The organism is Bacillus sp. RCC_6_1 (genome assembly GCF_041360755.1).
GTDB classification, from domain to species: Bacteria; Bacillota; Bacilli; order Bacillales; family Bacillaceae_G; genus Bacillus_A; species Bacillus_A cereus.
Map to the genome: position 1 here is coordinate 1 of NZ_JBFUPV010000018.1, position 57,671 is coordinate 57,671.

The following is a 57,671-nucleotide window of genomic DNA, read 5'->3' on the forward strand; positions in this document are numbered from 1 at the left end:
GGAGGATTAGCTCAGCTGGGAGAGCACCTGCCTTACAAGCAGGGGGTCGGCGGTTCGATCCCGTCATCCTCCACCATATATATTTAAAATGTCGGAGGGGTAGCGAAGTGGCTAAACGCGGCGGACTGTAAATCCGCTCCTTCGGGTTCGGCAGTTCGAATCTGCCCCCCTCCACCATTTTCTTTAAAATAACCTGAGAGGGTTTATTTTTTTGAAAAGATAACCATACTAGTAAATATTAATGGGCTATAGCCAAGCGGTAAGGCAACGGACTTTGACTCCGTCATGCGCTGGTTCGAATCCAGCTAGCCCAGCCATTTACGAGCCATTAGCTCAGTTGGTAGAGCATCTGACTTTTAATCAGAGGGTCGAAGGTTCGAGTCCTTCATGGCTCATCATTTTTGCGGAAGTAGTTCAGTGGTAGAATACAACCTTGCCAAGGTTGGGGTCGCGGGTTCGAATCCCGTCTTCCGCTTAATTAATAAGGGGCCTTAGCTCAGCTGGGAGAGCGCCTGCCTTGCACGCAGGAGGTCAGCGGTTCGATCCCGCTAGGCTCCATCTAAATAAAAAAGCTTACATCATATGATGTAAGCTTTTTTTGTGTTTAAAAAGACAACTTTTATACTTGTCGTTTAAAATGAAGAAAACGTAAAAATAAGGGATGGGGAGATAATTGTGAAAGTTGTTATTGCATCTGATTCATATAAAGAAAGCCTAAAAGCTATAGAAGTATGTGGAGCTATTGAAAGAGGTTTTAGAGCAATTTTTCCTAATGCAGAGTATGTGAAAATACCAATTGGAGATGGAGGAGAAGGGACGGTTGAATCACTTGTTGATGCTACAGGGGGGAGAATTATATCAATTAGTGTGACAGGACCGCTTAGAGAAGGTATACAAGCTTTTTATGGCATTTCTAAAGATAAAAAGACAGCGTTTATTGAAATGGCAGCAGCATCAGGATTACAGCACGTTCCAGTTGAAAAGCGCAACCCACTTATTACAACGACAAAAGGAACAGGAGAACTTATATTACATGCGCTAGATCAAGGAGTGGAGTACATAATTTTAGGACTTGGAGGAAGTGCTACAAATGATGGTGGGGCAGGTATGTTAGCAGCTTTAGGAGTAAGATTTATAAATGACAAGGGTGAAGTAATAGATCCATCTGGAGGCACATTACATTCGATTGTTGCTATTGATTTTTCACGAATGGACCCCCGCTTAAAGGGGGTAAAGATAGAAGCGGCATGTGATGTGGATAATCCATTAGTCGGAATGCAGGGAGCATCTTTCATATTTGGGAGACAAAAGGGTGCAAATGTAGAGATGATGAAAGAGCTAGATGAGAATTTACAACATTATGCTAATATGCTTAAACGATATGTATCTTTTGATGTATCTGAAATACCTGGTGCAGGGGCAGCGGGAGGAATGGGAGCGGCTGTTATTTCAGTGTTAAAGGGAGACTTGCGGAGGGGCATTGAAATTGTATTAGATTATACAAATTTCGATAAACATATAGAAGATGCAAATCTCATTATAACTGGTGAAGGTAGAATAGATAAACAAACTGCATATGGAAAGGCTCCTGTGGGTGTTGCGGGGCGTGCAAAACGTTTTTCTGTGCCTGTAATTGCTATTGGAGGGTCTGTATCATCTGATTATTCAGCTGTGTACGAGAAAGGAATAGATGCGGTATTTAGTATTACAACGAGACCGATGACACTAGAAGAAGCATATAAAGTAGCAGAAGAAAATATTGAAATGACAACAAAAAATATTGCAATAGTATGGAAAATAGCATCAGAAAAACACTTCTAAATGTAGGAGTGTTTTATTATTATTATTTAATAATAGTGATTGCGATTGTTTCATTAAGTTAACTTTATACATAGAATAGTCTTGAAATTTAGTTTTCAGTATGAATATAAGTGAATAAATTGTATATCCATACAGAAAAATGTCGAGTTGAGTCAGACTATATAAAAGATTTAAAATATTTAGTGAAGGCATAAAAGGGGGATACTATCTATGAAAAAAGAAATCTCAGTTATTGGAGTTCCAATGGATTTAGGACAGATGCGTCGTGGAGTTGATATGGGACCGAGCGCGATCCGTTATGCAGGGGTAATTGAAAGAATTGAAGAAATTGGATATGACGTTAAAGATATGGGAGATATATGTATAGAGAGAGAAAAAGAGATAGATGAAAATACAAAATTAAGAAACCTTACACAAGTTGCAACTGTATGTAATGAATTAGCAAGTAAGGTGGATCATATTATAGAAGAAGGTCGTTTTCCACTTGTATTAGGTGGTGACCATAGTATTGCTATCGGTACATTAGCTGGTGTAGCAAAACATTATAAAAACTTAGGCGTTATTTGGTATGATGCACACGGTGATTTAAATACAGAGGAAACTTCACCATCTGGAAATATTCATGGTATGTCACTTGCAGCAAGTTTAGGTTATGGACATTCTTCACTTGTAGATTTATACGGAGCATATCCAAAGGTGAAAAAAGAGAATGTCGTAATTATCGGTGCGCGTGCATTGGATGAAGGAGAAAAAGATTTCATTCGCAATGAAGGTATTAAAGTGTTCTCAATGCATGAAATTGATCGTATGGGGATGACGGCTGTTATGGAAGAAACAATCGCATATTTATCTCATACTGATGGTGTACACTTATCATTAGATTTAGACGGTCTTGATCCTCATGATGCACCAGGTGTTGGAACGCCTGTAATTGGCGGTCTATCTTATCGTGAAAGTCATTTGGCGATGGAAATGTTAGCAGAAGCTGATATTATCACATCTGCTGAATTTGTTGAGGTAAATACGATTTTAGATGAGAGAAATAGAACGGCAACAACAGCAGTTGCTTTAATGGGTTCTTTATTCGGTGAAAAACTAAAATAAATGTAAGAAAAGCAACTGAGAAGTTGCTTTTTTTATTTGAAAATAGGCGTATAATAATGATTTATATTATACTGTACAATAAAAATGTTTGACATCTTACCAATTTGAGCTAAAAGGGGTTGTTTGTAATTGTCGTTTGTTTCATGTATGGTATAATTAACTAGTTGTTGGAAATACATACAGATAGAGCATAAAACAATATTTCAATATATGGATAGAATTGCTCGTAAGTAGGAGGAAGGGATAGCATGCCTTTTGAAGATACGACCATTTTGAAATATCTTAGTACGGCATTAGATATTGCCATTGTATGGTTTATTATATATAAGCTAATTCTTATAATCCGAGGGACGAAAGCTGTTCAACTTTTAAAAGGGATTACAGTTATTATCGTCGTTAAGATGATCAGTATTTTCCTTGAATTGCGTACGCTATCTTGGCTAACTGAACAAGTATTAACGTGGGGATTTTTAGCCGTTATTATTATCTTTCAGCCAGAATTGCGAAGAGCACTTGAGCAGCTAGGGCGCGGAAGTTTATTTTCGCGTGTTGGAACGCATGAGGATGATGAACCTGAAATGGTTGCAACAGCGATAGCAAAAGCAACCGAATATATGGGGAAACGTAGAATTGGTGCATTAATTACTTTGTCAAAAGAGACCGGTATGGGTGATTATGTGGAAACGGGTATTCCGCTGAATGCAAACGTATCATCGGAATTACTTATTAATATTTTTATTCCAAATACACCTCTTCATGACGGAGCGGTAATTATGCAAGGAAGTACAATTAAAGCAGCAGCATGCTATCTTCCATTATCAGAAAGTCCGTTTATTTCTAAAGAATTAGGAACTAGACATCGTGCTGCAATGGGAGTTAGTGAAGTTACTGATAGTATTACAGTAGTTGTGTCTGAAGAAACTGGTCAAATTTCTTTAACGAAAAATGGTAAGTTGCATCGTGATTTGAAGACAGAACAGCTGAAGGATATGTTATTAGCTGAATTTAGTGGAAACGAAAAAACGACTTCTTCGTCTTTATGGAATTGGAGGAGAAAGCGTCATGGATAAGTTAATGGAGAATCATTGGTTTTTAAAAGGGATCTCATTACTATTGGCGTGTATGCTTTTTATGTCAGCGACGTTAACTGAAAAAAATACGACATCAGGTATATTACCTTTTGCAAATGATACGAAAGAAACATTAACTAATTATGCTATTAATCTTAAGTATGATGAGGAGAAATATATTGTAAGTGGTATTCCGGCAGAGGGCGTTAAAGTAAAATTAGAAGGCCCAAAAGCATCAGTTGCTACAGCAAAAGCAAAAAAACAATTTGACATACCGGTTGATTTGCGAGATAGTCCAAAAGGAACTTATGAGATTTCTTTAAAAACGAACGGGCTTCCAGATGATGTGAAAGGAACAGTTCAGCCATCAACAATTAAAGTTACTCTTCATGAAAAGGCGAGAAAATATGTTCATGTAGATCTGAAATTATCAAATGAGGATCAGATGCCAGCGGGGGCTACTCTAGAAAAATCAAGCCTTAAACCGGATACTGTTGAGGTAGTTGGGACGAAAGAAGAAATTGAAAGCATTTCATCTGCCAAAGCGTATGTTGATTTAAAAGGTGTTAATAAAACTGTTACAAAAACGCCCGAAGTTACATTATACAATAAAGAAGGAAAACGTTTAAATGTAAGAACAAGTCCATCTAAGATTAGTGTAACGTTGAATGTGGCAACGCAAAATACAGCCAATAATACTGAAAAAACTGTTCCTGTAACGTATACGAAGAAGGGGAGTTTAGCAGAAGGATTGGCGGTTACAAATATCAGTGTTGAACCGAGAGAAGTAACGATAGCTGGTCCAAAAGATATTTTGGATAATATACAATCGCTAGAGGGGGTCGAAGTAGATCTTAGTCAATTGACAGAGTCTACAACATTCGATGCCTCTGTTTTATTACCCAAGGGTGTAACAAGTGCCAAACCGAATCAAGTGAAGGTTTCGGTGGGAGTGCAAAAAACAAAACAAACGAAAACAAAAACGATTGATGGTATCCCAATCCAGAAAAATGGACTTTCTAAAGATGTTACTGCTCAGCTACTTTCGCCGCAAGATGGAAAGATAAGTGTTGATATTTCAGGAGAAGCAAGTATAGTAGATAAAATAACAGCTGCTCAAATAACAGCGGTAATTAATCTGCAAAATGTATCTCCAGGAACGAAAGATATTTCAATTCAAGTGAGTGGTCCTGGTAATATTTCAATAGAGCCAAAACAAAAAAGTGCTAAAGTTACTATTGTGAAGAAAGAAAAACCAGATAAAGAAGTACAGGGTAACGGTCAACAACCGGATTCAAACACCGATCAAGAAAATCAAAATGAGAAACCAAAAAATCCTGAACCTGATTCAGAAAAAGAACAGGAAAAGAATCAAAACCAAAATCAAAATCAAGATAAAGATAAAGAAACGAGTCAAGAACCAACAGTAGATAATCACAATCAAAAAGAGCAAGAAAAAGGAGCGAATCATAATGGGTAAATATTTTGGTACAGATGGAGTACGCGGAGTTGCAAATAAGGAGTTAACACCTGAATTAGCTTTCAAAATTGGACGTTTTGGTGGTTATGTATTAACAAAAGATACAGATCGTCCAAAAGTAATTATTGGTCGTGATACACGTGTATCTGGCCATATGTTAGAAGGAGCTTTAGTAGCAGGGCTATTATCAACTGGAGCAGAAGTAATGCGCCTTGGCGTTATTTCTACACCGGGCGTTGCTTATTTAACAAAAGCACTAGACGCACAAGCGGGTGTTATGATTTCTGCATCTCATAATCCAGTACAAGATAACGGTATTAAATTCTTTGGTTCAGACGGCTTTAAATTAACAGATGAGCAAGAAGCTGAGATTGAAGCTTTATTAGACAAAGAAGTTGATGAACTACCACGTCCGACAGGTACTAATCTTGGACAAGTGAGTGATTACTTTGAAGGTGGACAAAAATATTTACAGTACATTAAACAAACTGTTGAAGAAGATTTCTCTGGCCTACATATCGCTTTAGATTGTGCACATGGTGCAACTTCTTCTCTTGCTCCATACTTATTTGCAGACCTAGAAGCTGATATTTCAACGATGGGAACTTCTCCAAATGGTATGAATATTAATGAGGGTGTAGGATCTACACATCCAGAAGGCTTAGCTGAATTGGTAAAAGAAAAAGGTGCGGATATCGGACTTGCTTTTGATGGCGATGGCGACCGTTTAATTGCTGTAGACGAAAAAGGAAACATCGTTGACGGTGATCAAATTATGTTCATTTGTGCGAAGTACATGAAAGAAACTGGTCAATTAAAACATAATACAGTTGTTTCAACTGTTATGAGTAACTTAGGTTTCTACAAAGCACTTGAAGCAAATAATATTACAAGTGATAAAACAGCAGTTGGTGACCGCTACGTAATGGAAGAAATGAAGCGCGGAGGTTACAACCTAGGTGGAGAACAATCAGGCCATATTATCTTACTTGATTACATTACAACTGGTGATGGAATGTTAAGTGCACTTCAACTTGTAAACATCATGAAAATGACGAAAAAGCCATTATCTGAGCTTGCAGGGGAAATGACGAAATTCCCACAATTGCTAGTAAACGTTCGTGTAACAGATAAAAAATTAGCATTAGAAAATGAAAAAATTAAAGAAATTATTCGTGTTGTAGAGGAAGAAATGAACGGTGATGGCCGTATTCTTGTTCGCCCATCTGGAACAGAGCCACTTATTCGTGTAATGGCAGAAGCACCAACACAAGAAGTTTGTGATGCATATGTACATCGCATTGTAGAAGTTGTGAAAGCCGAAGTTGGCGCTGAATAATTAGCTGAATTTATATGAAAAAGGAGCACAAAAAGTGCTCCTTTTTCATATGTTTTATAGACGATGAAAAAAATTTCATTGACGGTTTATCCATGTTTGTTATAAGATGGTCTTGTTCTTTTTCTCAAAGGAAATATTGTAAATTATAAAAGCGCCAGAACTACAAATAGTGTAGTTGACGAGGTGGGGTTTATCGAGATTTCGGCGGATGACTCCCGGTTGTTCATCACAACCGCAAGCTTTTACTTAAATCATTAAGGTGACTTAGTGGACAAAGGTGAAAGTGTGATGAGAGAAGAGGAACGGATGAAAACTAGCTGTATAAGTATATACGGACTTAAACCCAATCGAGAGGAAGGTGAAAGCCGTTACAAGCTTACAGGGCTAGCAATATGTAATCCGTTTTTTAGTATAAATAAAAATGGTATCGGACTATGTCGTTACATGTTCGCAGAGCAGTGTAAGCATTTGTAACGGCGACTAAACATGTGTGGAATCGTAGGATTTATTGGAGAGCAAGATGCAAAGGAAATTTTATTAAAAGGTTTAGAAAAGCTAGAATATCGTGGATATGATTCAGCAGGTATTGCAGTACAAGCAGAGAACGGTGTTGTTGTATACAAAGAAAAAGGCCGTATCGCAAAACTTCGTGAAATCGTAGATGAGAACGTAGCAGCAAGCGTAGGTATCGGACACACACGCTGGGCTACACACGGTGTTCCAAGTAAAGTAAACGCGCATCCGCATCAAAGTACATCAAAACGCTTTACATTAGTTCATAACGGTGTAATTGAAAACTATGAATTAGTGAAAAAGGAATATTTACAAGATGTAACGTTCGTAAGTGAAACAGATACAGAGGTTATCGTACAGCTTATGGAACAACAAGTGAGCACAGGATTAAGTGTAGAAGAAGCGTTCCGTAATACGCTATCTCTTTTACATGGCTCTTATGCAATCGGATTACTTGATGCTGAAAATCCAAACATGATTTATGTTGCTAAAAACAAAAGCCCGCTATTAGTAGGTGTTGGTGACAACTTTAATGTTGTGGCAAGCGACGCTATGGCGATGTTACAAGTTACAGATCAATTCATTGAGTTAATGGATAAAGAAATCGTAATCGTAACGAAAGAAAGTATTACAATTAAAAACTTACAAGGTGAAACGATTGAACGTGCACCGTTTACAGCGGAATTAGACGCAAGTGATATTGAAAAGGGAACATATCCTCATTTCATGCTTAAAGAAATCGATGAGCAACCACTTGTAATCCGTAATATAATTCAAAAGTATCAAGATGAAAATGGCGAAATTGAATTAAATCAAGACATCCGCAATGCGATTTTAGATAGCGATCGCATTTACATCATTGCATGTGGAACGAGTTATCATGCAGGTCTTGTTGGAAAACAATTTATCGAGAAGTTTGCAAAAATGCCAGTTGAAGTACACGTGGCAAGTGAATTCTCTTACAACATGCCATTATTAACAGAAAGACCATTCTTCATTTACATTTCACAAAGTGGTGAAACAGCTGATAGCCGTGCAGTACTTGTACAAACAAATGAAATGGGGCATAAAGCATTAACAATTACAAACGTGCCTGGTTCTACGCTTTCTCGTGAAGCTGATTATACACTTCCGTTATACGCTGGACCAGAAATTGCAGTTGCATCAACGAAAGCTTACACAGCACAGCTTGCAGTACTTTCAATTTTAGCGGCTGATATTGCTAAAGCAAAAGGTGAAGTTCTTGATTTCGATTTAACACACGAACTAGGACTTGTAGCAAATGCAATGATAGAACTTTGTGATCAAAAAGAAGAAATGGACGCATTAGCAAAACAATTTTTAGCAACAACGCGTAACTGTTTCTTCATCGGCCGTAGCGTAGACTTCTACGTAGGATTAGAAGGTGCGTTAAAACTAAAAGAAATCTCTTACATCCAAGCAGAAGGATTCGCTGGAGGAGAGTTAAAACACGGTACAATCGCTTTAATTGAAAATGGTACACCAGTTATTGCACTTGCTACACAAGAGCACGTAAACCTTGGAATTCGTGGTAACGTGAAAGAAGTAGTAGCACGCGGGGCTAACCCATGTATCATCTCAATGAAAGGCTTAGAAATGGAAGGTGACAGCTTCGTATTACCAGCTGTACACGAAGCGCTAGCACCGCTAGTAGCAGTTATTCCATTACAACTTATCTCATACTACGCAGCACTTCACCGCGAGTGTGACGTTGATAAGCCACGTAACTTAGCTAAGTCTGTTACTGTTGAGTAGGAGATTGGTAGGTTAATAAATATAGTTATGCGTTTGAAATAAATTTTGATAGTTTATAAAAAAGTCTGATCGTTTATAATAAATTAAAACTAAGAAAAGAACTCTGTAAAAATCATTTTACAGAGTTCTTTTAGTTATTTATTGTTTTACATAACAAATTGTTACTTGTTCGTCTATGTGGAAAATCTGTAATGCTTTACCATCTAAATTTTTAACCTCATATGATGAATAAATAGGTCTTTCCAATTTCACTTCTTGACCATTTTGAGTTCCTTTTTCCACCATTAGCGTTAACTGATGGGAAGAAACGTCTGCTTGGTATGTTCCTGTTAAGTAATTATCTTTATTTGGATAAGAACCATTTGCATATGTTTCAAATGTCTTATCTGCTTTTAGGACTAACGTAGTTTTGACTCCGTCTCCGTAATCAATACCCCAATTACCTACAAGCTCTGTACCGTCTTTATAGTTGTTCTGTACATTCTTAAACTTAGCCGAATCCTCGTCTGGTGTATCAATTTTTCCTTTGAATATACCAGTTTTATTTTGGGTACTGTATGTTTTAACTGTATTACCACTAGATAAACTCGGTGAGTTAGAAGAACTAGTACCACTTGTTGTAGAAGTAGTTGTTGAACTACCCTTAGCTTCCGCTTTTAACTTATCAAATACAGGTTTCCAAATGCGTTTTGCTTCATCTAATTTATTGTTTGCTTTATCTATGATTGCATCATCCGTATCTTTAAGTGTTTTAGAGTAATCAAATAATTTCGATACTTCTTTGAAAGATTCTTTTAACTTTTGAACAGCTTTTACAATTTCCTTATGATCTTCCTTATATTTTCCTGGTGCATCTATACGCTCTATTTTATTAAATACTTTATCTAAGTCTTTAATACTATCTCGTACCTCTTCATTTGACTTACTTCCCTTTTTATTATCCCTCACAGAAGCATCATAGTAATCTAGACGTCTTAATAAGTCTTCTTCAATGTCTACCATAAGTTGTGGGTAATCCTCAGGTAAAACCATAATCATCTTAACATCTTTACTTTCTTCTTTTGAGTTAGTTGATTTTTCCTTTGTTTCAGATGATTTACCTTCTGTCTTAGTTTCTTTACTTTCTTGTTTACCAGATTCAGCATTTGTTTTTTCTTTTTCTCCAAATAAATTAGTTACACTACAAGCTGACATAGAAACTACTAATCCGGATGCTAGTAAAATTTTACCTGTACTCTTTTTGAAATTCTTCATATGATTTTTCAATTCTCCCTCTAAAAACATAAAATAGATGTGCTTTAGCCCCTTTAAAACTAAAAAACATACCCCTTCTATATTTATTTTATAATACCTTTCTATGTATAATATTTTACAATTAATTACAGATTCGGTCAAAATTTATCTTAGTTTAACGATGTTCACAAAAAAGATGCGAAGCTTTATTCTTCAAGTAAAGATTCTAAGTGAGTTTTGATTAAAATTTTTTTATAAAAATCTCATACTTAGTTAAAAAGAGTAATTCTATTTTGATCAATCGTTTTTTCAAAATGAATTTTTTTGTTGTTAAATAAAGATTTGTGACTTCATTTTTATCAAATTTTATTCCAAACCAACATATAGTTATAGCTTTAAAATAAATTTACAAATTTGTATCTAAAAGGGGTGTTTTTGTGTCGAAAAAGAACATCTAGAATTGGTAAGTGGATAGAACTCTATAGATTAAAGTTTTACTTTATCGGATTCACTTTTATTTATCTGAATTTTCCGTTACTATTTTAAGTATCCGTGAACAATTTCCTTTATTACGACAAGAAGAGACGGTAGATTCATGGACATTACAAGGGGGCTTATTATATGAAAGTGAAAGCAAAAACATATTTAAGTATAGAAGAGATTATTTCATTACCAACCGTATCAAGTACAAACATAAGTGATGATGGTAAAAACGTAGCATTTGTTAAGAAGATGGCTGATTGGAAAGACAATATATATAGGAATCATGTATGGATATATGAAAAAGATAAGAAGCAGAGTTACCCATTATCAAATGGTGATATAGATAGTACACACCCATTATGGTCTCCAGATGCTAGGTGTATCGCATATCTTAGTCCAGTTGGTGATGGGGAAAATCAGATATTTGTTAAGTCACTAGATGATTATAGAGAGGTTCAAATTACTGATGAGAAAGAAGGAGTCAGTACATTCAAATGGGGTCCTACTGGCAAGGGTCTTTATTATGTTACGCAGTCAAAAGAATGTGAAGAGATAAAGAAACGTAAGGACCTATATGGAGATTTTCAACATATAGGTAAGGAACACCAGAATAATTGTTTATATTACATTGAAATAGAAAAGGTGATACAAAGTGATACAGATGAACACGAGAACAGAGTTGTTTATCAATTAACGGATGGTAAGGACTTTCATATCCATGAATTTGATATTTCAAATGATGGTAAAAAGGTTGTATTTATAACGACACCAAGCTCAAATATGGCAGATTATATAAATGGAGATCTATACATACTCCATATTAAAGCTGGAGAGCTACAAAAGCTGAATGTGGATAAGTTGTTGGGAGGGAGTGTTTGCTTTTCTCCTGACGGCAGTAAAATATGTTACACAGCAAGCATAAGAGAGAAGGATTACTATAGAAACCATATACAAGATAGTACGTTAGAGATATATGATATGAATACTGGAGAGGTAATTCAGCCTCTAACAAACTTTGATAGTACAGTTATGCCATTACAGTGGACAGCTAAAGGAATTTTAATTAGATGGCAGGATAAAACGAATTATCGTATTGGATTACTAGCTGAAGATGGCACTGTGGAAGCATTAAGCGACAAGATAGATGGCTTTATAATGGATGCCTCTATAACAAAGGATGGAAATCATATAACCTATAATAAGGCTATAACAAATGAAACCTTTGAAATCTATTTAGACGATAAAAAAATAACGGATGAAAATAGCTTTTTCAAAGGGAAACTTAAAAGTAACAGGGAAATCATCTCATGGAAAAGTAGTGATGGTCTTGAAATAGAAGGTGTTTTATCAACGCCAGTAGAGTTTGACACTAATAAAAAATATCCTTTATTAGTAGTAATTCACGGTGGTCCGGCTTGGGCATCTTTTCCGATATTTTCAGACTGCTTCAATGAGAAATATCCGATTGAACAGTTTGTTGAAAAAGGCTTTATCGTTTTAGAGCCAAATTACAGAGGAAGTTCAGGTTATGGTAATGAATTTTTAAAAGCTAACTATAGAAAACAGGGGATTGCTGACTACGACGATGTTATATCAGGAGTTGATAAACTAGTTGATCAAGGGATAGTAGATAAAGATAGAGTAGGAGTTATGGGATGGAGCAACGGTGGATATGTATCAGCTTTTTGTTCTACATTTAGTAGCAGGTTTAAAGCTATTTCAGTTGGCGGTGGAATAACTAACTGGAGTACCCATTATGTAAATACAGATATACCTTACTTTATTAGAATGTATTTAGGAAATACTCCATGGAATGATCCAGATATATATACGAAGACATCACCTATGACGTATATTAAATCAGCTTGTACGCCTACCTTAATTCAACATGGGGAAAAGGATGCAAGAATTCCGATTACAAATGCATATGATCTATATCAAGGATTAATGGATATGGAAGTTGATACAGAATTAATTATATTTAAAGGAATGGCATATAGTTCTGACCAACCAGGAGTTCATGTGGCTATTATGAAGCAGAACTTGATGTGGTTTTCACACTATATGCTTGAAGAGAGTATGGAGGGTTTTAGGACTTTGTAATAGATGTTTGTACAAGACATATGATTGAAACGGTCTTCATATTGAGATGATTTATTATAAAATATATACTTAAACTACTATCAGTACATACATCAGGGAGGACTAATATGACAGGAAATAAAAATGACTTACTAGTAGAAAAACGTGAAGAGTTATTGAAAGTATTGCAAGCTCGTTTTGAGAAAAACATGAACCGCCATGAAGGTCTTGAATGGGCTAAAGTTGAAGCGAAGCTGACTACTAATAATGAAAAATTGTGGTCACTTAACGAAATGGAAGTAACTGGTGGTGAGCCGGATGTTATTGGTTATGATGAAGAAAAGGACGAATATACTTTCTATGATTGTTCAAAGGAGAGTCCTAAAGGCCGCAGAAGTCTTTGTTATGATCTTGAAGCGTTAGAATCAAGAAAAAAGCATAAACCAGAAAATAACGCTATTGATGTGGCGGCCGCTATGGGTATTGAGTTATTAACGGAAGAACAATATCGAGAGTTACAACAACTTGGAGATTTTGATATGAAATCATCGAGTTGGGTACAAACACCTTCAGATATTAGAGAGCTTGGTGGTGCTCTATTTTGCGATTATCGCTTTGGACATGTTTTCGTGTACCACAATGGAGCAGACTCTTACTATGCTGCCAGAGGTTTTCGTGGTTCATTAAAAGTTTAAATTAGGATAAATAAGAAAAAGAGCCTATATTCAGGCTCTTTTTCTTATTTATATTTTAAAAGTAAATTGTTACTACGCAGTTTTACTTAATTTATATGTTCTGTGGTTGTTTTTACGGAAAAGTTTAGGGAAAACATAGCCATCTAATCCAATACGTCCAGCGTTCTGCCCTGCAACTAAAATGAACATAGTCAAAATAAGCAGGTTTGGGTTTACACTAACAGTTCCGCTTAATAAAAATGAAAGATTCATTATGATTCCGAAAAATGCAGCTGTTTTTGTTAATCCGCCTAAAATCAAACCTAGACCTACTAAAATTTCTCCCCATTGAACTAAAAAGCTAAATAGGTCTGCGTTTGGAAGGACAAAATGTTGAAGGAAATCTGCCCACCAACTTTGTACTGCAGGGTGGTCCCCTGATGCTTGAGCAATAGCACCCTTTAGAAAGCCACTTGCGTCAAAAGATTGTCCGAAGACTTTGCCTATCCCAGCAGCGAACCATGTATATCCTATGTAAAGCCGTAAAAGTAATAATATGAAAGTAGCACGTTTATCAGTTCTTAAAAAATTGATAACCATTGAAATCCCTCCAATATTGTATTTACACGTTTATTATATATCCAATGTGAAAAGATTCACAATGGAGAGAATGTGAACAAGGATAGGTTGTGAATAATTGTTTTATTTTTTGTAACATTTTATCTGCTTTGATAAACTAAGAATAGAGATATATGTAAAGGAGACAAAGACTCAATATGTGGATGAACTTGTAATGATTAGAAACTACTAGATAGATAAATTTTGCTCTCATAAGCGAGGGTTTGTTTAGTTATCTGTAAATCATTCAAGGAATGCATATTTGGCTTGTACATCCCTTTTATAAGGATAGGTGCCTATTTTATGTATCTGTCTTTTTTGTGGGAAAGTTTATATCTCTTATATAAAATATGCGTCCTTTAAACTTGGAGGAGTATATGATGAACCAATTAAAAAATAAAGTAGCAGTTATTACAGGGGTAAGTCGTCTAGATGGTATAGGGGCAGCGATTTGTAAAGAATTAGCAGAATCAGGATACGATATATTTTTTACGTATTGGACAGCTTACGATAAAGAGATGCCTTGGGGCGTTGATAAAAATGAACAAATACAATTAAAAGAAGAGTTACTAAAAAACGGTGTTAAAGTATCAAGTATGGAGTTAGATTTAACTCAGAATGATGCACCAAAAGAGCTTATAAATAAAGTTACTGAACAATTAGGGTACCCTCATATATTAATTAATAATGCAGCATATTCTACGAATAATGATTTCTCTACGTTGACTGCTGAAGAATTAGATAAGCATTATATGGTAAATGTTCGTGCGACTACATTGCTCAGTAGTCAATTTTCCCGGGGATTTGATAAGAAATCTGGTGGTAGAATTGTTAATATTACTTCGGGGCAATTTCAAGGTCCTATGGCAGGAGAACTAGCTTATGCGACAACGAAGGGAGCTATTGATGCTCTTACTAGTACGTTGTCAGCAGAGGTAGCTCATTTAGGAATAACAGTGAATGCAATTAATCCAGGACCAACCGATACAGGATGGATGACTGAAGAGATAAAACAAGGGTTAAAGCCGATGTTTCCTTTTGGCAGAATTGGTGAGCCAAGGGATGCAGCTAGACTCATTAAATTTTTAGTAAGTGAAGAGGCCGAGTGGATTACTGGGCAAGTTATTCATTCAGAAGGTGGATTTAAAAGATAAAAAAGAAGGCATCTCACCAGGGTGAGATGCCTTCTTTTTTAATCTTTCTTCAATCTTCGTGCAACACCATTCCCTAAAGACTGTAATCCTTGAACGAGGATAATTAAAATAAAGACGGTTGCATACATTACTTCAGGCTCGTAGCGTAAATGTCCGAAGCGGTATGCTAAATCCCCTAGCCCGCCAGCACCTACAAGGCCAGCCATTGCTGTTGCGCCGATTAAGCCGATCGTTGCGATTGTTAATCCGAGTACAAGGGAGGGACGAGCTTCTTTCACCATGACGTGCCAAATGATTTTTATAGTAGAGACTCCCATCGCTTGGTAGGCTTCAATGACACCGCGATCGACTTCTAGTAAAGCTGTCTCCATTAAACGTGCGATATAAGGGGCTGTGAAGACGACAAGCGGTACGATAACACCTTGCACGCCAATGGACGTTCCCATTAGAAATTTTGTAAAAGGTAAAATAAAGAATAATAGAATGATAAATGGAAGAGAGCGAATGATATTAATAATTGTATTAAGAATAGGATAGATGATTTTATTTTCACGCTGCCCACCAGGTCTCGTTAAAACAAGTGTGACGCCAAGTGGTAATGCAATAAGGATCGAGATGAGTAATGAGATAGATGTCATTTGAAAGGTTTGGATTGTGGCTTCCCATATGACTTTACCCCATTCATCCAAAAAGGACTTGTTTCCCATAATCTGTTCTACCTCCTTCTACGATGATTCCTTGCTCTTGTAAAAATGATAAAGCACGGTGGATTTCATTTTGTTCCCCTTGCATATGAACGACTAGTTTCCCATATGCTTCATGTTTTAACTGCGTAATATTACCGGATAAAATATTCGGATACACTTGGAAACGTTTTGTGGCAACGGCTAAGGCAGGTTCCCCTGAAGTAGTGCCAATAAATGAAAGTGTTACAATTTCTCCAGTACTTTGTAGTTCTTTCTGTACCTCTTTTGGAATTTTCGCTGCAAATGCGCTATTTACAAATTTCTTCGTGGTTACATGTTGTGGGTTTGTGAAAATATCTTTTACAGTCCCACTTTCGACTACAGATCCATGTTCCATAACAGCAACGCGGTCACATATACGCTGGATGACATTCATTTCATGTGTAATGAGTAAAATCGTAATTCCGATTTCTTCGTTAATCTTTAATAACAAATCAAGGATAGAATCGGTTGTTTCGGGATCTAATGCGCTCGTGGCTTCATCACTTAATAACACTTCAGGTTCATGTGATAGCGCACGAGCAATTGCAACACGCTGTTTTTGACCACCAGAAAGTTCGCTTGGATACGCATCTTTTCTATTAAAAAGATCGACAATGCGTAAATACTTTTCTACTCTTTTTTCAATTTCTGCTTTTGGAATGCCAGCAAGCCGTAACGGTAATGCGATATTTTCATAAACGGTAACAGTTTTAAGTAAATTGAATCCTTGGAAGATCATTCCGATTTTTTGTCTCGATTTTGCTAGTTCTTTTGTCGATAACGTTGTTAAGTCTTGTTCGTTTACAATGATATTTCCTGTCGTTGGTTTTTCTAATAAATTTACACATCGAATCAATGTACTTTTACCAGCGCCACTATACCCAATGATTCCAAATACCTCGCCTTTTTCTACTTTAAGGGAAGTAGACTTAAGAGCCTCAACATTCCCTTTTTTTGTTGTAAATACTTTGGATATGTTTTTTAATTCAATCATTATCGTCAGCTCCTACCAAGATGGTAAAACTGAACCATCAAATTTTTTCTCGATAAACTCTTTTACTTCTTTAGATTGATAAGCTTTCTTTAATTTGTTTACAACGGCATCATCTTTATTTTCAGTACGAACAACGACCCAGTTCACATATGGTGAATCTTTTCCTTCGTGGAAGATAGAATCTTTCGCTGGACTTAATTTTGCACCTAATGCAAAGTTTGTGTTAATTGCAGCTGCTTTCACTTCACTTAGTTGTGTTGGTAATTGAGATGCCTCTAATTCGACAATCTTTAATTTTTTTGGATTTTCAATTACATCTTTTGCAGTCGCTTTTTCTGTAGCCTTTGGATCAACTTTTAAAACCCCTGCTTTTTCAAATAATTTTAAAGCTCGAAGTTCATTCGTTGGGTCATTTGGTACAGCAATTGCGTCGCCCTCTTTTAAGTCTTTTACATCTTTTATATCTTTAGAATATACGCCCATAGGGAATGTTACTGTTGAAAATACTTCAGCTAATTTCATATTGCGTTCAGCTTTAAATACATCTAAATACGATTTCGTTTGGTAACTATTTACATCAAGGCTTTTTTCATCTAATGATACGTTTGGCGCTACATAATCATTAAATACTTTTATATCAATTTCGAGACCATCTTTTGCTGCAACTTCTTTTACCTTTTCAAAAATTTGTTCATGTGGTCCACCTGTTACACCGACAGTAATCTTTTTCTCGTCTAATGCTTTTACCTCTTTATCTGAACTCACGCTACATGCGCCTAATAATAATACTGCTCCGCTTACAATGCTTAATAATACCTTTTTCATCTATAAATCCCCCTTCATATACGTTCCAAAATAAAAAGCACCTCCCAAAAATAAGAGAGGTGCCGAATAGACGAAATAGATTCCTCTCTTATCTTCCAAAACGAAAACTCGTTTTGCAGGAATTAGCACCTTAGCTTATACGTCATAAGCTCGGTTGCCGGGCATCATCGGGCCAGTCCCTCCGCCACTCTTGATAAGAGTATGTGTATGTAGTTTTGAATATGGTACTAATAGTAAATCGTACAAAAAGAATTGTCAATGATATTTTCTGAATATATTTTATTTTAAGATAATCGAAACATTCCCCTTTTTATGTCCTTTTTCTACATATATATGAGCTTCAGCAATTTCTTCTAATCGGTAAGTTCTATCAATAACAGGTTTTAGCTTTCCTGTTTCAGCTAGTTGTTTTAGTAGGTTCATATCTTCTTTACTGACCTTTGCCATCATTCCGTTCACAGATACATATTTTCCATTAGGCATTAATGCATCTGTACAAAGAGACTTTTTATATTTTCCAACTGCATCAAATATAATATCGTAGTGCTCGCCCTGCTTAGTAAAATCTTCTTTCATATAATCAATTACGTTGTCTGCCCCTAAAGCTGTTACTAATTCGAAATTCGAACTACTACAAATGGCTGTGACAGTCGCCCCGAAGTATTTAGCAAGTTGTATGGCAGCTGTCCCTACTGACCCAGAGGCGCCGTATATAAGTACTCGTTGCCCTTTTTTTATCTGTCCTTTTCTAAGGGAGTGCAATGCTGAAGTTCCGCCGAAAGGAATAACGGCAGCTTCTTCATATGTCACATTGGTAGGTTTTAATGCTATTAATCCACTTTCATGCACGCATGTATATTCCGCATAACCACCAAGGTTTAGTTCTGTTAATGCAAAAACTTGATCTCCTTTTTTAAATTGTGTTACATCTGTTCCAATGTCTTCGATTTCACCGGATAACTCTACGCCAAGTATAGGTTTTCTCGGTTTTCTGAAACCTAATATGATCCGCATAGGAATCCAAAATAAGAGGGGGCTATTAAAGCCACGTATTCTACAATCTCCAGTCGATACACTTGTTGCGTGAATTTTAACTAATACTTCATTTTTTTTAGGTTTAGGCTTTTCTACATTTTGAAGCTGGAGAACATTAGGTGGTCCGTACTTTGTACAAATAATCGCTTTCATAATGACCTCCTGAAATGAGTTGTTATTATTTACATCATATTTAAACTTTTTCTCAAACATGTTGTTATATAGGAAATAAATTTAAAGATAAATATTACGAATTATATAGATTTCATAGGAAAAGAGATGATATTATTTTTGGGAAGGAGGGGACGTTATGAAAAAACTTATTTTAATTTCAAGTTTAGTACTTGCAGTCGGTCTAGGAGTAGGGTGTAGTAATGAGAAAACAAAAAAGACTGACGAACCGAAAAAAGAAGCTGTGCAGAAAGAAAAGGAATTAACAGCGAAGGATGTTTTTAATAAAGCGAATGAAGCTTTTAAAAATGAAGAAAATGTAACGATGACATATGATGTGGGAATAAAGGCTGAAGGAACAGAGATGAATGTAATAAAGGCTAAAATGCAACTAGAGCCGAAGAAAAAAAATTCTCGTTCTGAAATGAATGTTTCTGGTACAGAGGTTGTTGTTTATGATGTGGGTGGCAAAATTGCTGGTCAGTTAAAAAATCCTAATACGGGTGAAATTATGTCTGTACCAGAGGAACAATTGAATGCTAACGGAATGAACGCGACTCAAGGAATGGTAGATAATTTAGAGATTCCATCGGAAATTTTAAATAAAGTGAAGATGGAGAAAAGTGGAGATAATTATAAGCTGAAGTTTGCATTAAAAGGGCAAGAGACAGAGAGTATGCTAGCTAGTATGGATGAAAAGCAGAAACAAATGCTACAAGGCCAAAATGCAAAGATAGAAGAAATAGATGGGGAATATATTATTACAAAAGATTTTAAATATGAATCAGCAAAGATAGATATGGTTATGAGTAGCAATGGTGAGGATAAAGCGCACATTATTACGGATGCAAAGTTTACATCGTATGATAAATTTGATCCAATACAATTGCCAGCAGCAAAGTAATCACTGTCAAGAGAGGTACCTGAAAGAAAGGGTATCTCTTTTTGTTGCTAATAAGGAGAGTGTCCTTTGAAAAAAAGAAAGATAGCAGCGGTCATTGTCGCATATACGGTTTTGCTTGCAACGTCTGTACATACGTATAAAAAACAAATTGATCATCCTATTATGAGTGATGTAGGTAAATTGCTTCCGACAAAAATAAAACGTGTTGAAAGTGCTACGGAAGAGCACTCGTTAATAAAATTAGTGCGAGATGCAAAAGTTTCAGGAGAGAAAATTTCCATTGCAGGCATGCAACATAGCCAAGGAGGACAGACATATTATCCGAATGGCACGATGCTCGATATGAAAGGATATAATAAAATATTAGAATTTGATCCAGAGAAGAAGCGGATTACAGTTCAAAGTGGTGTCACCTGGAATGATATTCAGAAGAAAATAAATCCTTATGGCCTTGCGGTACAGGTCATGCAGTCTCAAAATATTTTTACTGTTGGCGGTTCATTAAGTGTAAATGTACACGGGCGTGATATTCGTCATGAGGCACTGATTGATACAGTAGATTCATTTAGATTGTTAATGGCAGATGGCACGGTACGTAATGTAAGTAGAGAAGAAAATGCAGAGTTATTTCCATATGTCATTGGGGGTTACGGTTTATTTGGAGTTATTTTAGATGTGACGCTGAAGTTAACAGATGATGAATTATATGAAATGCACACGAGAATGATAGATTATAAAGAATACGCATCTTATTTCAAAGAGAAAGTGAAAAGAGATGAGAATGTTCGTATGCACTTAGCGCGTATTTCTGTTGCTCCAAATTCATTTTTAAAAGAGATGTATGTGACAGATTATACTTTGGCACAAAATCAAAATATGAGAGAAGAGTACAGTGAATTAAAGGAAGAAAATATTATAGCTGCACCGAAATTTTTACTTGGGTTATCACGTTATAGTGATTGGGGAAAGAATACATTTTGGGATATACAAAGAGGTTATTTTGAACGTACAGATGGAAAGTATGAGACGCGTAATAACGTTATGAGATCAGATAGTGCTTTTATGGAATATGAAAATCCAAATAGGACCGAAGTGTTACAAGAATACTTTGTGCCTATAGATGCTTTCACAGAGTATATAGATGATTTACGTAACGTATTAAATGAAGAAGAGTTTAATTTACTCAACATTACGATTCGTTACGTGGAAAAGAATGAAAATGCAGTTTTGTCCTATGCGAAAGATGATATGTTTGCGCTGGTTCTTTTGATTAACCAGGGACGCTCAGAGAGTGAGATAAAGAAAACAGAGGATGTCATTCGAAAGATGATTGATATTACTTTAAAGCATAATGGTAGTTACTATTTGCCGTATTATTCTTATCCAACGAAAGAGCAGTTAAAGAGGGCATATCCTCGCATTGAAGAATTTCTCAAGAAAAAGAAGGAAGTAGATTCAGAAGAGAGATTTGTGAATTTATTTTATAGGGAGTATACGAAATGACATATAGAAGATTTGTGGCTTCGCAAAGTATCATCATGATGGCAGGAAGTATGGTATTTCCTTTTTATATATTATTGCTTCGAAACGTTGGAAATAGCTTCTCGCAATTTGGCTGGGCGTATGGCTTATTTGCTTTAACATCAGCACTTGTATATCCACTAGTGGGAAAGGTATCTGATCAAGTAGGGGATAAAAAATTATTAATCATATACGCTTGGTCCATGGCAATCTTAATGCTTTGCTTTCCAATTGCCACGGAAGTTTGGCATGTGTATATTCTTCAAATTGTAATGGGCGTTTTAGGTGCTGTGCAGCGTAATACTGAGAAGACTTCGTTAGCACGAAAGGTTGCGCAGGAAAAGGCTGGTTATGAGATTGGAAAATACCATGTGTGGACATCCATTGGCGGAGCAGTAGCGGTTATTGCCACGGGATATTTAGTAGATTTCTTTACGATTGGTACAATTTTTTATATTGCATCTATTCTATATGTAGTGAGCGGGATTGTATTAAGTAGTAAAAAAATATAACTATTCCTATTTTCACCTTAATAACCTTTATTTGTTATACTAAAAGGGAATACAAAAGAAAAGGGGACAGTGCCTTTGATGAAATTTGTAGTTTTAGCTATTCTTACTTTGTTTTTGATTCCATGGACAAGAAGTAGTAGTAAGCTTCGAGCAGTGGATAAGAAGGGAGATAAGAAGGTTGTAAAGGGTAAGAAATCATCTATTTTAGTTATTCCTGTTTTATTTTGGATAGGTATTGCAATCTATGAATACTTTTGGCTAATTGATGATCGAGTAGATTCGATTCTTACTCATTATTCTGTTGCAGTAGCAATTTTAATTGGGCTTGTTTTATTTTCACAAGATCAAATAGGGAAATTAGAAGGTGCATTAAAAGGACTTCTAATGTTTATTTTACTCGCAAGTTACGGCTACTTTGGTTATTTGCACGATATAGTAATCTCGCAAAAGAAATATGATTCTGTTGTTAAGGTAGAGAAAGATATTTCAGAGCCATTTACTGAAAATGACCAGCCGTTTACAGTGCCGCCAAAGACAGCGGAGAATAAGATGAAAAAAGTATTTGGTGATATTCCAAAAGTAGCTTATTTTGAGCTAGGAGAATTAACGCCACAAATGGTAAACGGCGAAGCTTTATATGTAGCGCCGATTGAAGTTTCAGGGTTTTTTAAAGCACGTAAAGCTGAGACAATTCCAGGGTATGTAACGATGTCAGGTACGAATCCTGATGCGGAAGCGAAACTGCACCTCGGTTATAAAATGAAATATGTGCCAAGCATGTTTTTTGGTAATAATTTAGAGCGTGTGGTAAGGCAAGCAGAACCAAATTTAATCTTTAAAGGAAAACCTAAATTTGAGGTTGATGATAAAGGAAAACCATATTATACAATGACGTACGGTGAATTTATTTCAGGAAGATCTGGATTTGAGGTAGAAGGTGTTGTCGTAGTAGATGCACAAACAGGTGAAGTGAAAAGATATGATAAAGGAAAGGCACCTAAATTTGTTGATGGTGTATTAAATCATGAGACTGCATCTACGTTAAATACGTACTTTGGTAAATATATTCACGGATTTTGGAATACGAAATTCTCACAAACAGATATGAAAATTCCGACTGAGTGGGGAACGAAAGAAGGCGTGACCCCGATTTTTGGTAAAGATGGAACACTGTATTATTTTACAGACTTTACTTCTCCAAAAGAAGGAGTAGATTCAGCTCTAGGCTATTCATTAGTAGATGCACGCACAGGCAAGCTATATTATTATAATGGAAAAGAAGTAAAGGGGATTATGGATGGTTCAGCAGCTACAGAAGTAGTGGATAATTCCTTTAAGAGAGAGAAATGGCATGGGACAATGCCTGTCATTTATAACGTATACGGAAAACCAGCTTGGATTATTCCGGTTGTTGATGACGGAGGCCTAGTACGTGCGCATACAGTTGTATATGCTGCTAATGCAAAAATATTTGCGACAGGTTCTTCGCAGAAAGAAGCGCTTGAGAATTATAAAAACGTAATGAGCGGTAATGGTGATACATTTAGACCAACCTCAACAGGAAAAGAAGCGCAAAAAGAAGGTATTGTACAACGTGTATATAAAGAAAAATCAGGTGAAAATACAATCGTGTACGTACTTTTAGAGAATGAACAAAAGGTATTTATGATACCAGTGAAGAAATTCCCATATGCTATGTTTACAGAAGTAGGAGACCCAATTCAAATTACATATTTAGATACGGGAGAGACGATGGCCTCGGTATCTAAATTTACGAATAGCAATGTGAAAAAGTAAAGCGGTAGAATTTCTATCGCTTTTTTTACATTATGAAAGAGGAAAATGCACTGTACTTGACGTATGTTTATGATGTAACTATAATTGTTACGATTCAGTGTGTATAGGAAAGGGTGAATTGAAAAAGTGAATGAAGTTAATCACGAAATATATAAACCTGTAAAGGCAAACAGGTTGTGGATGATTCTTGTATTAGGGACACTTACGGCGATTGGGCCATTATCTATTGATATGTATTTGCCTTCATTACCGAAGTTAACGGATGACTTGCAAACAGGTGCATCGCTAGCGCAGCTTACATTAACAGCTTGTTTGCTTGGGTTGTCAGTAGGGCAATTATTTGTTGGCTCAATTAGTGATATTTACGGAAGACGCAAACCACTTATTATTGCTCTTATTATTTATGTTGCTTCTTCTTTACTTTGTGCTGTTGCGCCATCTATTTGGACATTAGTATTATTGCGCTTCCTACAAGGAGCTTCAGGATCAGCCGGGATTGTTATATCACGTGCGATGGTAAGAGATATGTACTCAGGTTCTGAAATGACGAAGTTTTTCTCACTGCTTATGTTAGTAAACGGAGCAGCACCTATTTTGGCACCGATTATTGGGGGTCAATTGTTACAGTTTACAACGTGGCGCGGTGTTTTCATCGTTCTTGGAGCAATTAGCGTATTCATGTTAATCTCAGCTACTTTTGTATTGCGTGAAACATTACCTCCTGAAGAAAGAGAAACGGGTGGTTTGTCAGGGACTTTGGCGACGTACGGAAAATTGTTAAAGGACCGTCTGTTTATGGGATATGCATTGTCACAAGGATTAGTAACAGCGGCAATGTTTGCATACATTTCGGGCTCACCATTTGTGTTGCAGAACATATACGGAGCATCACCACAGCAATTTAGTTTATTCTTTGCGATTAACGGCATCGGTATTATTATTGCTAGTCAGGTAACGGGTCGTTTAGCGGGGAAAGTGAATGAGAAGACATTATTTGTTGCGGGTATTATTATCGCAGCTGTTGGTGGTCTATCTTTACTACTGACAATCGTATTAGGAATAGGTTTAATTGGTGTTTTATGTTCGTTATTCCTTGTCGTATCAAGTGTCGGGGTTGTATCAACAACTGGGTTTTCATTAGCGATGAGAAATCAGAAACAAGCTGCAGGAACAGCATCAGCTTTATTAGGTTTATTACAGTTTATTTCAGGAGCTCTTGTTGCTCCGCTAGTAGGTATCGGTGGAAGTAATACAGCATTACCGATGGGTATTGTTATTGCGCTTTGTGAAGTAGGAGCAGTGTTATGTTATCTATTTATGGCCAGAAGAAGTGAGAAGCAGTTTGAACTGCAGCAAAAACAAAATCTAGAGGCTTAACAAAAAAGAACTGATTCAAAGGGAATATTTGAATCAGTTCTTTTTTCATTTCTTTGAAATACCTCATACAGTTTTGTAAGGTGATGTAGTAAAGCATTGCAAAAGTTATTTGTATAAAGTGACGATACTGTGACAAACATGTTGGTATATATATTACGGTGTCGTCTTAAGTGTAAAAAGTAGGATGTTCTCGGTATAATAACAAGTGGAGATAAAAGAAACTATAATGAGTAATAGTTGTAGATAAAAGGAGAAGAAGAGATGAAGAAGGTTTTGGGTATTGCCGTAATGGGAGGAATGCTCCTTCTAGCAGGATGTAATGGAAATAAAGATACGAAAGAACCGAAAGAAAAGGTAGAGCAATCTACAGAACAAACAGAAGAGATGAAAGAATACCGTGCAGTACATGAAAAATACGATATGAAAATGAATAAAGAAATTAATAAAGCACTGCAGTTATTTGAAGTAGCAAAAGAAAAGGGCGGTAAGGAAATAACGACTGCTACATATAAAGAAGATGTGCAAAAGGTAACAACGAGCATGTTAGAAGATATTGATCATATACGTAAAGAAATTCGTGTTCCGAAGTCGAAAGAGCAAGAACATGAAGTATATGTTGGTTTCTTGAATGAATCGGAGCAAGCAATGAAAAAATTACAGAAGTTAGCTAAAGAAGAAGATTCATCGTTGATTCGTGATATAGAAATTAATTTTGCAACAGCATCGACATACTATAAACGTTTTCAAGCAGAAACGAAAAAATAACCTTGCCTGTGCAAGGTTATTTTTTCTTCTTACTACCGCCTACTTCTTTATTTTATTTCTCTTTTGTATTCTTTTTTCGTTCCATCAGAGAAGACAACTTCTAAATCAAATTTTTGATAGTCTTTATCAAGTTTGAACACATTCACTACTTGATCGATTACTTCTTGGTCAGCAGTATTTTTATCAAATTTTAATTCTTGTAAGAGTGGGCTTAATTTTGTGATAGCCTCGTCTCCTGTTAATTTTACATCTGCTTTATGATCTTCAATTTTTGCTTCCATTTTCTTATCAGCTGCTACATTTTTATAGTCTGCTTCGTAGTCTTTCTTTGTATCTTGGTAGTCTGCCTTTAAATCGAATTCATTGAAGTTTAGTTTTAAATCTGCAGGAGCCTCATTTTTTGCTTCTTCAGTCGTCTTTTTATTAGAAGTTGTGTCTTCTTTTGCAGGAGCTTTACATCCTGTTAATGCAGGTACTAGCATAAGAGCTAATAAAACTGATAGTAGAATTCTCATTATAAATTCCTCCTTATGTAAATTCGTTCTATACAAGTTTTTCCCAAAAACATGTAATTATGTATGTGTTGAAAATAAATTATTATTCTGTAGTTGCAAGGGCTAATCCGCAATTTAAATCAAAAAAGATTTGTATGTATATGGTAAATTGAAGTTGTGAGGAGGGGCTAAAATGCATGAAGAATATAAAGAGATAATAAAAAAATCAATTGAATATATAGAGAATCACTTACATGAGGAGCTTACAACAGAAAGAGTGGCATCTCACAGTGCAGTATCGATGTACCATTTTCATCGCATCTTTCAAAGATATGTTGGGATGAGTGTAACAGATTATATTCGAAAGAGAAGGTTAACTCATGCTGCGCAAGTTTTAGTGTCAACGGAGAGAGCTGTTATTGATATTGCAGTGCAATACGGTTTTTCCTCACAAGAGGCATTTACGAGAGCTTTTAAAAGAATGTTTCAATTGCCACCAAAGAAATATCGAAAGTACTTTCAGTCATTTTATATAGAAAGAGAGGGTGTTTCAATGCAAAAAGGTATACCGAAAGGATGGATCTTAAGTGGAAGTCATCCTGCTGAATATGAGATGGGTTTAGATTATGAAGTTGTCCATCAGGGGAAAGTATCTGCATACATAAAAGCAAAAGAGAATGTTACGCACGGAGGATTTTCAACATTAATGCAAATGTTCCGAGCGGATAAATATGTAGGAAAGAGATTACGTTTTACAGCATTTATTAAGAGTGAAAATGTAAGAGATTGGGCAGGATTGTGGATGCGAGTAGATGGAAAAGATACAGAACCGCTCGCTATGGATAATATGCAAAATCGCCCCATTAAAAATACGAATAACTGGCAATCGTACTCGGTTGTATTAGATATAAAAGAAGAAGCACTTGGTATTGCATTTGGTGTTTTATTATCAGGAGAAGGTTGTGTGTGGCTAGATAGTATTCGATTTGATGAAGTAGATGAAAAAATTCCTTCAACAGATTTGGCAGAGAACTTTTATGAAACACTTTTAGAAGAGCCGGTGAATCTACAATTTGAAGAAGTAGAAAAATAAAAAACAAGGAGAAAAGATATGCTCAAATATGTAAAACTAATAAGTATTAGTTTAGTAATATCGTCTTGTATTATGGGAGTTAATTATTTAGTTAGCTATCTTTGGTCAGGGCATATACCTTCTTTGACGTGGAGAACATATTTGATGTTTGTGTTTATATGTATGATGAGTTTTGGTTCAATGCAAAAAGAAGGAAAAGAGGATTATTGACAATAGTCTTCTTCGCCTTTCTTTCATTAACACAAATGGTTGTAACTGTTTTTGGAGATGCAGGTATGATTTTCAATATCATCTCACTATCGTTACAACTTGTAAGTTTGGGTGTAATTGTACCACATGAAATGCTTTCTAAAACATACCAAACAATCAGTGAATTATTTCCTGCAATATATGCAGGAAATGGCTATTATACAATAATATTTGGAGGAGTTAGTTTAGAAAGAAATATTATTTCATTATTAGTTATTGTATTGGTTATACAATTAGTAGCAGGTATGATTTTAGCTATAAAAGGAATGGCAAAGGGAAGAGGAAGCTCTGTAGTTAAAGTTGTATAAAAGTAAAAAGGTATCCTTCGTGGGATACCTTTTACTTTTGTTACTTTGCAACTTCTGTCCACTTGTAGTTAAATTCACCACCGAAGTCAGTTGTTACAAGTCCTTTAATGAAAGAGCGTTGTAAGTAAGAACGACCTTGTTGGTATAAAGGAGCGACAGCGCCGTCTTGTAATAGAATTTTTTCAGCTTGCTTCATTGCTTCAAAGCGTGCTTTTTCATCGCCAGCTAAATCTGTTTTCACTTTATGAATTAGCTCATCGTACTCTTTGTTAGAGTATTTATCGAAGTTATAAGCACTATCTGTTGTAAATAGATCTAAGAATGTAATTGGATCAGCGAAGTCAGGGCCCCAGCCGTCAATACCAATTTCATAGTCACCACTTAATAGTAGTTTTAGCTGTTGTTTACGTGGTTGTGGTTTTAAGTTCACTGTTAATCCGTCTAAGTTCTTTTCTAATTCACCTTTTAAATATTCACCAGTCTTTTTAGCTAAAGCATTGTCACTTGTTAATAGTTCGATTGTTACTTTGTCAGTACCAAGTTCTTGTTTTGCTTTTTTCCAGTTTTCTTTCGCTGTTTTCACATCATCCTTGACTAGATTTCCATTTTCTTTACGGAAGTCGTTGCCTTCTGGGCTCTTTGCGAATTTCGCAGGAACCATTCCTTCAGCTGGAACCGCGCCGTTATTTAAGATTGTTTCTACGTAAGCTTTTTTATTCATTGCGCCGTTAATAGCAAGGCGTGCATGTTGATTTTTTAATGTTTCATTTTTCTGATTTAGTCGTAAGAATTGAATGCCGACTTCAGCGCGTTCTTTGAAGTTTGGATCGCTCTTATATTTATCAACAAACTCTGCAGTTAAAGCAACACGATCAATTTGTCCTGAATCATATAAGTTCACTTCTGTAGACTTATCTTTAACGACATTGAAGTTGATTTCTTCTAGTTTTACAGTTTTAGCATCCCAATAGTTAAGGTTTTTCTTCAATTGGAAGCTTTGTTCATGTTTCCAGTTCTCTAATGTGAAAGCACCGTTGTAAATTAAATGAGTTGTTTCTAAACCATATTTATCGCCTTGAGACTTTAAGTACTCTTCATTAATTGGTAAGAATGTTGAGAATGTCGTTAAGCTTAAGAAGTAGGGAACAGGACGGTCTAGTTGTACTTCTAACGTTTTGTCATCAACAGCTTTGACCCCTAGTTGATCAATTGGCAATTGTTTTTGGTTTATTTGTTTCGCATTCTTTATATCGAAGAATAAGAATGCGTATTCAGCTGCTGTATCAGGATTTACGGCACGTTGCCAAGCGAAGGCAAAGTCCTTTGCTGTAACAGGAGTACCGTTTGACCATTTTGAATCACGCAGATGGAATGTATATTTTGTTTTATCGGGACTAATGTCAACCGACTCAGCGACACCAGGAACCGGTTTATTATCTTCTCCCATTGCATATAACCCTTCAAAAACATTGCGCATTACGTTCATGGATTCCCCATCCGTTGCTTTTGCAACATCCATTGTTGGAATTTCTGAAGCGAATGATAAGTTAATTGCCTGTTTATCAGGTGCTTTATCGTTTGCTTTCGCTCCGCTTGCATTATCTTTATTTCCCCCGCAAGCAGTTAGTAATAGACTTGCCCCTAAAACAGATGCAACAACAGGTATAACTTTTTTCTTCATTGTTCGTTCCTCCCTAAATGTGTTGTTCGTAACGTCATAATGTCCATGTCTTGAAGTAGTTATAGAAGGAGATAAAACCTATTATAAATATTTGTTTATAGGTAATCAGGTGTTCTATATGTATATACATGTTGATCTATAATCTATCGTTATATGTTTCAACGTAGTAGACATTATATTTTGATGGTGAAATATTTCGTTTCTTTGATTATTTAGAATATTAACACTGGAAAGAACTATATGTCAATAATAAAAATAGATTGTTAATTTCTTAGAATAATATATTGAAAAAGCGGATTCTCATGTGTGAGAGAACCTATTTTTAATATATTTTGCTAAAAAAACAATTGGTGTGGGCTAATAATAAGTGGGGATGAAGAAACCCCCACTTATTAAAGTTTCACTTTATTTTTCAATTTTTGCCCACTTGAAGTTTAATTGCCCTGCAAAGTCTACTTGCACAATTCCTTTCACATAAGAACGTTCTAAATAAGATTCGCCTTTTTGGTAAAGAGGAGCGATAACAGAGTCTTTAAATAATATTTTCTCGGATGCTAGTAATGCTTCCCAGCGAGCTTTTTCATCACCAGCTAAAGTTGTTTTCACTTTTGCTATTGTTTCATCGAATTCCTTATTAGAGTAATGATCTAAGTTATAAGGGTTATTCGTTGTAAATAGCTCAAGGAATGTAATTGGATCCGCAAAGTCAGGGCTCCAGCCATCAATTCCGATTTCGTAGTCACCTTTTAATAAAAGCGAAACTTGTTGCTTACGCGGTTGCGGTTTTATATTTACTGTTAATCCATCTAGATTCTTTTCTAGTTGTCCTTTTAAGAATTCACCAGTTTTCTTATCAAGGTCAGCATCACTCGTTAATAATTCTAATGTTATCTTTTCAGAACCAAGCTCTTGTTTAGCTTTTTTCCATAACTCTTGTGCAGATTTTGTATCAACTTTTGTTAAATCGCCATTTGCAGTACGGAAGTCTTTTCCTTCAGGTCCTTTTGCAAAGTTTTTTGGAACGAGACCAAATGTTGGTGTAGATCCATCATTTAATAACGTATTTACAAAGGATTTTCTATCAATTGTTTGATCAATTGCTTGGCGTGCAGAAACGTTTTGAAGCACTTTGTTTTGTTGATTCATACGTAAAAATTGTACGCCTACGTTTGGACGTTCTTTAAAGTTAGCATCCTTTTTATATTTATCGACGAAGTCAGATGTTAGTTTTATACGATCTAATTGTTTTGACTCGAATAAATTTACTTCTGTTGATTTTTCTTTTACGACGTTAAAATTGATTTCTTCTAGTTTGACAGTATCTTTATCCCAATAGGTAGGGTTTTTCTTGAATTTAAAGCTTTGTTCGTGCTTCCAATCGCTTAGTGTAAAAGCTCCGTTGTACAAGATTGTATTATCTTCTAAAGCGTACTTATCACCTTGTGCTTTAAAGAATTCCTCGTTAATTGGTAGAAATGTTGGGAACGCTGTTAAGCTAATAAAATACGGAACAGGACGCTCCAATTCTACCTCAAACGTATGGTCATCAACTGCTTTTACACCAAGTTGGTCGGCTGGAAGTTCTTTGTTGTTAATTTTTGTTGCGTTTTTAATATCAAAGAATAGAAATGCATATTCAGAGGCTGTTGCTGGATCTACGGCTCTTTGCCAAGCGAACACAAAATCTTTAGCTGTAACAGGAGTGCCGTTTGACCATTTTGAATCTCGCAAATGGAATGTGTATTTCGTTTTATCGCCACTTACTTCATGAGATTTTGCAACACCAGGAACAGGTTTGTTACCTTCACCAAGATTATACAAACCTTCAAATACGTTTCTCATTACTTGACCAGAATCAGTATCTGTAGCACGAGCCGTATCCATTGTTCGTATTTCAGTAGGTGAAGATAAGTTTAAAACCTGTTTACTAGGTGCCTCGTCTTTTGCATTTGCTCCGCTTGCTTCGTTTTTATAACTACCGCAACCAGTTAATAAAATACTTACTCCTACAACTGATGCAATACCGGGTACAAACTTCTTTTTCATTTGATTTTCCTCCTAAATAATTAAGTTTGGATGATGATGAGGGAAATGAAAAATAAAAAATCCCTCTTTTCATATTGAGAAAGAGGGATTTTTACGTACAAGTTATGCACCCGTATATAAACGAAGTCCCTCATTCTATCTTTCAAGCATAAAGCTTGCAGGAAGTGGCACAGTATTCAAAATGAACCTGTTGCCGAGGTTTCAAAGGGCCAGTCCCTCCACCTCTCTTGATACAATGAGTAAACGAATAAATTTTATTAATTTTTGTGTTTCTTTGATAATTCAAAATCTTACACCTTGAATAATGAAGTGTCAACTAAATGAAATATAGTTTAAATTTTCAGTTTTATTAAACGAAAAAACCACTGCATAGGGCAGTGGTTTTTCTACTAGAAGTTAAAGTTATCTGGATCTGGACCAACGCGACGATCTTCATTTAAAGCTTGAATTGCTTTCATATCATCAGCACTTAATTCAAAGTCGAAGATGTTTGCATTTTCAATAATGCGATGTTCTTTAATTGATTTGGGAATTGTTACAACTTCGTTTTGTAAATCCCAGCGTAAAATAATTTGCGCAGTTGATTTATTATATTTTGTCGCAATTTCTTGTAACGTTGGATTATCTAGTAGTTGTCCTTGCATTAATGGTGACCAAGCTTCAAGCTGAATATTATGTTCTTTACAGAATGCATGTAACTCTTCTTGTGCTAAACGTGGGTGGTATTCCACTTGGTTGACCATTGGCTTAATTTCAGCAATTTCAAATACGTCTTGTAAGTGGTGAATGTGGAAATTACTCACACCGATAGCGCGAACACGGCCATCTTTATAAAGTTTTTCTAATGCTTTCCATGATTCGGTATATTTCCCTTTTACAGGCCAATGTACTAAATATAAATCTAAATATTCTAGACCTAATTTCTCTAATGTAGTTTCAAATGCTTGAAGTGTTGTTTCATATCCTTGATCGCTATTCCATACCTTTGAGGTAATAAATAATTCTTCGCGTGAAACACCGGATTCACGAATCGCTTGTCCAACGCCTTCTTCATTTTGATAGATTGCTGCAGTATCGATGCTGCGGTAGCCATTTTTAATTGCTGCTTTTACAGAATCAATTACTTCTGAACCATCTTCTACTTTAAAAACACCTAAACCAAACCAAGGCATTTTTACACCGTTATGTAATGTTGTATAGTCTTTTAAACTTGTTAAAATCATATTATTTCCCCCTAGCTTTTTTGTTTGTTGCTTCTACTGCTTTTTGAATTGCCTCTGAAAAATTATATTCGTATAAAGTTTTGAGACCCTCAGCTGTGGAACCACCTGGCGTTGTTACTTGTTCGCGGAGGTTAGCTGGATTTTGCGTTTGTTCGAGCATAGAAGCAGAGCCAGAAATCATTTGAATGACAAGATGTTTTGCGGTTTCTTCATCGACTCCATAACTTTTTGTTGTTTCAATTAAGCTTTCAGCAAAGTAATAAAGGAAGGCTGGTGCACTTCCAGTAACTGCAGTAAGCTGATGAACTTCTTCCTCAGTACAAAGTTGCGAAGTACCAATACCTTTTAAAAGCAGTTGCAGGGTTTCTTGATGCATCTCATTTACTGATTGTCCCATTGTATATAAGGAGATAGATTTTCCAATTTCAGCAGCTGTATTAGGCATAATCCAAGCAACAGGCGTGCCCTTTGGGAGTCTAGCTTCTAAATAAGATGGTCCAATGCCAGCTGCGACTGTTACGACTAGTTGATTTGATATTAACGGAGATAGCTCAGCTAATAACTCTTCATGAGCAGAAGGTGGCATTGCTAAAACAACCGTATCAACAGATGTAACATGCTGTTTCCAATCTGTTGCAGTAGACACATTATATCGATGTTGTAACTGTTTTAGCTTTTCTACGTTGCTTCGATTAGAGACGATAATTTCTTCGATGTACTCTTTGCTTGTTTTAAGTAATCCGGAAAATATAGCTTCTGCCATACGACCGGCACCAATAAATAAAATTCGATGTTTAGTTAGCATATTCTTTATTCCTTTCTAGTAGAGATATGTTATAAAAACGATATCATCTTTAAGAGAATGTTGTAAAAAGAAAAGACTTACCGTAGATGGAATGGATAATGAGAAGGCGGAAATTCATGCTAATATTAACTGTTATTAATCTCTTTATATGTGTAGCTGGTTTGCTAGAGTGGAAGAGCAATTATAGGGGGGCAAGAACATACAAATAATTATATCTAGAAAATAATTAGAATTGAAAAACCCCTGAAGCATATATGCTTCAGGGGTTTACTAATAGAATATAAGATTATGCTTTTGTCATACCAAGTAATACAGCGCCGCCGATAATTAAAACACTACCTAGTGCAATAAAGATCAATTGACGTTTTGTTTTCTTTTCACCTAAGAATACAATCGCACCGAATGTTGAGATAACGATTCCAGTTTGAGATAATGGGAAGCTTGTTGCTACTCCAACACGTGGTAATGAAAGAAGTAAGAATAAGTTTCCAGTTCCCCATAGTAAACCAGACAAAGCATTACGGATTGCATATTTGTTAAACGGTTTATGTTTAGACGTCAGTACAACCGCACCAACAAACATACCAACTGCTTGTGGTAAAATAGCAGACCAACCATCAATATTATACCAACGAATAATAATTACATATACAAGATAGCCGAAAGTAGAAACAATTAAAGTAAGAAGTCCTTTTTTCAATTGTCCAGGTGGCTGAGCATTTTCTTTATCATCTAATGATGTGAATACAACACCAACTACAATTAATAGGATTGCAATCGTTCCCAGAATGATCGTTGTAGTAGTAGTCCACTCACGGAAAGCGATAACCCCAAAGATAGAAGTTGCAACAAGTTGCATACCAGTAGAAATCGTTACAGTAGTTGAAACACCTAGTTTTTCAACTGTTTTTAATTGGTTTACTTGTCCTAAAGCCCAGAATAAACCTGAAATAAAACCAACAATTAAGATTGTCATTGTTAAAGCTGGTTGAGTAAATACATACATAATTGTTGCGAAGAATAGAGCACCGATTGTCATACCTACCGTTTGGCTATATGCACCACCGCCCATTTTTACGCTTACTAATAAGATGTTTCCCCATGCAATTGCAGGAAGAAGCGCTAATAAAATGTCCATTACAAGACTCCCTTCGGTTTGCTATACCAATATAGTTACATATCGTTCTAACGATCGGTAATGCCCCACTAATAGAGTAGAAGATTACCGATCGCTAAAACAGGATGAAGAATTCACGATATAAATGCGTTTTCATTTCTTCATTTTTTGAAACACCTCCATATAATAACAGGAAATTGCCTATTTTAGAAAGTGAATTCGAATAAAATGTATATTTAAATAAGAGGTAAAATTCAGTTATTTCCCATTGGTATATTTTATTTCCTAAGAAATAAAGAAGCAGCTTCGACAAAAGCTGCTTTAAGAGTTAGTGATTCTTTTATTAATAAGTTGAATACATAGTAGAAATACGAGTGACATACCGATAGTAATAACTACAAGTGTCCAGGCGAGTTGCATATTACTTGCATCAATAGCCATGTAAATTGCAGTTGGGATTGTCTGTGTTTTGCCAGGAATGTTCCCGGCAAACATGAGTGTAGCACCAAACTCACCGAGCGCGCGGACAAAGCTCAAAATCATCCCGCTTAATAAGGCAGGAAATGCGAGTGGAAGTGTAACGTGCAGAAAAACTTGATATTCACTTGCGCCAAGGTCACGAGCACTTTCTTCAATTTGTACATTTGCGATAGAAAATCCCGTTTTCGCTGATTGGTACATAAGCGGAAATGCAACAACTGTAGAAGCGATAATCGCAGCAGTAGATGTGAACATAATAGACTGCTGAAATAATGATTCAACCCACTTTCCGATCGGGCTGTTGTTTCCAAAGATGATAATGAGAAAGAAGCCGATAACAGTTGGTGGAAGTACCATTGGTAATAAAAATATGGTTTCTAATAGTACTTTATATCGCCATGAGGAGCGAGCTAGTGCTCGCCCGACAATTGTCCCTAAAATTGTAACGAGAATAGTGGCGCACGCAGCTACTCTTAAAGATAGAAAGACAGGCGATAAAATAGCATCAATGCTCATAGTAATTACGACAGAACTGTAAATCCATATTTCTTAAAGATAGATTGTGCATCTTTTGACTGCAAATACTCATAAAATGAAGTCGCCTCTTTCTTATGTTTAGATTCCTTTATAACACCTAAAGGATAGTGGATTGGCTCATGAGAAGTAGCTGCTGCTGTCTCACCAATCTTTACTTTATCCGAAATGAGAGCATCTGTTTTGTATACGATGCCAGCATCGACATTCCCTGTTTCTACATATGTTAACACTTGGCGAACATCTTTTGTAAATACGACTTTATTTTGAACATCATTCCAAAGGTTTTCGTGTGTTAGAGAAGCCTTTGCATATTTGCCAGCAGGTACAGATTCAGGTGTACCAAGTGCAATTTTTTTGATTTTCTCATCTTTTAAATCTTGAAATTTTGTAAGTGAACTATCTTTAGGGATGACTAGAACTAGTTCATTTCCAAGAAGATTTTTCCCTTCTTTTTCACTAATGAATCCTTTTTTTACAAGGGTTTGGAATTTATCTTCTGCTGCAGAGAAGAATAAATCAGCAGGTGCACCTTGTTCAATTTGTTGTTGAAGTGCTCCAGAAGCACCGAAGTTAAAAGAAAGTTTGATATTTGGCTCTTTTTCTTTATATTGTTTTTCGATTTCTTTTAATGCATCTTGTAAGCTTGCAGCAGCTGAGATAGTCAGTTCAACTGTTTTATCCTCTTTAGCAGCTGACTTTGTATGCTTTTCCCCACTTGTACAAGCAGCACTAAATATAAGAAGGAAAGAAAGTATAAGTGCCCCGATGGAACGTAATGTAAATTTATTCATAAAAAAATCCCCTTTCGTTTTGATACATCTAATTATAACTAATTATATCTAAATATAACTAGTTATAATTGAATGTAATTTGAATATATATCTATTTTTAAAAAATAGGAGAAATATTCTTTTCTTTGTTACAATGAAAGGAGAAAGTGAGGAATCGTCTATGGATCATCATTCCTACACAACGGAAGAAGTAGCAAAGCGATTAAAAGTATCAAAATTAACTGTATACGACTTAATTAAAAAAGGAGAACTTCCTTCTTATAGAGTTGGTAGACAGATGCGCATTGATGCAGCAGATTTAGATCAATATATAAAACAAATGAAAACAGGAAAGGTACAAGTTACTCCTGTAAAAAACGATGGTAGTAGTATCTTGAACACGTGTATTATTAGTGGTCAAGAACTAACGTTAGATATGTTAGCTAAACGTATAGAAAATCGTTTGCCAAGTTCTAATGTTTTAAGGGCGTATCAAGGTAGCTTAACGAGTTTAGTGAAAATGTATCAAGGAGAAGGAAGTATCGTTAGTTTGCATTTGTTTGATGGTGAAACTGGTACATATAATGTTCCTTACGTAAAACGCATTTTAGTAGGACAGCCATGCATTATGATTAATTTATTGTCCAGAAATGTAGGATTTTATGTCCGAAAAGGAAATCCGAAGAGAATAAAGGCATGGGCTGACATATCCGGGTCCACTATAAAGTTTGTGAATCGAGAAAAGGGTTCTGGTATTAGAGTGTTAGTCGATGAACAATTACGAATCCAAAAATTAAATAAAGCTGATATTAGTGGATATGAATGGGAAGAATCGAATCATCTTGGTGTTGCCACGCAAGTTGCAAATGGAAAAGCTGATGTAGGAGTAGGTTCAGAAAAGTTTTCGCAAATTGTAAATGTGGACTTTATTCCAATCATGAAAGAACAGTATGATTTAGTAATTTTGAAGAATAAAGAAAATGAAGAGTTGATTGAAGTTGTGAAAGACATTCTGCAATCGGAAGAATTTCATAATGAATTAAATGCGATTGGCGGATATGATATTACGAAAACAGGTCAAATTGTATATGAAACAAACTAAAAAGCTGCTTGTCTATAAGACGAGCAGCTTTTTCTATATATAAAGGGGGTTGGGGAAACAAAGTGTTAAACAAGACCTTGAGCAAGTGTATAAATGAAAGCCGTAAGAAGAGTAGCTCCACTTGCAAGTCCGATAAAGTCTGATTTGTTGAAAGTAATGTTGTTCATTATAAACTCTCCTTATTTGTTTAATGTAGTTGCAACAGCTTTTGCATCGACAAGTGCGGATAGCACCATGCCCATTGTATTTAAAAATTTATTTGATTTCATATTGTTCATCATGCGTATCCGCTCCTTTTCGAATTGTTGTTGCCCTGCTTATGTCTTAATTATAGGAAATATGGCTACTTGCAACTATCGAATTAGCTTACGAAAGACTTACACTTTTGTAAGAAAAAAAGACATTCGTGTAAGAATGTCTTTCACAGCATATTGATATGATGATGGTCTTCAATTGTTTTTAAAAAACTACGCATTGAATTCGTCATATAGCTATCTTTACGGCGTATGAAAACCGTTGAAATACTGCCGTATTTTTCAGGGATTGCATGACAATGTACCTTACCTGCTTTAGAAAGATGATGGACAGCAGACTGTGGTACGAGTGTAATTCCGAGGCCGAGTGCAACGCTGTTTAATATTGTCTCTAATATATTGAATTCCATAATTCTTTTTGGTAGCAAACCTTCATCTTTAAGCCAACGTTCTAGTTTGGAGCGGTATCCACATCCTTGGTTAAAAACGAGTAGAGGCGTTGTTGTAAATTCTTCTATATGAAAGGCTTTATTTTGTGTTATAAGCATTAATTTCTCTGTATTAACATCGTATTGTTCGATTAGTGGATGTTTAATAGGACCTGATATAAAGGCGCCATCCAATTGATGATCAAGTACTTCTTTAATTAATTCTTCTGTTAGACCCGCTTGTAATGATAAATCGACATTTGGATAGCTTTTATAGTAAGAAGATAAAATGGTAGGCAGTGTACTTACTGTTTCGACTGTACCGATTTTCAATATACCGGAGGGTGTTTCGCTATCTAAAAATACTTGTTTTAGTTCGTCGACATCTTGCAAAATTTTACTAACATAAACGAGCATTTTTCTTCCTTCAGCTGTTAAAGTCATTCCTCGTTTATGGCGGTAAAAGAGTGGGGTTTTTAATTCGTTTTCTAGTTGTTTAATACGTGCAGTTACATTTGATTGTACATAATTTAATTCCTTTGCTGCGCTACTTACACTACCCTGATCGGCAACGCTTTTAAAGATTTGTAAGTCTCGTAATTCCATTTTGTAATCCCCCTTGATGTTAACTATCATTATAAATGATAGTTAACATCATTTTGAATCATTTTACGTGATATATTTTTTCTTTTACAATTCTCTTTGTGCAAATAGAAAGAAACGGGGGATTGCGGTGAGAAGAGGTCAAATGATAATAGGGGCTGTAGCGTGTTTAATTGCGAGTATGTCATGGGGAGCGATGTTTCCAGTTGCTGATCATGCGCTAGAATACATAGATCCATTTTATTTTTCGCTTATTCGCTATGGAGCAGTGGCGATAATGCTGATTGTATTGTTGTTAGTGAAAGAAGGAAAACAGGCATTTCGTTTAGAGGGAAGAGGAAAGTTACTCGTCTTTTTTGGAACGATGGCATTTACAGTATATAATGTCCTCATATTTTTAGGGCAAATGTTGATGGGTAAGTCGGGTGTAATGGTAGCTTCCATTATGGAAGCACTTATGCCGATGATTTCTATTTGTATTTTATGGGGATATAAGCATATAAAACCGAAGAAGTATACGATAACGAGTATGGTTATTGCTTTTGTAGGAGCTGTGTTTGTTATTACAAAAGGTGACATGAGTTTCTTTGTAACATTGAAAGATAATATGTTCCCATTAGCATTTATATTTATTGGTGTTATAGGCTGGGTTATTTATACGATGGGTGGTCAAACGTGTAGTGATTGGTCAACATTACGTTATTCTACGTTGACGTGTGTATTCGGTACGACTGTTACAGGAATTATAACGGTAATTATTACGTCGCTTGGATATGTTTCAGTTCCTAGTATGGGAACGATTTCTATTGTAAAATATGATTTGTTATTTATGATGACATTGCCAGGTATTGTAGCGCTACTTGCTTGGAACTACGGTGTGAAAATTTTATCATCCATTAATGGGATTTTATTTATTAATTTTGTACCAATTACGACTTTAGCTATTATGATGATGCAAGGGTATCAAATCACAATGTTTGATATTATAGGGACTGTACTTGTTATTGCAGCACTTATTCGCAATAACGTTTGCCAGAGAAAAGAAGAAAATATAAATAATAGAGTTTTACAAGAAGAACAATTACGTCAAGCTGTTTAATAGGCAAATGGAGGATTTCACATGTTAGAAAGTTTATTGTTTTTCTTCGCCGTCGGAGTTGCCTGTGAGCTTGCAGCAATTAATCGAAATGGTCGTAAAAAGATAAAACAACAAGCTGAGCTGATACAGCTTTTAAAAGAGTTGAAAGAAAGAAAAAATTAAAAAGACGACCGGGCATAGACGGTCGTCTTTTTCTATATAAAGGGGAAAGGGGACACAAAGTTATACAAGCGTAGCAGCGTAAATAAAAGCAGTAAGAAGAAGAGAGCCGCTAGCTAATCCTAAAAAGTCTAATTTGTTAAAAGTGATGTTATTCATAATACATTCTCCTTACTTGTTTAATGTAGAAGCAACAGCTTTTGCATCGAAAAGAGCCGATAATACCATGCCCATTGTATGTAAGAAATTGTTCGTTTTCATTTTGTTCATCATATCAATCGACTCCTTTTCGAATAATTGTTGCCCTGTTTCTGACTTAATTGTATGAAATATAGTAAGAAGTAACTATCGAATTAGCTTACAAGAAAATTACACTTTTGTAAGAATTGAAATTTAACAATTCATACTTATTTTTATTACCAACTCCTAAAACTTAGTGTTATAATTGTTGTAAGAATATGATTATACTTCGGATGTTTAGAAAGGAACGAAATAAATGTATAAACCAATTACATTTTTGTTGAAATATATATTTAAAACAGCTGGGAAAGTAGAAGTGCAAGGAAGAGAAAAGCTACCAGAAGGTGGTCCGTATGTTGTTGCGTGTACACATACAAGTTTTATGGATGTATTAATGTTAGCTACAGGGATGTACCCAACTCAAATTCATTACATGGCAAAAAAAGAATTATTTGAAGGGAAATTCAAAAATTGGTTCTTTAAAAATGTAAATGCATTCCCTGTAGATCGCGCGAATCCGGGACCGAGTACACTTAAAATTCCATCACGTTTATTAAAAGAAGGAAAGGTAGTAGGGATTTTTCCGAGTGGAACGAGATCAGCGGAAGATGTTTCATTAAAAGCGGGTGCTGTGACAATTGCGATGCGTTCTAATGTACCTTTAGTGCCAGCAGCTTATGTTGGTCCATCAAGTGTAAAAGAATTAATAAAGGGGAAAAAGGCACAATTGATTTTTGGAGATTCAATTCAAATTGAGGGTGGAGAACAAATAGATCGAAAAACCGCTATGAAAATGATGACAGATCAATTAAATGAGAAGTTTGAGGAGTTAAAAGAAGCTTTGCAATCAAATCAAAAATAAGAAAAGACGACCGGGCATAGACGGTCGTCTTTTCTGTTACTATTTATAATAAAGGGGAAAGGGGACACAAAGTTATACAAGCGTAGCGGTGTAAATAAAAGCAGTAAGAAGAAGCGAGCCACTAGCTAGTCCTAAAAAATCTAATTGGTTAAAAGTGATGTTATTCATAATATATTCTCCTTACTTGTTTAATGTAGAAGCAACAGCTTTTGCGTCGATAAGAGCGAAAAATACCATGCCCATTGTATGTAAGAAATTGTTCGTTTTCATTTTGTTCATCATATTAATCCGCTCCTTTTCGAATAGTTGTTACCTTGTCTCTGACTTAATTGTATGAAATGTTGCGGAAATTCACTATCGAATTAGCTTACAGAAAAATTACACTTTTGTAAGAGAAACGAATGAAGGTGTAATGATAAGAAGATTTGACATATGTTCATGAGATTCATTAACTTAAAGGTAGAGGTGAGTGTATGGCTAATATTAAAGATATTGCAAAGATGGCGGGAGTTTCAGTTACGACTGTTTCGAGAGTGTTGAATGATCACCCATATGTAAGTGAAGAAAAAAGGAAAGCGGTTATAGAGATAGTTGAGAAATTGAATTACTCGCAAAATGCAAATGCTGTTCATTTATCAAAAGGAAAAACGAATATTGTTGGTGTGATTTTACCGTATATTAATCATCCGTGTTTTGATGCGATGGTGAGCGGAATGATGGAGACTGCGTTAGCGCATAATTACAGGGTGCTACTTTGCCAAACGAATTATAATAAAAAAGAAGAAATGAAAAGTTTACATATGTTAAAAACAAAACAATTGGATGGTCTTATTATTTGTTCACGTGCAAATGATTGGGAAACGATAGAACCGTATGCTTCTTACGGCGCAATAATTGCTTGTGAAGACAATGATATTTCAAACATCTCAAGTGTATATACGAATCATTCAGCGGCCTTTCAATTAGGAATGAATTATTTGATTGAGAAAGGTTATAAAAAAATTGGTTATTGTACGGGAAGAAAATTAGGGCCGAGTAGTCAAAAGCGTTTTGATGTTTATAAACAGCAATTACAATCTATAGACGAAGAGGTTAATGAAGAATGGATTTTTACAGAATGTTTTACACTAGAAGATGGTGTAAAAGTGGCTCATAAGTTAAAAGAGATGCAGGATCTTCCTGAAGCATTAATAGTAGCAGGTGATGAAGTTGCGATTGGGGTTATGACAGAGGTTGAAAAATTAGGGATTCAAGTTCCTGAGGATTTAGCGATTATTGGCTTTGATAATCAACCTATCTCGCAAGTGTTACAATTGACAACTATTGATCAAAATTTAAAGGAGATAGGGAAAACTGCTTTTGAAATGTTGCATAGAAAAGTGAATGACGAGAGTTCTAAACAAGAAAAGCTGGAAATTCCATACGAACTTGTGGAACGCTCTACGGTTTAATTTTAATCCGTTATGTGTATAATCGCATAACGGATTATTTTTTTGAAATATCTTTGACAGGAAACGCGTTTCATACTTTATAAAGGAGTTAAACCGGTTTGTAATAATCCATGGATTCTTTTCAAGTGTTAATGCAATGAATAGAATTTGGAGGAATATGCATGAATGAACTTTTATCGAGTATGAAAAAGTATGTAGATGATGATGAAAAGATTCTGGCTTTTGTGGTAGGGATATTTGAGAAGGATAATTTTATATTATCGTATCAACATGGGGTTTTTGTTGCCACTACTAGACGTCTCCTTTTTTACGGGAAATTCCCGTACTATTCTTCAACATTTAAAGAGTATTCATATTTGCATATAGATAACATAGATTTTCATCCGTATTTTGAATTTACTTGTAGTCATGAAAGCATTCGCGCTAAGTATATTCAGAAAGGGAATGTGGAGCAATTTGTCCGTGCAGTTAGGGCAAATATGAATAATTAATCAACCCTCTGTTTAAACATAATATTTCAATTTTTAAGAGGGAAAATGCGGAATAAAAACCACTTCTAAACCTCTAGGAGATAGTGATACAATGTCAAATGGGGGGAGGGTATGAACTATGGTTAATCAACGTATAAAGGAAATAACACTAATTACAATTGGTTCATTATTATTCGCAATTGGTATTAATTACTTTGCAATTCCAAACCGTTTATCGGAAGGTGGAATTATTGGTTTAACGGTTGTTACGTACTACTTATTTGATTGGTCACCAGGGATTGTGAATTTTGCTATAAATGCAATTTTACTAGCTGTTGGTTATAAATTTTTTGATAAGAAAACAATGATTTATACAATTTTAGGGATTGTAGAAACATCTTTGTTTTTATACGTTACAGAACATATTGAGTATCATGTAAATAGTGATACATTATTAGCAGCTTTATTTGCTGGTTTATTTGTGGGTATTGGATTAGGCTGTATGTTCAAAGCCGGAGGTACATCGGGAGGGTCAGCAATCTTAGCTCGGTTAGCAAATCAATATTTAGGTTGGAGCGTAGGTAAAGGCGTACTAATTATTGATATTGTTGTAATTGCTGGTTCTGTATTTATAATAGGGCAAGAAAAGGCAATGTATACACTTGTAGCTGTGTTCATCGGAGCGAAGGTGATTGATTTCATTGTAGAAGGAATGGACACAAAAACGGCTGTTACGATTATTTCGAATCAACCAGATTTAATTCGTGAAGCTATTACGAAAAATATGACACGCGGTGTTACTGTATTAGAAGGGCGCGGCGGATATACTGGTAAAAATAAAGAAGTTTTATATGTTGTTATTAATAAACAAGAGCTTGTTAAGTTAAAACAAGTTATTAGCCGGGTAGATGAAGATGCTTTTGTTGTTATACATGATGTACGTGATGTACTTGGCGGTGGCTTTAAAGCAAGCTAAAAGGTGAACGAGTAAATTCGTTCACCTTTTTTAATTCTTACAAAAATGTAAGTGTAATGTAATGAGATTCAATAGTAGATTTTATTCCCCCTTTTTAAAATGGATGTATATATATCCTGCAGAGGAGGAATGTTTATTATGAAGAAAAAAATGATCACTACTATAATAGCGATGATAGTGATAGTAGTAATGTTACTGCCTACGAAACTTGGACCGGTTATCGATAAATATAATCCATTTTATAAGACGAAAGAATACTATACGGTTGTGAATACAATTGGTCAGCATATTGGTGATGAGTGGTATGAATATGAATTTATTGCATTCGATGAACGTGGTAGAGAGCAGAAAATAAAGAAAACGGTTAAGCATATGTTAAAGAGAGATGAAGCATTAAAGGTTTTTGCAAAAGGACGTTACGGTGAATCGATTGAAGAGATTGAGGTTGCAAATATTCCTATAAATGCGAAGAGTAAACTTTTAACGATGAGATAGTGGAATATACCCCCAGCTATTTTTTGTCGAAAATAAAAATACTGGGTAAGGGTATTTTAGGGTTAGCAAAAAAGCCTTAGTCCATATAGACTAAGGCTTTTTTATTATATAAAGGGGAAGGGGGTACATTGTAGTAGCATGGGTGAAAGGTATAAGAAGAGTAGCTACTAGCAATGCAATTTGGTTATGTGATTGTTCTTCTTATTTGGCTTACTTTCTAACTTTATTGTACGAAATATAAGTAAGGGAAACTATCGAATTACATTACACATAACTTACAAACATGTAAGTCTTCTGTAATGTAATTCGATAGTTAAAAGATAGTAATTTTCATATAGTGTAACTAGAAAGTCTTAATGTATTACTTTCTGTTTGTAATGAAGAATGAAAAACCAACTAATTTTTAATAATCCTCATCTGAATAAAGATGAGGATCCTTTTTTAAACCTTACAACATTGTAAGGTTTACGTAAGTTAATTCGATAGTAAATTTGTCATATTTTTTGCATAATAGATACAGATAGAAAAATAATTAGGGATCTAGTAAGAAGGGAGAAAAATGGGATGCGTAAAGAAGAAGTAGTGAAGTTACCAATTAAAGATTTCTGTAGCTACTTTACTGTTGCCGTAGTGTGTATTGGATTATTTGATATCATAACAAACTTAATTGTTAAATAATATAGATGCTAAAACAAGAAAGGAAGTCCTTTCTTGTTTTTTTTATGGGGGCATAAAGATGAAATGGATTGATAGTCATATACATGTTGATCAATATAAGGATGAAGAGAAGAACAGATTACTGAAAGAGGTGGAAAATAGTAATGAAATAAAGGGGCTTATTGCTGTATCTATGAATTATCAATCTTGTAAGGAAACGTTATCTTTAGCGAAGAAGTATCCCTTTATATATCCAGCGATAGGGTTTCATCCAGAGCAACAGATTCATAAAGAAGAGTGTGAACAGATTTATAAACTTATTGAACAGAACGCAGAGGAAATTGTTGCGATTGGTGAAGTAGGTTTGCCCTATTATTTGAGGAAAGAAGATGAAAGCATTGCTGTAGATCCATACATAGCTGTATTGAAAAAATTTATAGAACTAGCTAGTAAGTATAATTTGCCGATTATATTACACGCAGTTTATGAAGATGCTGACACTGTATGTGATTTGCTAGAGAAATATAAAGTTTCACGTGCACATTTCCATTGGTTTAAAGGAAGTGATGAAACAATGAAACGGATGATGAAGAATGGTTATTATATTTCGATTACACCGGATGTTTTACATAAGGAGAAGATTAGAAAAATTGTTTCGTATTATCCGCTTGAATATATGATGGTAGAAACAGATGGACCGTGGGAATTTCAAGACGATGTTATGACGCACCCGAGAATGATTCGAGATGTATTAAAGGAAATTAGTTCTATACAAAACATATCCATTGATAAGGTCGCAAAAACAATATATGAAAATACAAGTCGATTTTATTTGAAAGGATAGGAGAATTATAGTTTTAATCATGTAACGGAAAAAGTGAAAATTGAATGTATTTAATAAAATGCCACGGTTTGATATATGACAAAAAACCACCAAGCGTTCCGCTCGGTGGTTTTGTATTAGGATTCTAATTTTCTCGCACGTTTTAATAATAAAAGAAAGACAATGATAACGAACCCCAGTATAAGGAAGAAGCCATATTGCTTTATATAATCAATTATGTCATTCGCACTGGTTGGTTTTTCAACGTGAATGCCGTCTTTATTCGTCGTAATATGAATATCTTTCATTTTTACTTCATTCTTTTCCTTTTGTAAATCAATCCATTCTATATTTGGAATACTTTCTAGATCTTTTAACACTTCTTTTAATGGTTTCACACCTAAGTAAGGATGATAAAATGCCCCAATAATCCCATCGGATAATTTAGAAACAGATAGAGCACGTTCTTTCATTTTAGCAATAGTTTGTGGCGTATCTTCTTCAATAAATCCGACTGTTTCAGGCAATAGTTTCATTCCATGTAAAAATGACGGAGTACTTGTATAATATGGTGAGTGCATGGATTTCCAAGTTGTATCATTTAACTGTAGTTGTCCTACATAAGTTGAAAAGTACCTTGATAATATTTCATATCCTTTTTGAGACATCGTGTAATGAGGTGCTTCAAAGGCAACAGGATATAGTTTAGCATCTACAAGTTCTTGAATTCCTTTTTCAATATGATCTTTCGTATATTTTCCCTCGAATTCTTCCCCTTTTTTTACATATTGGTTATATGCCTCTATATTTGGAAAGTCATCTTTTGTCTTCGGTTTTTCATGCTTCGGTTGGCGAATTGGTTGATCTGTTTTGACATCCCAAAATTCAAAGCCCTCACCTGTTTCACTGTCATAAAATTGGTGAGTATAACCATGCATAATAATTGCTGCACCATCATCTTGCATAGAGCGTAAAAGATCAACTAGTTCTGGTTTATCTTTTAAATGTATTATCTTTCCTGTATCTGGATCTTTATATACCGGAATAACAGTAATCATGTAAGGCATCTTTTTCTCTTTTAGTAATTCAGCAATTTCTTTTAATTGATTTATATCTGCTGCTGGGTGAACATCCTCAAGACGTAAATAAGCTTCAACTTTATTTTTCGTTGGTTTTTGGCTGAAATAAGAAAATAACATTTCACCGACGTAATGAGACATCCAGTCAAAGAGGTTAGGTGTTGCAACATAATAAGATATTTCATGCTGAACGATTAGTGGGTTAGTGTTATTTGAGCTTAAAGCGTTAGCAAGCACAGTTCCATTCGTATCAAATGATTGAATTAATCGTTCCTCTTCTAAGGCATTTTTTAGCTTCTTTTCTGGATATTCAATTTTATTAACTCGTATATCGTCACTCTTTAATGTAATGAAAGAAAAACGCTTAGATAATTGTTCAACATTTTGTCCTAATACTAATACAGGGCCGGAGAAGTTTTCTAGAAATTGTTTCGTTTCATCAGAAAACGCTTCTTTTGTTTCACCGATATAAACAATATGTGTATAGGAGGATACGTTATTAATTGAAGTTGCTTCTTTTAAGTTTTTTACGGTTATATCATTTGTAAAATGTCCTAATTGAGTATTAAGGATTTGGACATTATTTGAAACTTTATCGTCTTGTGTACTATACAAAACAAGTACTTTTGGTTTTGATGATGTTTGTGCAGAGGTGTAGGTAGGGATGAGTAGTAAAATGCTGAACAAGAGTGTTAGGCATTTTTTCATTTTGTACGCTCCTATTCTATATATATAGTTCAGTTTACAATTATATACAATAAATGCGTTATAGTCTATGAAAGTTACATTTTTGCACGTATTTACCAGCTGTTTTTTCACAAAATTGGTCTAAAGCATGATGATAATACGTATAGTTATTTGCTATGATAAAAGAGTAATAGAATGTAGGTAATTGTAAAGGGAAGGCTGAAAGGGGACAAATTTCAGCGGAGAAAGAGGTAGAGGTAGTGAAGAAATTCTTTGTAGGATTTTTAGTTGTTCTTGGAGTATATTTATATTTCCAAGGAAAGTCTGAAGGAATGGATAAGCTAGTGAATGGAACAAGCTATGTTGATTCAGAAGAAGCAAAACAGATGAAACAAATCATTATAGAGGAAGCGAAGAAAGTAAATCTTCCGGAATGGATACCTCTTGCAATTGCCGAGCATGAAAGTCGATTAAATCCAAGAAGTGTTGGAGATAATGGAACTTCATTTGGATTGTTTCAACTACACCGCGGCGGCGGGCTTGCACCAGAACATTTAACTGATGATGAGCTGAAAGATCCACGTACAAATGCGCAAATTGCAATGCCGCATTTAATGAAAGGATATAAGCGTGGGGTGCAAAAAGGTTTGACTGATTTTGCATTACTGAAATATATAGCGAATACATCTGGATGGCCAGGGAATTTAGGGCCAGAGTGGACGGATAATAACATGAAGTATAACATCGGACTAGAAGATGTGTACTATCGAAATAAAGGTGTAATAAAGTGAAACTTTAATCAGTGGGGGAGTCTGTTCATCCCCCGCTGATTATTAGTCTTCACCAATCGGGCTTTTACGAGCAGTTAATCTTCCGCCTAAATTCTAGCGTTTTCCGGATTTTGAGGTGGAAGTTTTACTGCTCGTTAATGCGGGGTAAAAGAGTAGGTTTTCTATACCTACTCTGTTTTTTTATGAATAATTTCATCCTTTTCTTTCGTGAAATACTGCGTGAGTTGTATTTTCACCTCTTCTAGTTTTGTAGAAACTTGCGGTATTTTATATCCTACATACAATGGTGAAACGACAAATCTAGGTACAACTTTACAAATGATTTTTCCATTTAAGTAATAGAAGAATAAGTTATAACTACTGCATCCTTTATGGAAATCTATCAGTATGTAACGTACAGTTTGCTGAATGTAATTTGCCATTTCATCTATATATGAAATATTATCAATGATTATATTGAATTCAGTGAAGCCAATAATGGGACGCTCTGAAATATTAAGCTCAATGCGTTCATTTTTTTGAACAATTACCCCTTGAAAATTTTCTTCTTCAATATTTTCAAGATAATCTACATATTTCATTCCGATAATTTGCATGTGTGCATGATGCAAACTTCCACCTGAAAATGGACCGTGATTTTTGTATAAAATTACAGATGCAAATTCTTCGTTCTTCTGTAAGTGTAACCAATGTTGAATAGAAAATTGCATTAATTTTCGCATATGTTCTTCTGTATATGTTGCGATATGATCTTCGCAATTATCTGTTTCAATCAGCACCGTTTGAAATGTATCTTGTAATGTAGGAAATTTATTTTTTAACCAAATAATAGAACCATCAGTTGCTAAAATATCCGTTAAATGTTCTTTATCGCAAAATGGACATGCAGCGCTTCTATTCCGAATACTTTCTGGTTTTTGTTTACCGATATCGTTTAAAAAATATAGTTGTTGTGTATCCATTTGTATATATGCCCCTTTAAAATATGTGTAAAAATCCCGCTTAATACATTCGGGAAAAGGAGAAGGAAATCCTCTAAAGACAATATGGAAAAAATAAAAGACAAGATATCCTCATTACGATAGGGTACCTTGTCTTTTATTTTTTCTCTAATAGTGTGTATGGATAATATAGAACATTTTCATTATTTTTCTTTTTTCTATTTTTTATTGTGTATAAAGTGATTGCTGTGCTTGCAATTATAATAATGGCTTTCTTCATATTCATATACCCCTTTTTATTGTTGGTTTAATTCTTGGCTAACTGCTTTTGCATCGACTAAAGCGTGTAAAATCATTTTCACCATGTTCATCATATTTCTTCACTCCTTTTTATAGTTCATTTAGTTCTTTTACAACTGCTTGTCCGTTCACTAATACCTCAAAGATTGCTTTTACGATTTCTTTCATCATGTTTGTTTCCTCCTTGTGTTTGTCACTCTTGTTTTACATCTTTATTGTATAGGGAGGCATCTTTTCGTACTATCGCTTTCCATTACGTGAACATAACAGTTTTGTAAGATTTGATGTCACTTATTGAAATGTTTAGTCTATCTTCATTATTTTCAGAAAAATGACTATTCAAACATGAAATTGGAAAGTATAATAAAGAAGTAAGTATTAAATTCCGTACGAAAGGGGTGAATGAGATGAAACGTTCTTTAGCTGCGCGTGCCAAATTTTTAGATTTTATCTATTTTTGTCGTGCGATTTTTCATGATGTAGTTGTTAACGGGATACGTATGCCCTTTTTTAACAATTGCATAGTGACTATTGAACGATAGAAATCTCTTCACCCATTTTTAATAAACGTGTGAAAAGGGAGCTATTTGGCTTCCTTTTTCTATGCCGAAAACCATGGGGAATGTTTCTTTCTCATGGTTTTTTATATTGAAAGGAGTACGGAAAATGACTATTTGTAGTGTAAATAATGTAACGAAATCTTTTGGTGGAAACATCATATTTGAAAATATATCGCTTGAAATAAAGAATGGTGAACGTGTTGGGTTAGTTGGTCGTAACGGTAGTGGGAAGACAACAATCTTTGGGCTTCTAACGGGAATGGAGAGTTTGGATGCAGGAGCCATTCATATGAAGAAAGGTACACGTATTGGTCATGTCGCACAAATTCCGAAGTTTGATGAGGCCATGACTGTATATGATGTATTGAGTTCCGCTTTTAAAGTAGAAAAGGAATTAGAAAAAGAAATGCATGCTCTAGAAAAAAATATGGCGGAGGAGCAGGAACAATCTGCTTTGCAAAAGCTAATGGAGAGGTACGGAGTAATTCAAGAAAAATTTGCATTTCTCGGTGGTTATGAAATAGAGGCAAATATAATGAGGGTAGCAAATGGCTTACAAGTCACAAACTTATTTCCAAGAGTATTTACGGAATTAAGTGGAGGAGAACAGACGAAAATAAGCCTTGCATATATGCTATTGCAGAAACCAGATTTACTTCTATTAGATGAACCAACAAATCATTTAGATTTGTTTGCAGTTGAATGGTTAGAGAAATTTTTAAAAGAATATAATGGAACAGTTATGGTTATTTCACACGATCGCTATTTCCTTGATGAAGTTGTAACGAAAATTTTGGATTTGGAAGATGGAGAGATTCACGTGTACCATACGAATTATTCTCAGTTCGTTGAGGAGAAGGAAGAAAGGTTACTTCAAGAGTTTCAAGCTTATCAAGAGCAGCAAAAGAAAATAAAGAAAATGAAAGAAGCAATTAAGCGCCTACGTGAATGGGCAAATCAAGCGAATCCTCCGAATGAAGGATTGCATAAAAGAGCGAGGAATATGGAACGTGCGTTAGAGCGTATAGAGAAATTAAAGAGGCCAATTTTAGAAAGAAAACAGATGGGTCTTCAGTTTGAAGGGCAAGAGAGAAGCGGAAAAGATGTTGTTGTAATGAAAGAAGTGAGTAAAGGTTTTGCTGGCCGATCTTTATTTGAACAAGCGAATTTACATGTTCGTTTTCAAGAGCGTGCTGCTATCGTTGGTCGTAATGGTACAGGGAAGACTACATTATTAAAACTACTATTAGAAGAAATAAATCCAGACGTTGGTGAAATTCGAATTGGTAGTAGTGTCAAAATTGGTTATTTATCACAACATGCATATGAAAATATGAAGAGTAATGTATTGGAAGCATTCAGAGAGAATGTGGCTGTAACAGAAGGAGAAGCAAGACATATATTAGCTAAGTTTTTATTTTATGGTCCAGCAGTATTTAAGAAAGTAACGCAACTTAGTGGTGGAGAAAAAATGAGATTAAGACTTGCGCAACTTATGTATCAAGACATCAATTTTCTAATTTTAGATGAGCCGACAAACCATCTTGATATTGAATCAAGGGAAGTTTTAGAGGAAGCCCTTGAGCAATATAACGGGACGATTTTAGCTGTTTCACACGATCGATATTTTTTAAATAAGTTATTTGAAAAGACGTACTGGATTGATAGATGCAAATTATTTGAGTTTGCAGGAAACTATGCATGGGCTCGTCAAAAGTGGGAAGAAAAGCTTGAGGAGGAAGTAATAAAGCATAAGCACCATGGAAGAAAAAGTGTTGAAGCAATCTCTATAAAAAAGAAAGATTCTAGAAGTTTTGCGGAGATTGAAAACGAGTTAATGCATATAGAAGAAGATATATATGCATTAGAAAGTGAAATGGAATATGTAGCTGATGTTGAAAAACTTGAAAAATTATATGAGGAAAAAACGAAGAAAGAGTTGTTACGAGCAGATTTATATAATGAATTAGAGAATATGGTGGAGTAATGAGTAGAAAGCCACTTCCTTTCAGTTTTGCTGGAGGAAGTGGCTTTTTTCATAATGATATTTTGCTTTAAAGGTTAAATGAAGCGATGTGTTTCACGTGAAACAGTAACTTAGATAAATCCATTTTCCTCAATTTGCATAGTTTGTGAAACATATGAAAATGATAAGGTGAAAAATAAATGTCATTAGTGGTTTTTCGATAGGAGTAATTACAAAAACAAAGGCTAATTATTTCCCGAGAGATAAAGTGAGGGCTTTTACGGGCACCCCGACCCTGACCTAACTTCTTTTGCTTTCGCTGAATTTTGAGGTGGGGGTCTTACTGCACGGCAAATAGCGGGATAAATATGTGTAACAGAGACTAGTGAATGAAAACAAAAAGAGAGCAAAGTTACAGCTTTATGCGCTGAACTCTGCTCTCTTTTTGCGTGGCATCTTCTCTCGTTGAAATTATAATAGCAATCCCGAGCATGATAAAAAAAGCTAAAAAGAGGACGAACTTTGGGAAGAACGGGAATAGTAATAGCGCTCCGACTATCATAATTGTTAATAATACGTAGTGCAGGACGTATTGGAATAGGTTGTCCATATTTTCGCCCCCTTTTTGGTAATTGGTTATTAGTATTCTATGTTTCATGCTGAAGGAATAGAAGTAGATTTTTAAGTTTTAATACGAATTATAGATGAGTTTTCTTAAAGTATAAATGTAGAGTAATAATTTTGGAAAAATTCTCAAAATATTTATTTAGAAAGAATTGACAAAACATAATGAACGATATAAGCTAATAACCATAAAGTCTACCGGAAAGGTCGGAATAAGATTGTTACCCCTCAAAAACATCTATTTTTTTCTGATTAAAACCGATTTTTCCGATTGGCTATAAATGTGCTGTGGGAGGCATACATAAGCTAATAAGTTCAAAGGGTATAACTATTAAACAGTTAGGGTGGGGACAATGAAGAAAAAGACAAAAAAATGGGCTGGTGTATTTTCAGTATTACTGAGTAGTTCGCTTGTGTTATCTGCTTGTGGGGGACAGGAGGATACGGCTTCTACAGAGCCGGTTAAGCAGCAGGATTTAAAAAATGCGAAAATTGAAAAGATTGCTGCGACAGATAAAACGAAAGTGCCAGACAAAGCGAAGAATAGAAAAGATACGTTAGTAGTTGGTATTAGTAAGCCAGGCGGCGTATTTTTACCATACTTTCAACAAAATGGTTGGGATGGAAACGTAACTTCAGTTATTTTTGCATCTCTCGTATCAACCGATAAACAAGGGAAACCAATTCCAGAATTAGCTGAGAAGTGGGACGTTTCTTCTGATCAGTTAACATATACATTCCATTTACGTAAAAATTTGAAATTTAGTGATGGATCGCCATTAACGGCGGATGATGTAGCTTTCACATTGACGCTTTTACATGATAAGGCATATGAAGGTGAAGTAGATATCTCTCAATATGCCGTTAAAGGTGGTAAAGAATATAAAGAAGGAAAAGCAACTTCAATTGAAGGTATTCAAGTTGTTGATCCACAAACAATTAAAATTACAACTGAAAAAGTGAATTCACAAGCTATATTTGTTTTAGGAGGTACAGTACTATCAAAAGCTTATTATGGAAAAGATTATAAGCAAAATACAAGCTTAGATTACTTAAAAGATTTATATGGAAAGCCATTAGCTGCGGGTCCATATAAATTTGAAAAGTATATTCCAGGTCAAGAAGTTCGTTTTGTTGCTAACGAAAATTATTATGCGGGTAAACCAAAAATTCAAAACTTTATTTATAAAATTACTTCTGGTGATACGAAGCTTCAGTTATTCCAAACAGGAGAAGTTGACCATACTGGCTTAGGTACCGGTGATGAGGTTCTTGAACAGGCTAAGGCTTTAGAATTCGCAAATATCCAAATCGAAACAGCGCCGTCATTTAGTTATATTTATATGAATAATAATAAGCCTTACTTAAAGGATAAAAAGGTTCGCCAAGCACTTATTTACGGATTAGACCGCAAAAAATATGTTGATACAGCGTTAAAAGGATACGGTACAGTAGCCAATGTACCAATTCATCCAACTTCTTGGGCTTATACGGAAGAAGGAGTTAATAAATACGAATACGATAAAGAAAAAGCGAAAAAATTATTAGATGAAGCAGGGTGGAAAGTTGGTTCGGATGGAATTCGTGAAAAAGATGGTCAAAAATTAAAACTTTCTTATTTCGGTCCAAGTTCGGCTAAAGATAGTGATTTATTAATTCCGATTGCGAAAGAGAATTATAAAGAAATAGGTGTAGAGTTTAATCCTGAATTTATGGACTTTAATACGATGCTTTCTAAGGTAAACAAAGGAGATTATGATTTAGCTTCTGTTTCGACACCGATTACAAGTGACCCGAGTGAAACAGCTGGTGAATATTTGTCTACTGCAAATGAAACTAGTCTTGGTTATAAGAATGCAAAAGTAGATGAGCTAATTCAAAAAGGTATTGAAACTGTAGATATCGAAAAGCGTAAACCTATTTATAAAGAATTGTATAAAGAATTAAGTGATGATCCACCAGTAATTCTATTAAACTACCGTAGAACAATTACTGGTTATAACGGGAATATAAAAGGAATTGATCCTGAAAAGTACAACAGTATTAGTGCAAACTTACCAGTATTATCATTTGAAAAATAACGATAAGAATGTATAAGTAGAAGACATTTTTTCATTCGGTTAGTAATGTGCCGCTTTGAAAAAATGTTCTTCTATTTTAAGCATAAGATTGGAGAGAAAAAGGGTGAAAACATATATTGTTCGTAGGTTGTTACAAATGATTCCTACACTGCTTGGTACATCAATTATTATCTTCGTCCTGTTCGCACTTCTTCCTGGGGATTATATTGATTCAAACCCGAAAATTACACCGGAAAGAGCAGCTGAACTGAGGGAATTATATGGGTTGAACAAACCGATTGTTGAGCGTTATTTTCATTGGTTAGGTAATGCATTGCAAGGGGACTTTGGCTTCTCGCTTCAATATCAAGAGCCTGTAACGTCATTATTAAATAAATTTATTTGGAATTCTTTTAGTGTAGCAATTATTGCATTGTTTTTTATTTGGCTAATTGCACTTATTATCGGTGTATTCTCGGCGACGAAGCAACATTCTTTATTCGATAAACTTGTAACAATCGGTGTTTTTGCAGCAATGTCATTTCCTTCATTCTTTATCGGCTTGTTTTTAATTAAGGTGTTTGCGGTTGACTTTAAGTTATTACCGATAGGTGGAATGATTGATGTTGGCAGTAATTCAACAGGATTTGCTTACGTGATAGAAGTTGCAAAACATATGATTTTACCAGTATTTATTTTGACACTTCTTGGGGTCGGCTCGCTAACTCGGTATTTTAGAACAAGTATGTTAGAGGTTGTAAGACAAGATTACATACGAACAGCAAGAGCGAAAGGTTTGAAGGAGAAGACGGTTATTTATAAGCATGCATTAAAAAATGCAATATTACCAGCAATTACGTTATTAGCATTTGAATTACCGGGATTGTTTTCTGGGGCAATTATTATTGAACAAATTTTTAACTGGCCAGGGATTGGTAATATTCAATTAGAAGCATTAAATTTCCGTGACTATACAGTATTGATGGCATTTACGATGTTTCTTTCTTGTTTAACAATCGTTTCAAACTTTTTAGCAGATATCGTATATGCAGTTGTTGATCCAAGAATTCGGTTGAAGTAAGGGGGGAAAGAAATGGAGACTGTTACAGTAATTACAGAAAAAAAAGAAAAAAAGAGCAGAAGCGAATCATCACCATGGCGACAAGCTTTTAAAAAGATAAAGAAAAATAAGATGGCACTTGTAGGGTTTTATGCATTAATTTTTATGTTTTTATTTTGTTTTATCGGTCCGTTCTTTTCTCCATATGCATCAGGGAAAATACAAGTTGCGCTCATTAACAAACCACCTAGTGTTTCTCATTGGCTTGGTACAGATCAATTAGGAAGAGATATTTTAACAAGGCTTATGCAAGCGGGACGTATTTCATTAACCATTGGTTTAGCTTCAATGGTTTTATCGGTTATACTTGGAGCTTTATTAGGAGCGATTGCAGGTTTTTATCGTGGTATTGTGGACAATATTATTATGCGGCTTGCAGATATTTTAATGTCAATGCCAGGATTACCGCTACTTATTATAATGGGTGCGATTTTATCAGAGTGGAAAGTACCGTCTGATTATCGTTTGTATGTCATTATGATTATTTTAAGTCTAGTAGGTTGGCCAGGGCTTGCACGCCTTGTAAGAGGGCAAATTTTATCACTTAGGGAGCAAGCATTTATGCAAGCTGCGGATGTGTTAGGAATAAAAGATTACCGGAAAATTATATATCACTTAATACCTAATGTTTTACCCATTTTAATTGTTGTATCCACATTAGGTGTTGCAGGTTCTATTTTGGGAGAATCCGCACTAAGTTACTTAGGCCTCGGAGTCGTTCCACCTACACCATCATGGGGGAACATGATTAGCGCAGCTAACTCATTAATCGATTTCCAAAAGCGTCCATGGTTATGGATTCCGCCCGGTTTTGCAATCTTTATAACAGTTGTATCAATTAATTTACTTGGTGATGCACTTCGTGATGCGTTAGATCCAAAGATGAGACGGTAGGTGAGAAGATATGAGTAAAGCGGTAGTAGAGCTGAAAGACTTACAAACACATTTTCAAACTGACGAGGGGACAGTAAAGGCTGTGAACCATGTTAGCTTTGCGGTTCGAGAAGGGGAAACAGTTTGTGTAGTAGGAGAATCAGGTTGCGGAAAGAGTGTAACAGCTTTATCTATTATGGGGCTTATTGCTGAATCTGGTAGTGTAGTGGGTGGAGACATTTTATATGAAGGAAAAAGTCTTTTAGGAATGA

At 35.2% G+C, this 57,671-nt stretch carries 57 protein-coding genes, 6 tRNA genes and 2 riboswitches (1 of these 65 running past the window's edge); of the genes, 41 read left to right on the plus strand and 22 right to left on the minus strand.

Going from position 1 to position 57,671, the window contains the following annotated elements:
• The 13 genes from AB6801_RS27830 to glmS all read left to right on the plus strand — a co-directional run bounded on the left by AB6801_RS27830 (position 1) and on the right by glmS (position 9,103).
• Positions 1-76: transfer RNA gene (locus AB6801_RS27830), tRNA-Val, on the plus strand.
• 17 nt (positions 77-93) lie between these two features.
• Positions 94-177, plus strand: a tRNA-Tyr gene (locus tag AB6801_RS27835).
• A gap of 65 nt (positions 178-242) precedes the next feature.
• Positions 243-317, plus strand: a tRNA-Gln gene (locus tag AB6801_RS27840).
• A 5-nt stretch (positions 318-322) separates the two neighbouring features.
• Positions 323-395, plus strand: a tRNA-Lys gene (locus AB6801_RS27845).
• Positions 396-403: 8 nt separating this feature from the next.
• Positions 404-475: transfer RNA gene (locus AB6801_RS27850), tRNA-Gly, on the plus strand.
• A gap of 10 nt (positions 476-485) precedes the next feature.
• Positions 486-558, plus strand: a tRNA-Ala gene (locus tag AB6801_RS27855).
• A gap of 117 nt (positions 559-675) precedes the next feature.
• Positions 676-1,821 (plus strand): glycerate kinase, encoded by a 1,146-nt coding sequence (locus AB6801_RS27860; protein ID WP_000869584.1) that lies wholly within the window; start codon positions 676-678, stop codon positions 1,819-1,821.
• A 210-nt stretch (positions 1,822-2,031) separates the two neighbouring features.
• Entirely contained in the window at positions 2,032-2,925 is an 894-nt protein-coding gene (gene rocF, locus AB6801_RS27865; protein ID WP_000711563.1) for an arginase, read from the plus strand.
• Between the two features lie 248 nt (positions 2,926-3,173).
• A complete protein-coding gene (gene cdaA / locus AB6801_RS27870; protein WP_001115697.1) occupies positions 3,174-3,995 on the plus strand; it encodes a diadenylate cyclase CdaA in 822 nt (273 codons plus the stop codon).
• Complete coding sequence (locus tag AB6801_RS27875) at positions 3,988-5,475, plus strand: CdaR family protein (protein WP_000359598.1); 1,488 nt, start codon at positions 3,988-3,990, stop codon at positions 5,473-5,475. The genes cdaA and AB6801_RS27875 overlap by 8 nt, the downstream gene beginning before the upstream one ends.
• Positions 5,468-6,814, plus strand: coding sequence for a phosphoglucosamine mutase (gene glmM, locus AB6801_RS27880; RefSeq protein WP_000521476.1), 1,347 nt, complete (start codon positions 5,468-5,470; stop codon positions 6,812-6,814). The genes AB6801_RS27875 and glmM overlap by 8 nt, the downstream gene beginning before the upstream one ends.
• 288 nt (positions 6,815-7,102) lie before the next feature.
• Positions 7,103-7,288 (plus strand): hypothetical protein, encoded by a 186-nt coding sequence (locus AB6801_RS27885; RefSeq protein WP_001206405.1) that lies wholly within the window; start codon positions 7,103-7,105, stop codon positions 7,286-7,288.
• A 12-nt stretch (positions 7,289-7,300) separates the two neighbouring features.
• Positions 7,301-9,103, plus strand: coding sequence for a glutamine--fructose-6-phosphate transaminase (isomerizing) (glmS, locus tag AB6801_RS27890; protein WP_000334163.1), 1,803 nt, complete (start codon positions 7,301-7,303; stop codon positions 9,101-9,103).
• Positions 9,104-9,241: 138 nt separating this feature from the next.
• On the opposite strand, the gene AB6801_RS27895 is transcribed toward glmS, so the two are convergent.
• Entirely contained in the window at positions 9,242-10,369 is a 1,128-nt protein-coding gene (locus tag AB6801_RS27895; RefSeq protein ID WP_097999300.1) for a DUF3994 domain-containing protein, read from the minus strand.
• A gap of 588 nt (positions 10,370-10,957) precedes the next feature.
• Here AB6801_RS27895 and AB6801_RS27900 point away from each other — a divergent pair.
• Both AB6801_RS27900 and AB6801_RS27905 read left to right on the plus strand, forming a co-directional pair.
• On the plus strand, positions 10,958-12,922 hold the full coding sequence (locus AB6801_RS27900; protein ID WP_098290599.1) for a S9 family peptidase: 1,965 nt from the start codon (positions 10,958-10,960) through the stop codon (positions 12,920-12,922).
• A gap of 107 nt (positions 12,923-13,029) precedes the next feature.
• Complete coding sequence (locus tag AB6801_RS27905; RefSeq protein WP_000147390.1) at positions 13,030-13,596, plus strand: DUF4256 domain-containing protein; 567 nt, start codon at positions 13,030-13,032, stop codon at positions 13,594-13,596.
• Between the two features lie 72 nt (positions 13,597-13,668).
• On the opposite strand, the gene AB6801_RS27910 is transcribed toward AB6801_RS27905, so the two are convergent.
• Positions 13,669-14,175 (minus strand): DoxX family membrane protein, encoded by a 507-nt coding sequence (locus tag AB6801_RS27910; protein ID WP_000236359.1) that lies wholly within the window; start codon positions 14,173-14,175, stop codon positions 13,669-13,671.
• 395 nt (positions 14,176-14,570) lie between these two features.
• On the opposite strand from AB6801_RS27910, the gene AB6801_RS27915 reads away from it, so the two are divergent.
• Complete coding sequence (locus tag AB6801_RS27915; protein ID WP_002098920.1) at positions 14,571-15,347, plus strand: SDR family oxidoreductase; 777 nt, start codon at positions 14,571-14,573, stop codon at positions 15,345-15,347.
• Positions 15,348-15,385: 38 nt separating this feature from the next.
• Here AB6801_RS27915 and AB6801_RS27920 read toward each other — a convergent pair whose 3' ends face one another.
• The 4 genes from AB6801_RS27920 to AB6801_RS27935 form a co-directional block, all read right to left on the minus strand.
• The gene (locus AB6801_RS27920; protein WP_000527151.1) at positions 15,386-16,054 is read right to left on the minus strand and encodes a methionine ABC transporter permease; all 669 of its coding nucleotides are present in this window, start codon (positions 16,052-16,054) and stop codon (positions 15,386-15,388) included.
• On the minus strand, positions 16,029-17,069 hold the full coding sequence (locus AB6801_RS27925; RefSeq protein WP_000571318.1) for a methionine ABC transporter ATP-binding protein: 1,041 nt from the start codon (positions 17,067-17,069) through the stop codon (positions 16,029-16,031). The genes AB6801_RS27920 and AB6801_RS27925 overlap by 26 nt, the downstream gene beginning before the upstream one ends.
• Positions 17,070-17,081: 12 nt before the next feature.
• Positions 17,082-17,894, minus strand: a complete 813-nt coding sequence (locus tag AB6801_RS27930; protein WP_097999297.1) for a MetQ/NlpA family ABC transporter substrate-binding protein — start codon at positions 17,892-17,894, stop codon at positions 17,082-17,084.
• 85 nt (positions 17,895-17,979) lie between these two features.
• A riboswitch (SAM riboswitch) is annotated at positions 17,980-18,094 on the minus strand.
• Positions 18,095-18,173: 79 nt separating this feature from the next.
• The gene (locus AB6801_RS27935; RefSeq protein WP_097999296.1) at positions 18,174-19,082 is read right to left on the minus strand and encodes an NAD(P)-dependent alcohol dehydrogenase; all 909 of its coding nucleotides are present in this window, start codon (positions 19,080-19,082) and stop codon (positions 18,174-18,176) included.
• 157 nt (positions 19,083-19,239) lie between these two features.
• Here AB6801_RS27935 and AB6801_RS27940 point away from each other — a divergent pair, with 157 nt between their 5' ends.
• From AB6801_RS27940 to AB6801_RS27965, 6 genes are all read left to right on the plus strand, one after another.
• Positions 19,240-20,004 (plus strand): DUF6612 family protein, encoded by a 765-nt coding sequence (locus tag AB6801_RS27940; protein WP_000733612.1) that lies wholly within the window; start codon positions 19,240-19,242, stop codon positions 20,002-20,004.
• A 66-nt stretch (positions 20,005-20,070) separates the two neighbouring features.
• The gene (locus tag AB6801_RS27945) at positions 20,071-21,507 is read left to right on the plus strand and encodes an FAD-binding oxidoreductase (RefSeq protein WP_000746276.1); all 1,437 of its coding nucleotides are present in this window, start codon (positions 20,071-20,073) and stop codon (positions 21,505-21,507) included.
• Positions 21,504-22,037, plus strand: a complete 534-nt coding sequence (locus AB6801_RS27950; protein ID WP_000222367.1) for an MFS transporter — start codon at positions 21,504-21,506, stop codon at positions 22,035-22,037. Before AB6801_RS27945 ends, AB6801_RS27950 begins: the two co-directional genes overlap by 4 nt.
• 78 nt (positions 22,038-22,115) lie before the next feature.
• Positions 22,116-23,834 (plus strand): DUF3981 domain-containing protein, encoded by a 1,719-nt coding sequence (locus tag AB6801_RS27955; RefSeq protein ID WP_084063802.1) that lies wholly within the window; start codon positions 22,116-22,118, stop codon positions 23,832-23,834.
• Between the two features lie 117 nt (positions 23,835-23,951).
• Complete coding sequence (locus AB6801_RS27960) at positions 23,952-25,211, plus strand: multidrug effflux MFS transporter (RefSeq protein WP_223153447.1); 1,260 nt, start codon at positions 23,952-23,954, stop codon at positions 25,209-25,211.
• Between the two features lie 261 nt (positions 25,212-25,472).
• Positions 25,473-25,976 (plus strand): hypothetical protein, encoded by a 504-nt coding sequence (locus tag AB6801_RS27965; protein ID WP_000756517.1) that lies wholly within the window; start codon positions 25,473-25,475, stop codon positions 25,974-25,976.
• Between the two features lie 47 nt (positions 25,977-26,023).
• Here AB6801_RS27965 and AB6801_RS27970 read toward each other — a convergent pair whose 3' ends face one another.
• Positions 26,024-26,491 carry a YusW family protein gene (locus AB6801_RS27970; RefSeq protein ID WP_001221553.1) on the minus strand — a complete coding sequence of 156 codons (468 nt, stop codon included), beginning with the start codon at positions 26,489-26,491 and terminating at the stop codon, positions 26,024-26,026.
• Positions 26,492-26,663: 172 nt separating this feature from the next.
• Between AB6801_RS27970 and AB6801_RS27975 the strand changes: the two genes are divergently transcribed.
• The 3 genes from AB6801_RS27975 to AB6801_RS27985 are packed head-to-tail and all read left to right on the plus strand — an operon-like array spanning position 26,664 to position 28,120.
• Positions 26,664-27,563, plus strand: a complete 900-nt coding sequence (locus AB6801_RS27975; protein ID WP_000544203.1) for a helix-turn-helix transcriptional regulator — start codon at positions 26,664-26,666, stop codon at positions 27,561-27,563.
• An 18-nt stretch (positions 27,564-27,581) separates the two neighbouring features.
• On the plus strand, positions 27,582-27,773 hold the full coding sequence (locus AB6801_RS27980; protein ID WP_000922552.1) for a hypothetical protein: 192 nt from the start codon (positions 27,582-27,584) through the stop codon (positions 27,771-27,773).
• Positions 27,770-28,120: an ABC-2 transporter permease gene (locus AB6801_RS27985; protein WP_000156942.1), complete on the plus strand. Its 351-nt coding sequence runs from the start codon at positions 27,770-27,772 to the stop codon at positions 28,118-28,120. The genes AB6801_RS27980 and AB6801_RS27985 overlap by 4 nt, the downstream gene beginning before the upstream one ends.
• Before the next feature lie 40 nt (positions 28,121-28,160).
• Here the strand turns inward: AB6801_RS27985 and AB6801_RS27990 are convergent, their stop codons facing one another.
• From AB6801_RS27990 to modA, 7 genes are all read right to left on the minus strand, one after another.
• Positions 28,161-29,801, minus strand: coding sequence for a peptide ABC transporter substrate-binding protein (locus AB6801_RS27990; protein ID WP_000730943.1), 1,641 nt, complete (start codon positions 29,799-29,801; stop codon positions 28,161-28,163).
• Between the two features lie 405 nt (positions 29,802-30,206).
• Positions 30,207-31,847, minus strand: coding sequence for a peptide ABC transporter substrate-binding protein (locus tag AB6801_RS27995; RefSeq protein ID WP_000726474.1), 1,641 nt, complete (start codon positions 31,845-31,847; stop codon positions 30,207-30,209).
• Between the two features lie 132 nt (positions 31,848-31,979).
• A riboswitch (SAM riboswitch) is annotated at positions 31,980-32,084 on the minus strand.
• Positions 32,085-32,236: 152 nt separating this feature from the next.
• The gene (locus AB6801_RS28000) at positions 32,237-33,070 is read right to left on the minus strand and encodes an aldo/keto reductase (RefSeq protein WP_000604196.1); all 834 of its coding nucleotides are present in this window, start codon (positions 33,068-33,070) and stop codon (positions 32,237-32,239) included.
• 1 nt (position 33,071) lies between these two features.
• Positions 33,072-33,875 (minus strand): pyrroline-5-carboxylate reductase, encoded by an 804-nt coding sequence (proC, locus tag AB6801_RS28005; protein ID WP_000956278.1) that lies wholly within the window; start codon positions 33,873-33,875, stop codon positions 33,072-33,074.
• Positions 33,876-34,161: 286 nt separating this feature from the next.
• A complete protein-coding gene (locus AB6801_RS28010; RefSeq protein WP_000353544.1) occupies positions 34,162-35,013 on the minus strand; it encodes a GRP family sugar transporter in 852 nt (283 codons plus the stop codon).
• 300 nt (positions 35,014-35,313) lie between these two features.
• The gene (modB, locus tag AB6801_RS28015; protein WP_000020526.1) at positions 35,314-35,988 is read right to left on the minus strand and encodes a molybdate ABC transporter permease subunit; all 675 of its coding nucleotides are present in this window, start codon (positions 35,986-35,988) and stop codon (positions 35,314-35,316) included.
• A gap of 5 nt (positions 35,989-35,993) precedes the next feature.
• A complete protein-coding gene (gene modA / locus AB6801_RS28020; RefSeq protein ID WP_001032229.1) occupies positions 35,994-36,800 on the minus strand; it encodes a molybdate ABC transporter substrate-binding protein in 807 nt (268 codons plus the stop codon).
• Between the two features lie 160 nt (positions 36,801-36,960).
• Here modA and AB6801_RS28025 point away from each other — a divergent pair, with 160 nt between their 5' ends.
• Entirely contained in the window at positions 36,961-37,881 is a 921-nt protein-coding gene (locus AB6801_RS28025) for a substrate-binding domain-containing protein (protein WP_033668232.1), read from the plus strand.
• A 65-nt stretch (positions 37,882-37,946) separates the two neighbouring features.
• Here AB6801_RS28025 and AB6801_RS28030 read toward each other — a convergent pair whose 3' ends face one another.
• Positions 37,947-38,048, minus strand: coding sequence for a DUF3948 family protein (locus AB6801_RS28030; protein WP_001060018.1), 102 nt, complete (start codon positions 38,046-38,048; stop codon positions 37,947-37,949).
• A gap of 254 nt (positions 38,049-38,302) precedes the next feature.
• Positions 38,303-39,169 (minus strand): LysR family transcriptional regulator, encoded by an 867-nt coding sequence (locus AB6801_RS28035; RefSeq protein ID WP_097842456.1) that lies wholly within the window; start codon positions 39,167-39,169, stop codon positions 38,303-38,305.
• A 127-nt stretch (positions 39,170-39,296) separates the two neighbouring features.
• Between AB6801_RS28035 and AB6801_RS28040 the strand changes: the two genes are divergently transcribed.
• The gene (locus AB6801_RS28040; RefSeq protein WP_141403041.1) at positions 39,297-40,265 is read left to right on the plus strand and encodes a DMT family transporter; all 969 of its coding nucleotides are present in this window, start codon (positions 39,297-39,299) and stop codon (positions 40,263-40,265) included.
• Between the two features lie 21 nt (positions 40,266-40,286).
• The gene (locus AB6801_RS28045) at positions 40,287-40,427 is read left to right on the plus strand and encodes a YrzO family protein (protein ID WP_000894065.1); all 141 of its coding nucleotides are present in this window, start codon (positions 40,287-40,289) and stop codon (positions 40,425-40,427) included.
• Between the two features lie 60 nt (positions 40,428-40,487).
• On the opposite strand, the gene AB6801_RS28050 is transcribed toward AB6801_RS28045, so the two are convergent.
• Complete coding sequence (locus AB6801_RS28050) at positions 40,488-40,583, minus strand: DUF3948 family protein (protein WP_001060007.1); 96 nt, start codon at positions 40,581-40,583, stop codon at positions 40,488-40,490.
• Positions 40,584-40,920: 337 nt separating this feature from the next.
• On the opposite strand from AB6801_RS28050, the gene AB6801_RS28055 reads away from it, so the two are divergent.
• Complete coding sequence (locus tag AB6801_RS28055) at positions 40,921-41,526, plus strand: lysophospholipid acyltransferase family protein (protein ID WP_000277781.1); 606 nt, start codon at positions 40,921-40,923, stop codon at positions 41,524-41,526.
• Between the two features lie 72 nt (positions 41,527-41,598).
• Here AB6801_RS28055 and AB6801_RS28060 read toward each other — a convergent pair whose 3' ends face one another.
• Complete coding sequence (locus AB6801_RS28060; RefSeq protein ID WP_001060023.1) at positions 41,599-41,694, minus strand: DUF3948 family protein; 96 nt, start codon at positions 41,692-41,694, stop codon at positions 41,599-41,601.
• A gap of 305 nt (positions 41,695-41,999) precedes the next feature.
• On the opposite strand from AB6801_RS28060, the gene AB6801_RS28065 reads away from it, so the two are divergent.
• The 5 genes from AB6801_RS28065 (at position 42,000) to AB6801_RS28085 (ending at position 46,419) form a co-directional block, all read left to right on the plus strand.
• Complete coding sequence (locus AB6801_RS28065) at positions 42,000-42,977, plus strand: LacI family DNA-binding transcriptional regulator (RefSeq protein ID WP_001273907.1); 978 nt, start codon at positions 42,000-42,002, stop codon at positions 42,975-42,977.
• A 161-nt stretch (positions 42,978-43,138) separates the two neighbouring features.
• Positions 43,139-43,468: a PH domain-containing protein gene (locus tag AB6801_RS28070; protein ID WP_001004241.1), complete on the plus strand. Its 330-nt coding sequence runs from the start codon at positions 43,139-43,141 to the stop codon at positions 43,466-43,468.
• Positions 43,469-43,586: 118 nt separating this feature from the next.
• Positions 43,587-44,423, plus strand: coding sequence for a YitT family protein (locus tag AB6801_RS28075; RefSeq protein ID WP_000248046.1), 837 nt, complete (start codon positions 43,587-43,589; stop codon positions 44,421-44,423).
• A gap of 138 nt (positions 44,424-44,561) precedes the next feature.
• The gene (locus AB6801_RS28080) at positions 44,562-44,918 is read left to right on the plus strand and encodes a YxeA family protein (RefSeq protein WP_000728422.1); all 357 of its coding nucleotides are present in this window, start codon (positions 44,562-44,564) and stop codon (positions 44,916-44,918) included.
• 736 nt (positions 44,919-45,654) lie between these two features.
• Entirely contained in the window at positions 45,655-46,419 is a 765-nt protein-coding gene (locus tag AB6801_RS28085) for a TatD family hydrolase (protein WP_000871063.1), read from the plus strand.
• Positions 46,420-46,535: 116 nt separating this feature from the next.
• On the opposite strand, the gene AB6801_RS28090 is transcribed toward AB6801_RS28085, so the two are convergent.
• A complete protein-coding gene (locus AB6801_RS28090; RefSeq protein WP_097999293.1) occupies positions 46,536-48,185 on the minus strand; it encodes a DUF2334 domain-containing protein in 1,650 nt (549 codons plus the stop codon).
• A 239-nt stretch (positions 48,186-48,424) separates the two neighbouring features.
• On the opposite strand from AB6801_RS28090, the gene AB6801_RS28095 reads away from it, so the two are divergent.
• Entirely contained in the window at positions 48,425-48,955 is a 531-nt protein-coding gene (locus AB6801_RS28095; protein WP_000713248.1) for a transglycosylase SLT domain-containing protein, read from the plus strand.
• A 167-nt stretch (positions 48,956-49,122) separates the two neighbouring features.
• Here the strand turns inward: AB6801_RS28095 and AB6801_RS28100 are convergent, their stop codons facing one another.
• Positions 49,123-49,917 (minus strand): DUF4931 domain-containing protein, encoded by a 795-nt coding sequence (locus AB6801_RS28100; protein ID WP_002004289.1) that lies wholly within the window; start codon positions 49,915-49,917, stop codon positions 49,123-49,125.
• A 136-nt stretch (positions 49,918-50,053) separates the two neighbouring features.
• On the minus strand, positions 50,054-50,182 hold the full coding sequence (locus AB6801_RS28105) for a hypothetical protein (protein WP_001998915.1): 129 nt from the start codon (positions 50,180-50,182) through the stop codon (positions 50,054-50,056).
• Positions 50,183-50,603: 421 nt separating this feature from the next.
• Between AB6801_RS28105 and AB6801_RS28110 the strand changes: the two genes are divergently transcribed.
• Both AB6801_RS28110 and abc-f read left to right on the plus strand, forming a co-directional pair.
• On the plus strand, positions 50,604-50,738 hold the full coding sequence (locus AB6801_RS28110; protein WP_000830643.1) for an RAxF-45 family protein: 135 nt from the start codon (positions 50,604-50,606) through the stop codon (positions 50,736-50,738).
• 124 nt (positions 50,739-50,862) lie between these two features.
• Positions 50,863-52,743, plus strand: coding sequence for a ribosomal protection-like ABC-F family protein (gene abc-f, locus AB6801_RS28115; RefSeq protein WP_097999292.1), 1,881 nt, complete (start codon positions 50,863-50,865; stop codon positions 52,741-52,743).
• A gap of 391 nt (positions 52,744-53,134) precedes the next feature.
• Here the strand turns inward: abc-f and AB6801_RS28120 are convergent, their stop codons facing one another.
• Positions 53,135-53,332, minus strand: a complete 198-nt coding sequence (locus AB6801_RS28120) for a hypothetical protein (RefSeq protein WP_000369253.1) — start codon at positions 53,330-53,332, stop codon at positions 53,135-53,137.
• A 367-nt stretch (positions 53,333-53,699) separates the two neighbouring features.
• Here AB6801_RS28120 and AB6801_RS28125 point away from each other — a divergent pair, with 367 nt between their 5' ends.
• The 4 genes from AB6801_RS28125 to AB6801_RS28140 form a co-directional block, all read left to right on the plus strand.
• The gene (locus AB6801_RS28125) at positions 53,700-55,427 is read left to right on the plus strand and encodes an ABC transporter substrate-binding protein (protein ID WP_097999291.1); all 1,728 of its coding nucleotides are present in this window, start codon (positions 53,700-53,702) and stop codon (positions 55,425-55,427) included.
• A gap of 103 nt (positions 55,428-55,530) precedes the next feature.
• Positions 55,531-56,487, plus strand: a complete 957-nt coding sequence (locus tag AB6801_RS28130; RefSeq protein WP_000860748.1) for an ABC transporter permease — start codon at positions 55,531-55,533, stop codon at positions 56,485-56,487.
• Positions 56,488-56,499: 12 nt separating this feature from the next.
• Positions 56,500-57,420 carry an oligopeptide ABC transporter permease gene (opp4C, locus tag AB6801_RS28135; protein WP_000451080.1) on the plus strand — a complete coding sequence of 307 codons (921 nt, stop codon included), beginning with the start codon at positions 56,500-56,502 and terminating at the stop codon, positions 57,418-57,420.
• 10 nt (positions 57,421-57,430) lie between these two features.
• A protein-coding gene (locus AB6801_RS28140) for an ABC transporter ATP-binding protein (protein ID WP_000030767.1) crosses the window boundary here: on the plus strand, positions 57,431-57,671 show its 5' end (the start). It continues 740 nt past the right edge of the window; only the first 241 of its 981 coding nucleotides appear in the window; it begins with the start codon at positions 57,431-57,433; its stop codon lies beyond the right edge, outside the window.

Bases quoted from the DNA above. Each gene is read 5' to 3' on its own strand.
- rocF (WP_000711563.1), top strand. From the start codon at position 2,032: ATGAAAAAAGAAATCTCAGTTATTGGAGTTCCAATGGATTTAGGACAG.
- cdaA (WP_001115697.1), top strand. From the start codon at position 3,174: ATGCCTTTTGAAGATACGACCATTTTGAAATATCTTAGTACGGCATTA.
- AB6801_RS27875 (WP_000359598.1), top strand. From the start codon at position 3,988: ATGGATAAGTTAATGGAGAATCATTGGTTTTTAAAAGGGATCTCATTA.
- glmM (WP_000521476.1), top strand. From the start codon at position 5,468: ATGGGTAAATATTTTGGTACAGATGGAGTACGCGGAGTTGCAAATAAG.
- AB6801_RS27885 (WP_001206405.1), top strand. From the start codon at position 7,103: ATGAGAGAAGAGGAACGGATGAAAACTAGCTGTATAAGTATATACGGA.
- glmS (WP_000334163.1), top strand. From the start codon at position 7,301: ATGTGTGGAATCGTAGGATTTATTGGAGAGCAAGATGCAAAGGAAATT.
- AB6801_RS27900 (WP_098290599.1), top strand. From the start codon at position 10,958: ATGAAAGTGAAAGCAAAAACATATTTAAGTATAGAAGAGATTATTTCA.
- AB6801_RS27905 (WP_000147390.1), top strand. From the start codon at position 13,030: ATGACAGGAAATAAAAATGACTTACTAGTAGAAAAACGTGAAGAGTTA.
- AB6801_RS27910 (WP_000236359.1), bottom strand. From the start codon at position 14,175: ATGGTTATCAATTTTTTAAGAACTGATAAACGTGCTACTTTCATATTA.
- AB6801_RS27915 (WP_002098920.1), top strand. From the start codon at position 14,571: ATGATGAACCAATTAAAAAATAAAGTAGCAGTTATTACAGGGGTAAGT.
- AB6801_RS27920 (WP_000527151.1), bottom strand. From the start codon at position 16,054: ATGGGAAACAAGTCCTTTTTGGATGAATGGGGTAAAGTCATATGGGAA.
- AB6801_RS27925 (WP_000571318.1), bottom strand. From the start codon at position 17,069: ATGATTGAATTAAAAAACATATCCAAAGTATTTACAACAAAAAAAGGG.
- AB6801_RS27930 (WP_097999297.1), bottom strand. From the start codon at position 17,894: ATGAAAAAGGTATTATTAAGCATTGTAAGCGGAGCAGTATTATTATTA.
- AB6801_RS27935 (WP_097999296.1), bottom strand. From the start codon at position 19,082: ATGAAAGCGATTATTTGTACAAAGTACGGACCACCTAATGTTCTCCAG.
- AB6801_RS27940 (WP_000733612.1), top strand. From the start codon at position 19,240: ATGAAAAAACTTATTTTAATTTCAAGTTTAGTACTTGCAGTCGGTCTA.
- AB6801_RS27950 (WP_000222367.1), top strand. From the start codon at position 21,504: ATGACATATAGAAGATTTGTGGCTTCGCAAAGTATCATCATGATGGCA.
- AB6801_RS27955 (WP_084063802.1), top strand. From the start codon at position 22,116: ATGAAATTTGTAGTTTTAGCTATTCTTACTTTGTTTTTGATTCCATGG.
- AB6801_RS27965 (WP_000756517.1), top strand. From the start codon at position 25,473: ATGAAGAAGGTTTTGGGTATTGCCGTAATGGGAGGAATGCTCCTTCTA.
- AB6801_RS27970 (WP_001221553.1), bottom strand. From the start codon at position 26,491: ATGAGAATTCTACTATCAGTTTTATTAGCTCTTATGCTAGTACCTGCA.
- AB6801_RS27975 (WP_000544203.1), top strand. From the start codon at position 26,664: ATGCATGAAGAATATAAAGAGATAATAAAAAAATCAATTGAATATATA.
- AB6801_RS27980 (WP_000922552.1), top strand. From the start codon at position 27,582: ATGCTCAAATATGTAAAACTAATAAGTATTAGTTTAGTAATATCGTCT.
- AB6801_RS27990 (WP_000730943.1), bottom strand. From the start codon at position 29,801: ATGAAGAAAAAAGTTATACCTGTTGTTGCATCTGTTTTAGGGGCAAGT.
- AB6801_RS27995 (WP_000726474.1), bottom strand. From the start codon at position 31,847: ATGAAAAAGAAGTTTGTACCCGGTATTGCATCAGTTGTAGGAGTAAGT.
- AB6801_RS28000 (WP_000604196.1), bottom strand. From the start codon at position 33,070: ATGATTTTAACAAGTTTAAAAGACTATACAACATTACATAACGGTGTA.
- proC (WP_000956278.1), bottom strand. From the start codon at position 33,875: ATGCTAACTAAACATCGAATTTTATTTATTGGTGCCGGTCGTATGGCA.
- AB6801_RS28010 (WP_000353544.1), bottom strand. From the start codon at position 35,013: ATGGACATTTTATTAGCGCTTCTTCCTGCAATTGCATGGGGAAACATC.
- modB (WP_000020526.1), bottom strand. From the start codon at position 35,988: ATGAGCATTGATGCTATTTTATCGCCTGTCTTTCTATCTTTAAGAGTA.
- modA (WP_001032229.1), bottom strand. From the start codon at position 36,800: ATGAATAAATTTACATTACGTTCCATCGGGGCACTTATACTTTCTTTC.
- AB6801_RS28025 (WP_033668232.1), top strand. From the start codon at position 36,961: ATGGATCATCATTCCTACACAACGGAAGAAGTAGCAAAGCGATTAAAA.
- AB6801_RS28030 (WP_001060018.1), bottom strand. From the start codon at position 38,048: ATGAACAACATTACTTTCAACAAATCAGACTTTATCGGACTTGCAAGT.
- AB6801_RS28035 (WP_097842456.1), bottom strand. From the start codon at position 39,169: ATGGAATTACGAGACTTACAAATCTTTAAAAGCGTTGCCGATCAGGGT.
- AB6801_RS28045 (WP_000894065.1), top strand. From the start codon at position 40,287: ATGTTAGAAAGTTTATTGTTTTTCTTCGCCGTCGGAGTTGCCTGTGAG.
- AB6801_RS28050 (WP_001060007.1), bottom strand. From the start codon at position 40,583: ATGAATAACATCACTTTTAACAAATTAGACTTTTTAGGATTAGCTAGC.
- AB6801_RS28055 (WP_000277781.1), top strand. From the start codon at position 40,921: ATGTATAAACCAATTACATTTTTGTTGAAATATATATTTAAAACAGCT.
- AB6801_RS28060 (WP_001060023.1), bottom strand. From the start codon at position 41,694: ATGAATAACATCACTTTTAACCAATTAGATTTTTTAGGACTAGCTAGT.
- AB6801_RS28065 (WP_001273907.1), top strand. From the start codon at position 42,000: ATGGCTAATATTAAAGATATTGCAAAGATGGCGGGAGTTTCAGTTACG.
- AB6801_RS28070 (WP_001004241.1), top strand. From the start codon at position 43,139: ATGAATGAACTTTTATCGAGTATGAAAAAGTATGTAGATGATGATGAA.
- AB6801_RS28075 (WP_000248046.1), top strand. From the start codon at position 43,587: ATGGTTAATCAACGTATAAAGGAAATAACACTAATTACAATTGGTTCA.
- AB6801_RS28080 (WP_000728422.1), top strand. From the start codon at position 44,562: ATGAAGAAAAAAATGATCACTACTATAATAGCGATGATAGTGATAGTA.
- AB6801_RS28085 (WP_000871063.1), top strand. From the start codon at position 45,655: ATGAAATGGATTGATAGTCATATACATGTTGATCAATATAAGGATGAA.
- AB6801_RS28090 (WP_097999293.1), bottom strand. From the start codon at position 48,185: ATGAAAAAATGCCTAACACTCTTGTTCAGCATTTTACTACTCATCCCT.
- AB6801_RS28100 (WP_002004289.1), bottom strand. From the start codon at position 49,917: ATGGATACACAACAACTATATTTTTTAAACGATATCGGTAAACAAAAA.
- AB6801_RS28105 (WP_001998915.1), bottom strand. From the start codon at position 50,182: ATGAATATGAAGAAAGCCATTATTATAATTGCAAGCACAGCAATCACT.
- AB6801_RS28110 (WP_000830643.1), top strand. From the start codon at position 50,604: ATGAAACGTTCTTTAGCTGCGCGTGCCAAATTTTTAGATTTTATCTAT.
- abc-f (WP_097999292.1), top strand. From the start codon at position 50,863: ATGACTATTTGTAGTGTAAATAATGTAACGAAATCTTTTGGTGGAAAC.
- AB6801_RS28120 (WP_000369253.1), bottom strand. From the start codon at position 53,332: ATGGACAACCTATTCCAATACGTCCTGCACTACGTATTATTAACAATT.
- AB6801_RS28125 (WP_097999291.1), top strand. From the start codon at position 53,700: ATGAAGAAAAAGACAAAAAAATGGGCTGGTGTATTTTCAGTATTACTG.
- opp4C (WP_000451080.1), top strand. From the start codon at position 56,500: ATGGAGACTGTTACAGTAATTACAGAAAAAAAAGAAAAAAAGAGCAGA.